The sequence below is a fragment of the Brachyspira aalborgi genome, from assembly GCF_008016455.1.
In the GTDB taxonomy this organism is placed as follows: Bacteria; Spirochaetota; Brachyspiria; order Brachyspirales; family Brachyspiraceae; genus Brachyspira; species Brachyspira aalborgi.
The window spans coordinates 1,153,433-1,211,103 of the sequence record NZ_SAXU01000001.1 but is presented as its reverse complement, the minus strand read 5'-3'; the positions used below and the strand labels follow the sequence as shown (position 1 = coordinate 1,211,103).

The window sequence follows — 57,671 nt, the reverse complement described above, 5'->3', positions numbered from 1 at the left end:
TAAGAGAACTCGATACGCTTTCGGAAAGTAGCGAAGATAAAGATATATTTACAAACGGAGTGATTCTTCCAAATAAAAGCAAAATATTTATAGATGTAAATAACGAAGAGAGAGAGGATTTCAAAAAAATATTTTCTGGAAATATTCCCGACCATAAAATTCTTTCTTCAGCTTATAATATTAAATGCGAAGATTTCAGAGTCGTTCTTATAACTAAAGATATTAATATGAGAATGAAGGCGAGAAGTTTAGGAATAAATACTCAAGATTATAATACGGACAAAATAGAAAAATTATCTTCATTGTTTACGGGAATTGAAAATATATCGGGCGATAACGCTAAAGTATATATAGAAGAACTTAAAAATAATAATGAAATAGGAATTAAAAGCGAACATTCTATTTATCCAAATACTTATTTATGTTATAGAGTAAACGAAGAAGACGAAGCGGTTATAGGCAAATATAAAGAAGACAGCAATACGATTATTTATGTAAATACCGATATAAGCGCTTATGGAATAAAGCCAAGAAACGAAGAGCAAGCTATGGCTTTAGATATTTTGCTTGACAATAGCGTTCCTTTGGTTACTGTTATGGGAAAAGCGGGAACGGGAAAAACGCTTTTGGCTTTGGCGGCGGCGCTTGAAAAAAGAAGAGAATACAGACAAATATTGCTTGCTCGTCCTATAGTCGCTTTGTCAAATAAAGATTTGGGATTTTTGCCTGGCGATGTTAATAGCAAATTAGAACCTTATATGCAGCCATTATTCGATAATTTATCGGTTATACAGCATATACATTCCGAAGATAGCGATGAGAGTAAAAATATTAGGAAAATGCTTGAAAATGAAAAAATAGTAATATCTCCTTTGGCTTATATAAGAGGAAGAAGTTTGAATAAAATATACTTTATAGTTGACGAAGCTCAAAATTTAACTCCGCATGAAATAAAAACTATTATAACGAGAGCTGGCGAAGGAACTAAAATAGTTTTCACGGGCGATATTCATCAAATTGACACGCCTTATTTGGACGAAAGAAATAACGGTTTAACTTATTTAATAGACAGAACTAAAGCGGAAGTTTTAAGCGGAACGGTTACTTTGGAAAAAGGCGAGCGTTCAAAACTTGCGGAACTTGCCGCGAATGTTTTATAAAAAATATGTTCAGTAGCGTAAAAAAATTTTTAACTAAAAACATAAAAGATATAAATAAAAAAACTTTTGCTGTAGCATATTCTGGCGGAATCGATTCGCAAACTGCTCTTCATATAATTTACAAATTAAAAAAAGAACTTGGCTTTAATCTTATAATTATTCATATAAATTATAATTTGAGAGGAGAAGAATCTAAAAAAGACGAATTATTTGCAAGAAATATTGCAAAAAAATATAATCTCAATATTTACATTAAAGAAATAAAAGAAGGAAGTTATAATAAAAAAAATATTCAAAATGAAGCGAGAAAAGATAGATATAATTTTTTTGAAGAGCTTTACAATAAAAATATTTTCGATTATTTGATTATCGCTCATAATAAAGACGATTTTGTCGAAACGATAATTTATAGAATGATTAAAGGAGCTGGAGCGGATATTTATAATTGCCTTAAAAAAAAGAATAATTATATTTTACGCCCGATTCTTAATTTTTATAGAGAAGAGATTGAAAATTACGCGAAAGAAAATAATTTGGAATATAGAGAGGACGCTTCAAATAAAAAAAATAAATATGCGAGAAATAAAATAAGAAATTTAATTATTCCAATGCTTGAAACTATTAATAAAAAATCAAAAGATAATATAATAAAATTTTCAAAAAAAGCTTATTTGGAGAATAAATTTTTAAGAAAGAAAATTAATAATATTTACAAAAAAAATTTGATAAATAAAAATTCTATAAATATAGAAAATATTAAAAATTTAAATAGAATTTTTCTTAATAGAATAATAATGAAATTTATTGCCGAAAGCGAAAAAAATAATATAGAGATAACCGAAAAAAGAATTTCTGAAATAGTTAAAATAATAAAATCGAAAAAAAGCAATGTTATTTTAAGATTAGATAATTTTAATTTGATTAAAGAATATAATTTATTGATTATAGAAGAAATTGAAAAAAAAGAAAATATAAACAATTATTTAAAAATTAAAAAAGATGGAATTTATAATTTTTTAAATAAAAATATTAGTTTTAAAACGATTGAAAATAAAAATATAAATTATAAAGAAAAATTATATATAAAATGCGATTATCCAATAATTGTTAGGCAAAGAAAAAATGCGGACTTTTTAATTTCGTATCCTAACGGAGAGAAAAAGTATTTAAGAAAAATATTTATAGATTCAAAAATTCCTTTAAGAGTTAGAGATAATATTCCAATAATAGAAAATTCAAATAATGAAATAAGCGCGATTTATCTTAAACCTTATGCGATTAATAGAATTTCAAAAAAAAGTGAAATTGCTGAAAAAGATAAATATATAATAGAGATTGATTTTGTTTAAATGAGAATAAGAGATTTTGATTTAATAAGGATATTGTCATTACGAGAGGCACACAGCGTGAAGCGAAACAATCGATTAATAAGCTTCTGCTTTTCTCAAAAAAAATAAAATTAATACATAAAAAACGGTTTATACAATTAAGTATAAACCGCAAATCAAGTGTTTTAGAATTTATATGAAAAATTTTGAAAAAGATTTTTAAGCTTTCGGTCCAAATCTAAATCCTAATTGCAAACCTACATTAAAGTCATGAACATTTACTCTCTCAAATAAAGCGGTAAAATATGACGCATCTCTTGCCGTTGCAGTAAGAGGAGTATCATATCCTAAATACAAACCGAAATTCATGGCTAAATTATCAGTGAAGAAAAGAGAATAATCAAAAGTTAATTTTATATAACCTTGAACGGCATCGGCAGGTTTAAATTTACTCTTTTCGTCTATTCCCAAACTGTCTATTTTTACTCTTTCTTTAGCGCTTATCGGAATTTTTACTCCTCCGCCAATTCCTATTGAAAATGCTCCAATATTAAATTTAGGCAATAATCCAATTTGAAACTGTTCTAAAGTATAAATTGCTTTTATTCCGCTCCAATTAATACTATTACCGTCTCCTCCTTCGATTTTGCTATAAGTTCCAGATATTGTGTCATGGCTATAGCCCAATTCTCCCAAAACGCTTATTCCAAAACCGTCTTTAACTTGGAACATATAACCCAACTGCGCCGCAACTCCAATATCGAAACCTACGCCAGGACTTGCGTCTTCGATTTTTCGTTGCGTAATTCCGTCAGCGCCTGGTAGCATACCCAAATCTACCGATTCAAAACCAACGCTTAAACCGAAAGGCACATTTAATATAAACTCGAACCCACTTGCCGCAAATGCCGATACGCTAAAAATCATCGTCATTGCAATTGTTAGAAGAAATTTTTTAATTTTTTTCATTTTGTTATCTCCTTTTATGAAAAATTTTTTATTTATAACAAAATCGGGTTTCTTCTCTCCCGATAAGTTATCACGGCTAATGTATCCGAAAGAAACGGACAAAATTTTAATAATTTTTTTGATTGATTTATTTTTGAAAAGTTTAAACTTATGGCACTGTACTGTACTGTACTGTACTGTTCAACATACTTACAATGTTTTTAAATCTCATATAAATTTTCCATCACTTTTTTTATTTAATTTATTTTCAAATTATACAATATCTAAAAAATTTTGTCAATAATAATTTAAATATTTTTTAACTAACTTTTAATTTATACAATAAGTTTAAAAATTAGTCAATAGTTTATTTAAATTTTTTTCAATATTGATTAATTTAACAATATTATAAAATATTTAAAAAATTGTCAACTATTTATTTTAATTAATTTAATAATATTTTACAACATTTAAAATTTTTTGTCAACAAAATAATTTAAATTATTTATTAATTATTATACAATCTTTTTAAAAATATTTAAAGCGTTTATTTTAAAAAATTATAAAAAATAATATTTATAATCTTACTTAATAGTTTAATTAAAATTATCTTATATTATTTTTCTTAACTCTTGCTTTTTCAATATTTTTATTTTGCCATTCATTTTCTATATAAGAACTCAATTCCATTTTTATAGCCGACTTTATGCTATCGTCAGAAGTCGCAAGTTTATTCATATCTGGTTTTTCTTCGGATAAAACTTTTATTATCGCTACTCCGTTTTCAAGTTTTACGACATCGCTAACAGAACCTACTTCTAAAGAAAATACTCTTCTATAAAAATTTTCTTCGGAAGATTCGGGAATCATATTTCCGTTAATCGAACTTAAATTTGCTTGATTATAATAAAAAGGCTTTGAAGTTTTATAATATTCTATATTTCCTTTATTATTAAGCGAAGCAAGATTATTATTATTTTCAAATGCCGATTTTAATATTTCCGATTGTTTTGTTTTTTCAACTTCAAGTAAAGCTTTCATATTTGATTTTAAATATTCGTTTTTTAATATATCGATTTTTACATCGGAATATTTTTCGGGAAGTCTTATATCGTTTAATAAAACAATATAATATTTTCCGTTTACATAAATAGGTTGCAATAAAGTATTTGTTTTTGTATTTGTAAATATACTGTTTGCAAAATTTTCGGATGGCATTTCCATTTTAGTCACATAACCTAATTTATAATTATTAGTTTCTATACTTTTTTCAATGGCGTTTTTGTCAAATAAAGTTATATCGTCTTTTAAGCTTTTATATAAATTATCCGCTACTCCTCCGCTTTCTAAAGCTATATAGGAAATATCGGCTTGAGCGAAATTTGTTTTATTATCGTTAAAATATTTTTCCAAATCGGATATTGGAATTTCGGAATTTTCAACTATTGAAGCGGCGTCTATATAAACCATTTCAATATCTCTTTTAGTTTCTTCTTTTATATAATTTCTTTCAACTTCTAAAGAATTAATTTTTATATCTTTAAAAAGTTCCATAGATATAGTTTGATATAAAATACTTTCTTTTAATTCTTTTTCTATTCTTTTTTGTTCCGATTTAGAAGTATTTTTTATAAAAGATTGAAAAGCTACATCGTTATATAATCCGTTGGTGTCTACAAATTCGCTTTTCATAGCGTCTACTATAAGATTATCCGATATCTTTATATTTTCAGAAGCTATTTTATCTAAAAGAATGATTGTAACCGCTCTCTTAAAAGCCATATCTTCTATAAAAGAATACATTTCGTTATTTATCGGTATTCCAATTTGCTGATAATATCTTTCTATATCTCTAAAAGCTCTTCCATAAGGACTAGTGCTTGTATAATAAATCGGAGTTCCATTAACCGAGCCTATAGTCGGAGTAGTTTGGCTTCCTCCCGTGCTTACCAAAAAATATAAAATAAGCAAAATAGAAATAACCGATATTCCTATCCACTGAAGAGTTTTTACAACGCTATTTTTCTTTTTTACCGTAATTTTTTTAGACGACATTAAATTATCCTCATAAATTTTTATTCTTTATTATTATAATTATAATATTTTGATTATATAAAAATTATTAAAAAAATCAAGCCGTTTTATTATATTGAATTTTATTTTATACCATATATAATAGTTTATTAATGAAGGTTTTAAGCTATAATTTATTTGCCCCATTATTGGGAAACATTAAAAATTGGTATTCGCATATAGACAGAATAAAAAAAATCGGATTTGAATGGGTTTATATTAATCCGATAACTTACCCAGGATTTAGCGGAAGTTTATACGCGACTAAAGATTATTATAAATATAATCCTGCATTTTTTACAAGTTCTGAAAAAGACATTGCCGAAAAAGAAATAAAAGATTTCGTTTTATATTGCAAAAATAATAATATAAAAATAATGATAGATTTAGTTATTAATCATTCTTCAAAAGATTGCAATTTAGTTGAAGAACATTTTGAATGGTATAAATTAAAAGACGGAAAATTAGAATCGCCAGGCGCTTGGGATAATGGAAAATGGATAGAATGGGGAGATTTGGCTTCTTTCAATAATCAAAAAATTATTTTAAATAAAGATAACGAAGAGATTGAAAATCCTATTTGGAATTATTGGAATGAGCTTATTAAACATAATTTGGAATTGGGATTTTCGGGTTTCAGATGCGACGCGGCTTATAAAGTCCCTAAAGAATTGTGGCAATATTTAATAAGCGAAGCAAAAAAAGAAAATAAAGAAATTATATTTTTTGCGGAAAGTTTGGGTTGCTCTTTGGACGACACAAAAGATTTGATAGAATCTGGATTCGATTATGTGGCGAGCAGCGCGAAATGGTGGGATTACGAAAGCGAATGGTTTATAGAACAATACGACGCGGCAAGAGAAAATTGCAAACAAATAGCCTTTCCAAGCAATCATGATACAAAAAGACTCATAACGGAATATAAAGGCAATATTTGGAAATTGAAACAAACTTTTTTATTTACGGCAATCGTCTGCGATATGTGGATGATAACTACGGGAGATGAGTTTGGATTTTATAAAAGATGCAATGTAGTTAATGGAAATGAAAATGACTTTGAAAAAATAAGTTTTGATTTAAGCGAATATATAAAAGATATGGCGATTTATATTAAACAAAATCCTATATTAACAAATTGCGGAAAAATAGTTTCTTTGGATGTTTTGGAAAATATTGAAAAAAAGAAAAAATTAGAAGAATTAAAAAAACTTAATGAAAACGAAAATAACGAAGATAAAAAAATCGATATTGAAGAAAAAGAAGAGATAAAAAATCCTTTCAGAAAATTTTATAAATATAGTTTGGATGAAAAAGAAAGAGTTTTTATAGTGATTAATATTACGGACAAAAAAGAAGAATTTGACGCTAAAAATTTTGACATAAAAGAAGATATTTCATTCGATAATATTGTCGATATAAAAGAAACTATAGAAATATTGCCTTACCAATTAAAAGTTTTTAAAGTTTAAAAAATATATTATAATGAGGAATTTTATGGAAGATAAAAAGCCTATTGAAAGTTTTTTTACGGATTTATCAAACGGACTTTTGTTTGCAGAAAATACAAATGAAATAGATAGAGTTGTAGATTTATTTTTAGAGAAAATATGTCAATATTATAATTTTGATTGCGGAGAAGTTTATTTTCCTAAAGGAGAATATTTAATTTTAAGAGGAGTTTACGGAATAGACAGATATTATGTTTGTAAAGTAGATTTTCCAATAACTAACGATAATATTAAAGAAATTTTATATGACGGAAAAAAATATATCGGTAAAAATATAAGCAATTCTAACGCCGAAGTTTTTTTAAATTATAACGCTTTATTAGCTTTGCCAATATCTATAAGTCAAAAAAATATCGGAATTATAGTATTTAGAAATAGGGAAGATAAAATAGATTTTTACAATAGCATATTAGACGAGATTCAAAATTTTATCGGACATTTCGCGGTTTATGCAAATAATGTATTGCAGCATGTTACTTATAAAGAAAAAGATAAACAATTAAAATTATTAAGAGAATTATATTTTAAGTTAAGCGATATCGACAAATTTGAAATTAACTTAAAAGAATTGGCTTCAGACATAGCAAATATATTCAGCGCAAGCAAATCGTTTATAAGAATTAGATATAAAAAAGATAATTTTGAAACTATATCGAGCTATGGTTTTGAAGATAATTTTGATTATTCAGTTTTTGAAAAAAAAGAATATGAAATAAAATATATCGAGCATGAAATTAATTATATAAACAATATAGAAAAAAACGAAGATAGTAATGATTTTAGAAATATTATAAATCGTTCTGTGTTATTTAATAGAATTCCTATGGGAGGCGGATGTATGGGATATGCTGTCGTTATCGATAAAATAAAAGACGCCGTTAATCCTTTGGGCGATTTTGATAAAGACGATTGCAATTTATTTAATCCTCTTCTTGCAAATATCTCAAGCAGAATATCGGAATATTATAGCATAAAGGAATTAGATAAAGCTAACGAAAAAAATAAAAAAAATATGTCTCGTTTAAGCACTTTATACGATATAAGCAATATTTTACTTGAACGCTCAAAACCTGAAGATATATTATTTATGCTTCTTACTATAGCGACTATAGGAGATGTGTTCGCTTTCAATAGAGCTTTTGCATTTTTATACGATAAAGAATTTAATGTTTTTAGAGGAAGAATGTGCGTAGCGCCAAAAGACGGAGAGAATGCGGGCGATATTTGGAATCATATGAATAGCGTTGATAAATCTATTAGAGAAACATTGCTTCATAAACAATATTATGGCAAAGATATTTTAAGCAATATGAAGAATATTGATAAATACGCTCTTAGAGAAAAATTAATGTTATCTTTAGACAGAAATAATTTGGAAGCGTCTTGGGATTTAAATCAGAAATTTTTAAATACGGTAATTCCAAATAGCGAGCAATGTCAATTATTTTTTGATTTGTTTAATAATAAAGAAAGCATAAATATAAAATCCGTAAACGATAATAATCAAGTTGAACAATTAAAAAACTATACCGATATATTCGGCTATAATCCTTTCGCTATAGTTCCAATAATGGATGCTAATAATTGCGTTGGCGTTATTTTAGTCGACAATATTTATAATAATATTCCGATACCAGACGATGATTTGGATTATTTAAAAATGTTTGGAAGGCAAGCGGCTATAGCTTTAGAATATTCTTCGCTTTATAATGAAATTGAAAAAAGCAGAAACGATTTGAAAGTCGCAGAAAAAAGTTTATTAGATATTAAAAGTTTGGCTATTATAGGAGAGATGAGTTCTTCAATGGCGCATAATTTAAGAAATTTTATAGTTCCAATTTCGGGATTTGCAAATAGACTCGTAAAAATAAGTTCCGATGAAAGAGTAAGCGAATATGCAAAAATTATAGCGGATGAAGTCGATAAATTAGAAAGCTATATAAGAAGAAATTTAACATTTGCAAAAAGTATTAATTTAGTTCCCGAAAGTATTAAAGTTGACGATATAGTAAAATATATTACCGTTCTTGCTAAAGAATATATAAAGAAAAGCGAAAAGAAAATTAAATTTTATGCCGTTAAAACTACAAAAGAAGAATTTGTTCGTTGGGATTATAGCAGAATGAACGATGTTATAATTAATTTAATAATAAACGCTATAGACGCTATAGAAAATGAAAATGACGCTATAATAAGCGTTACATTTGCCGACAACTCGTATAAAGAATCTATGATTGATATAATAGTTGAAAATACAAACTCTTATATAGAACCTGAAACGATTAATAAATTATTCACTCCGTTTTTTACTACAAAAAGTCATGGAGTAGGAATCGGTTTGGCTGTGTCAAAAAGAATTGTTGAAGCGCATGGCGGAAGCATGATAGCTAAAAGCGTAAAAAATAATTTTGAAGCTACGGCGTTTTTTATTACTATGCCCGTTGAATTAAGCAATTAAATAATTAAAACTTATTTTCAAATTTTCCGATAAATTAATAATAGAGGTTAATAAATGGCAAAGATAAGCGAGGCAGCTAAAGCGGAATGCAATAGAATGCAAAACAAATATAAAGAATTGCTTCAAGCCGTAGAAGTTAATATTGATAAAATGGAAAAAGAATTAAATTCTATTGAAGACGAATTTGAAATTGCTAAAAATAAAATAGATTTGGCGGTTTTGCATATAAAAGCTTCGTCTTTCATTGCCACGATATGCAATATTTCTATAGAATATTTGGATATTAGAATAGAAAATCAATTAAACGATGGAAGAAGATATATTAATAAAGCTATAGTTTTACTTGAAGAAGCTTTAGGCAATTATTCTGACGATTCTTTATCTTTAAATGAAGAAGTTCATGAATTCTTAAAAGATAAATTTTCAGACGAATGGAGATATAAATTTATTTGTTCTTTCGGTTATATTATAGATTATTTCAAATTCTGCTACGGCGAAAATTCAAAATGGCTACAAAACTTCGTTGAGATTGAAGGAAGATTTGCTTTAATAACAAAAAATATAATAGATTTCAAAAATTATATTAGAGAATTAAGTCCCGAAATAGACGGATATATGTATAGAGTAAAATTAATGAATTTAGCAAAATCTTTAATTTGGATTTCGGCTGAACAATACAGAGCAAAATACGAATTGCAAGACAGACTTCCCGATGACATGAAAATGGCTTTGAATATGTCGGGAGCTTTAAGAAGAATATATATATATTTAAATGAAACTGAAGAAGCGGAAGAACAGAAAAAGATTTACGACCTTTGGAAAAAGAAATTAGACGCCGATTTGAAAGATATGAAAAAATAAATTCTAATAAATTCTCTTTGACAAATATTTTTTCATTAAGTATAATACTATAATGAAAAATAAATTAATATTTCTTTTATGCATATCCGTAATTGCAATTCTTTTGAAATTATTGAGCCTTTCAAAATTTTTAGTAGAAAATTTTTATTCAAAATTTATATACAAAAAATTGGCGGGAGGCTTAAATAAATTATCAGGTAAATTAAGTTTTTCTTTGGGCGAGATTTTAATTATCATATTTGCAATAATTATAATTTTATTTATTATTTTTACTATAAAAAATTTAATAACCGAAAAAGAAAGATTAAAAATATTATTTAATTTTTTATATGCTATAATATGCGCCGCTATAATCGTTTATATAATATTTATGTCGATTTGGGGATTAAATTATTATAGAATGCCTATTATAGATAATTATTCTAAATATATGGAAAAGCAAATTGATAATGAAGATATTTATTCTCTTGCCGAGTATTTGATAAAAGATATTAATAATTTAAAAAGTCAAATAAAATATTCTGAAATAAATACGAATTATCAGGCTTTAAATAGAATAGTTGAAGTCGATTATAAAAATATTTTTGAAGAGTTTAATTTTTTGAATATGAATTATAGCAGAACAAAACCTATAAAGTCTTCAAAACTTTTTTTATATTTGCAAATCTCGGGAATTTATAATCCTTTCACTTTTGAATCGAATGTTAATATTTTAATTCCTTATGTTTCTTTTCCTTTTACCATAGCTCATGAAATTTCGCATCAAATAGGAATATCTTACGAAGACGAAGCGAATTTTTTAGCTTATTTAGTTTGTTCAAAAAGCGAAGATTTATTTATAAGATACTCGGGCGATTTTGAAATTTTATTATATATATTGGGCGAATTAAATAGAGATGAAGATTACGGTTATTTAATTTCTAATTTAAACGAAGAAACTAAAAAAGAAATTAAAGAATATAATGAATTTTGGAAGCAATATTCGGGCGATTTGTCTAAAATAAGCGAAAAAGTAAACGATACTTACTTAAAAGCGAACAGTCAAAAAGAAGGCGTTAAAAGTTATTCGAGAGTCGTTAGGCTTTTGGTTTATTATTATAGAAGCAAGAATATAATTTAAATTTCTATCGTAAGTCCGTCATAAGCGGGAAACATATTTTTAGGAAGCTCTCTTTCTAAATTCTTATGAAGAACATCATGAGTCATATGCGTGAAGTAAGATTTTTTAGCTCCTATTCTGTCGGCTATATTTACCGATTCCTGCAATGATAAATGAGTATGATGCGCTCTATATCTCAAACCGTTTAAAACTAAAATCTCCGTTCCTTCAATTAATTTAATACTCTCTTCGCTTATAGAACTTGCATCGGTTATATAAGTGAAATTATTAAATCTATATCCTAATATATTTAAAACTCCATGTTTTATCGGAATTGGAATAATATTTAAATTATCAAATTGAATCGGTTTTTCTATATGATAAAATACAACTTGAGGAAGTCCGCCTCCAAGTTGAATAGGATTAAAAAAATAATCATATTTATCTCTTAAAATATCCATAGTCTCTTTATTTCCGTAGCAGTCTATAGATTTATTCATGGCAAAATTTAAAGAGCGTAAATCGACTATTCCCGAAGTATGGTCGGCATGTTGATGAGTAAAAAATACCGCTTCAAGTTTATTAACTTTTTCTTTGAGCATTTGCGCTCTAAAATCTAAAGAAGTATCTACTACATAATTTTTATTATTATTTTGTATAAGAATCGAAGCTCTTAATCTTTTATCTCTTTTATCTTTGCTTGAACATACTTGACATTTGCATCCAATCATTGGGACGCCGTCAGAAGTTCCCGTTCCTAAAAAAGTTATTTTCATTATTTTCCTTAACTTCTAAAATTTAAAAAATTATTTATTAAATTATACTAATTTTATTTTTAATAGCAATATAAAAATAAACTATAGATTATAAAGAAAGTTTTAAATAAAGTTTGCGATATAAATTATAATAATATTTATTAATTAAAATATTGACATTATAAAAAATTTAAAATAAATAATAAAAAGTTAATTATTAATACAAATTAATATCGTATAAGCCTATTATAAACAAAGAAAGATACAAAACCGTTAAATAGGTTCGTATCTTTCTTAGTTTTAGTCGGTATATTCGGATATAAGGTTAGAAAATATATATTTAATCCTCTTCTTCAGGATATAAAGTAAAACTTAAGCTAACAAAAACTTTACTGCGCGTGGCTTTATTGTCGATGCCTTCATTTTCATAAGGAACTTCCATTTCGCAACCAATGACATTTACGCCGCCGTTACTTGCTTCCACAGTAGCTATGCCGTTTTTATCAGTTTTTATAGCCTCTGTATGATGATTTATAACATCTGGTATAATGTTAACATTTGCCATTGGTTTACCGTTATGCAATAGTTGAACGGTAAATTTTTCTCCTACTTTAAGCTTTGTTGGGTCTACGGAAGGAACTAATTGATATAGCATATTATCGAGCGGTTTTACTTTATCTACATTTCCAAGATAATTGACGCTGTATTTAATAGCGTGAGTTCCCACTGTAGAACCTTTAACTTTATCCATTGGATAAGGGACCCACTCTCCTTCAGGAGTATTGCTCCAATATCCATAGTCAAGTTCTACATATACAACGGAAACATCGCTTTTAGGCTCAATATATATGTAATCTTTGCCTTTAAGCGATTTTATATACGTCTGCGTATAGCTTGAATTGTAAGCTATCATTTTAAGCAACCCTTTTGGATTATAGGAATTATCTTTCCAACCTTCCCCGACTACTAACTGGGTTCTATCCGACCTTTTAGCAAACCATGCCCCATGAGCAAATACAGTCATAGGCATAATAGCCATACAAGCAGCAACCGCTGCAGAAACGACAGAAATTTTGAATCTCTTCATAATTCTTACCTCTTTTATTTGATATTATTTTAAGTTAGTTATATCTAACTTTTAGTTAGTATTATATAATATTTTAATTATATGTCAAGATTAATTTTCAAATTTTTTACAGGTTTTATATATAAAATATTGACATTATAAAAAATTTAAAATAAAATTATTGCCTATAAAATTAAAATAATTTATTAAAAATTTAAAAATAGGATAGCAAAATGAAAAATTTAATTATTTTATTTACGACTTTATTTTTATTGGTTTTTGTTTCATGCGATAATCAAAAATCTAAAAATTCTTTTAAGGAAGGAGAGATATCGATTAATTTGGGAGGCGAGCCGAGAACATTAGACCCAACTTTAAACTCTTTAAGTTTCGGTTCTATTTATATGATTCATTTTTTTGAAGGTTTAACCAAAAGAGATATTAAAGATAATGTAGTTCCTGGTATGGCAGAAAGTTGGGATATATCTAAAGACGGATTAAAATATACTTTTCATTTAAGAACAAACGCTAAATGGAGCGATGGAAAATCCGTTATCGCTTCCGATTTTGAATACGCGTTAAAAAGAGCGGCTAATCCTAAAACGGCTGCAACTTATTCGCATATGCTTAATGTTATAAAAAATGCAAGATTAATAATAAGCGGAAAGGCTGAAGTTGATGATTTGCAAGTTAAGGCTTTGGACGATTATACTTTGGAAATAATTTTAGAAAATCCTACGCCTTATTTTTTGGAATATATATCGGTTAGCAGTCCTTATTTTCCCGTTAGAAAAGATATTATAGAAACTTACGGAGATAATTGGAGCAGAAATCCAGAAACATATATTGTAAACGGACCTTATATTATGACGGAAAGAAAGCAAGACGAAAAAATAGTTATGGAAGTTAATTCAAATTATTACGACAAAGATTATATTGTAGCTGAGAAAATAAATATTCTTATAATGGACGATTCAAATACCGCTTTAGCTGCTATGAAAAATGGCGATTTGCAATTTTCGGTTATAGAAGCGCCTATGGGCGAAATACCTTCTTTAATGAAAGAAAATTATATTTTGCAAGAGCCAGCTTACGGAATATATTTTTTAGAAATAAACTCTCAAAAAGGAGTTTTGACTAATAAAAATATAAGAAAAGCATTATCTTTAGCTTTCGACAGAAATTATATAATATCAAATGTAACTAAAATGAATCAAATTCCCGCGGGAGCCTTTGTCTCTCCAAATTTGAAAGATTATGACGGAAAAGATTTTAGAGCAAACGGCGGAAATTATATCGATATTGACAATTATCAAAACAATGTGGATAAAGCTAAAAAATTAATGGCAGACGCGGGCTATCCTAACGGAGAAAATTTTCCCGTTTTGGAGATTAGAACTACGCCTGGATATTTTACTCTTATATGCGAAGCTATTCAAGATATGTATAGAAGCAATTTGGGAATAGACATATTAATAAAGTCGGAAGAATATAACGCGACTTATCAGGCTATGATTCAAAAAGATTATGATTTGGCAAGAACGGGATGGACCGCGGATTTTAGCGAACCTATGGCTATGCTTAATTTCTTTTCAAAAACGAGTGCGGTAAATCATACGGGATTTGAAAGCGAAGAGTTTAATAATTTGCTTGAGTTTGCATCAAAAACTCAAAATCAAAAAGAAAGGATGGAAGCCTTGCATAAAGCGGAAAATATATTATTCGATTATATGCCTGTAATTCCAATAATTTACAGAATGGACCCTTTTATGATAAGTCCAAAATTGAAAGGAGCTATATTTAATCCTTTGGGAAGATATAAATTTAATTACGCTTATATTGAAAAATGATAAATTAAAGAGATAGGATAAATATTTTATTCTATCTCTTATTAAACTACTTTATAATAATTTTAAGTTTAGTAAATTACTTTCCTGATAAAACGGCAAAAAATATTAAAGGCGATTGACTGCTATTAGATAAAGCATGGCTATGTCCAGAACGGCATATAGTCATATCGCCAGCTTTAACCTCGTATTGACTTCCGTCTTCATCGGTATAAGTTCCAACTCCAGATACTATTAAATAGCTATCTTCGTTTCCTTCATGCTTATGAAGTCCAACAGAATCGCCAGGCATTAATGTCATATATCCCATTTCTTTTGTAGTAAAATCTTTTGGAGCGTTATCTCTAACGAAAGCGTATTTTACGACTAAATCGCCATTTCCGCCAGCGACTTGATTTCTGTTAGTGATTACCAAATCGTCTAAACTATAAACTGCAGGTATAAAAGACGGATGAATTTCACTTACTTCTTCGCTTGCATTATTAACGCATCCAATCAAAAATAACGATAAAAAAGAAATTAGAATAAATGATTTTAAAATTTTAGTAAACATTTTAATTCTCCTTAAAAATTAATATTATAAACATAATAACATTTTGAAAAAATATATCAACGGTTTATTTGTAAATTCTATAGCCAAATGGAAGCATAAGCTAAAGCCATATTGTTATTAGATTTTAGAATTTCAAAACTTTAGCCATTTTTATTTATACAAAAACCTTTTTATCTTTTTTGTAGGATTTTTTATAAACTCTTCCGACTGAATATTAAAACTCGAAATTCTTGCATATTCGGGCAATAATTTATTTATTTCAATTCTGTTATTTTCAAGTTTTGCTTTAATTTCTTCTTCATCTAAATTTTCTTCTTTAATTCTTTCTCCGTCCAAATATAATAAAGCATGGAGTTTATTTTCTCTGCTTAAAATTAAAGATTCCAATATATAAGGCATTGCGTTTAATTTGCTTTCAATTTCTTCGGGATAAATATTCTGTCCGCTTGAGCCTAATATCATATTTTTGCTTCTTCCTCTAATAAATATTCTGTTATTCTCTCCTAAAACTCCCAAATCTCCCGTTTTAAGCCATCCGTCTTTTGATAAAGCTTCCGCCGTAGCTTTAGGATTTTTATAATATCCAAGCATAACATTTTCGCCTTTAACCATTATCTCTCCAACTTCTCCTTCGTTTTCGGCGTCTATTTTTACTTTTAGAGTGTCTATTATGCAACCGCAACTTCGAGCGACATGTTTATTCCAAGGAGCGTAACTTATTAAAGGCGCGCATTCTGTCATTCCGTATCCAACCGTGAATTTAAATCCTATATCTATAAGAAATTTTTCAACCTCTTCGTTTAATGCGCTTCCGCCTATTATAAGTTCATGGAATTTTCCGCCGAAAGATTTTGTTAATTTTTCTCTTATGCTTTTTTTGAGTATTGAAGATATTAAAGGCAATTTCAATAAATTTTTTATTAAAGGTTTGCTTATAACGGGAAGCAATTTTTTTAAATAAATTTTTTCTATTATCAAAGGCACCATAAGTATTAAATCGGGTTTAATTTCGTCAAAAGCCTTTAATAAAATATTCGGACTTGGAATAGCGTTTAACATATATATGCAAGCGCCTTTTGAAAACGGAAATAAAAAATCAAATAAGCATCCGAAAACATGAGCTAAAGGCAAAAAAGAAAGTATATTGTCGTTAGGTTTTATCGGCATATTTGCTATTGCGAATTTTATATTTGCAGCCAAAGCGTTATGATTGAGCATAACTCCTTTGCTGAATCCCGTAGTTCCAGAAGTATAAATTATCGTAGCCAAAGTTTCGTTGTCGAATATATTTAAAGCGAAATTTTCTTTGCTAAAATTTTCAAGTTCTACTATATTAAATAAATTATCTCCGTAATTAATTTCTTTATAAATATTATTATTGACGCTTATTATAGTCCAATCTTCCAATGAAAAAACCATATCCAAAGAGTCGATTGTTTCGCTGTCGATTTTGTCGGCTATATTTTTATCAATAAATAAATATTTTGTTCCCGAATCTTTTATAATTGAAGCGATATCGTTCGGCGAAAAATCAACCAATATTGGAATTACAACGGCTCCATAGCTTATTATAGACAAATAAGTTAAAGCCCAATTAATAGAATTCCCGCCGCAAAGAGCGATTTTATCTCCTTTATAAATTGAACTTCTTTTAAATATATTATGCATAATTAAAATATTTTTTGCCACATCGGAATATTTTATTATTCTATCTTTTCCGTAATCGGCAAAAGCGTTAATATCCCAATTTTCTTTAATCGTATCTTCTATATATTGAGTCAATTTTTCTTTAATCATTTTATCTCCTAAAATTTAAATTTTTAAAAAATATTCGCGACATACTTAAACATAAAAATTGCATGACAAATATTTGAAATTATAAGCAAAGAATAAAACATAGGCAAAAATAAAGTATATCTTTTATTCGTTTCATACATAGCGAGTCTATAAAATACCATCGATATATTCAAAAGCAAAAATCCCGTCAAATAAAGTATCGCTCCGTAATCTCCGACAGCCGAAGAAATTTTTGATATTGCAATAAGCCAAACCCAATTAAGCAGAAAATAATAGATTGTTTCAGTCCAATCGCGCCATCTATAACCGAAAACGCTTCTTAAAGTTATTCCTAATATGCAAAGCCCTGTGATTATTCCAAAAAAACTCCATCCCCAACCAACTTCAAGCGAAATTAAACAAGGTGGAATATAAACTCCCCAAATCATCATTATAAAAAATGCATGCGACAAAATAAAAAAAACTTTTTTAGCTTTATAATGAAACGGAAAAAAATGATATATAGAATTAATTATATAAAAAATTATTAAGAAACTTGAATATAAAGAAAAAGAAGTTATCTCCCTTGCAGTTTTTGAATTTATCAAAAGCATAACCATAGCCGCTATTGCCGAACTTGCGCAAATTATACAAATAAAGGCGCATATTTTAGAAACTAAATTTTTATTATTAGTTAATTTATTATTTTTAATATTCATAAAATATATTATACTTTTATTTATTTTTAAGTAAATAGTAAACTTATTAGATAAATGTTATTAATAATATTTATAAATTAAAATCGTAATTTAAACTTGACTTTTTATCTAATAAAAAATAATTTGATTTTTCATTTTTTAATATAAACTAAATTAGAAGGTTTTGCAAAAAGCTATTAGATAATATAGTTAACTCCGATTATAATATTATTATAAGACCTCATCCTCAATCTTTAAGAAAGGGTTAAAGATATTATTGATAAATTTAAAAACAGATATTAAATATAAAAATAATGTAGAGTAGGATTTTAATAGAGTTGATATTTATTCTCTTTAATAAGCCGACACGCCTTATTTGGCTACAAAACATTTAGATAAAGCGAAAAATCCTTTCAGTAAAAAAATTATTACAAACGATTATAAAACAAACGGAGTCGATATTATAATTTCAAAACATAGCGACCTAAAAGGACATTTTAAAACAAGAATTGATTTTGATTATTATTATCATGTAAAAGACAATATTTTTGATATTGATAATTGGAAAAAATTTCAAATTAACTGGAAAACTAAAGAAACAAAGGAAATTGAATTAAAATGATTTTAATTATTTAAGTTGATTTACTTTATCAATTCCTTCTTTGAAAAGCGAAAATTTATTTTGCCAATTTGTAGTTATTGAAGGTGACATAATCATATTTTCAAAATTCTGTTCGTTCATATAATCAAAAAAATTAAATCTTATATTTGTTATAGGACTATTTGCAAAATTTTGAAATTCTCCGTCATCGTTGAATTTATATTTTACTTCTATATTATAATATTCTACGCTTCCCATTAAATAAGGACTATAAATAACTTTTTGTATATTGTATAATTGAGTTTCGCTTCCGTCTTCAAAATTAAATATTATAGGAGTTTGATTATTGACATAAATTTTATGCGGGCTTCTATATCTAAATTCTAAAGTCAGACTTCTCCCGAATTTTTTATAAAACCTAAATTTTCCGTTTCGCATATATTTATAAGTTTCTTTCCAAGAAGTGAAAATATTTATTTTTGAGGTTAATTTATCTCTTTCGGCATTATAATTTTTCCCGCTCATAATATCCGATAAAATAGAGTTTGTATTTTGAGAATATAAATTAAAAGATATAATAAAAAATATTATAAAAATGGCTTTTTGAATTTTTTTCATTTTTATCTCCATAAATAATAAAATACTATTTAAAATACGGCATATTAAGTCTTAAAATTTATACTAAAATATTATTTTTTAACTATTGATAAAAATTCGCGTTTTTTATTTCTACCGAGAAAAAGAGCAAGAAAAGTTGCTTCTTTTTGAGAAAAAATAAGGCTATGCTAAAAGCCCAACCATAGAGACGCCTATTGTAAAAGTAAAGCCCGCTTTCAGCAAAACATTAACAGTTTAAATTTAAAGTTTTATGGTTTATATGGAATATTTTTATTTTACAAAAAACCGACATTGCAAGACACTGAAAATGCAGCGATAAAGTTGGGCAAAAGTCAAGTAATTCATTTATTAATAAAACTAAATTTTTAAAGTTAACTTTTTTAATTCTGGATTGCCACGCCTCCACTTCGTTCGGCTCGCAATGATAGAGTTTATTTAATGTATCAACGAAATAATAAACCTAAAACTTTAATCGTCAAATATAAATATTTTTTAATTTATCTATTTCATTTTTTATTTATTATTATATTATTAATATAAGATTTATAAATTTAGCAAATATTACCGATATTATAATAGAGTTATATTTTTATATTTTAGGAGAGAATATGCCAATCGTAACAATAGAACATGAAGAATATCCTTCGGTTATAGTTATAGAATATAATAGTTTATATAAAAACGAACTTGTTAATTTTATTCATAATATTAAAATAAAAGACAATAAAGAAGAAGTTTATACCGAACCATATTTTTTCAAAATAATGCAAACTAATAATAAAAATATAGGTTTGCTTACTATAGACGGAAGAATTGAAGGATATTATTATATAAATAAAGAAAATATGCTTAAATATATTTATATAAGTTATCCTTATAGAAGAAGCGGTTTCGGAAAATTATTAATCGCTCATGCAATAAAAATAAATCCCGAAATTAGTTTTGAACAGGTTGCTACAAATCAAGGATATAATAGATTAATAAACTCTCCTATATTTGAGGACGCGCTTAAAGGAAATAATTCGGAAGATGTGAGTATAGAATTTGACGATTCAGGCGGAAGTAAAGAAGGCGAGTTAACTCTTTTTTAATTTATATTTTATTATAAAACATTTAAAATTAACTTTCCGAATAACAAGCGGTTTTAATCCTTTGTGCGTTTATCTATATCTTGCGCTTTTATTTTCAATAGCTCACAATGGACTTCCCAAATGGACACACACTCTGTGGGCTGTAAGTAAAGCTAAATCCCATTGTTATTATAATACATAACCTCAAATTTAATTCTTCGGTTATTACTCCATAACGGAAAACTTAACTTTTCCGTTAGAAATATTGTAATTGCAAGCATTTAATAAAATACGAAGCAATTGTTTTTCCCGTCATCGTAAGTGAGACTAAAGTCCGCCGTTGTCGAACGAAACAACCCACTTTTAATAAATATTTATCTAAATTAACTATTGCATTATTTTTATTTATATTATACTATATTCTATAAATAATCGGCGATAGCGGTAAATGGATATTCTTTGCAGGTGTATCTGTTGACTAAGAAAGGCAATCATTAAAAATAATATTGCTGGAACGAAAAAACCCTATGCGGGTAGCGACGAGTAAACTGTGTTTTATACATTAGTATATAAGTATTAAGCTATCCCAAAAAATAACGCATAGGGAGTTTTTAAATGAACGGCAATATAATAGTTTCCTTACAAAATATTAATGTTTCTTACGGCGAAAATTCTATTTTAGAAAATCTTAATTTGGAAATAAAAGACAAAGAATTTTTAACTTTGCTCGGACCTTCGGGCTGTGGCAAAACAACAATTTTAAGAACGATAGCGGGATTTATAAAACCAGATTCTGGAAAAGTTTTTTTTGACGGAAAAGTTATAAACGATATGCCCGCTTATAAAAGAGAAGTGAATACGGTTTTTCAAAGATACGCTTTATTTCCGCATTTAAATGTTTTTGAAAATATAGCTTTCGGACTCAATCTAAAAAAAGTAAATAAATCGGAAATTAAAGAAAGAGTTTATCAAATGCTTAAAATGGTTAATTTGGAAAATTACGGAGCAAGAAATATAAATAATCTTTCAGGCGGACAACAGCAGAGAGTCGCAATTGCAAGAGCTTTGATAAATAAGCCGAGAGTTCTTTTGCTTGACGAACCTTTGGGAGCTTTGGATTTAAAATTAAGAAAAGAAATGCAAATTGAACTTAAAAAAATTCAGCAGTCTTTGGAAATAACTTTTGTTTATGTAACGCATGACCAAGAAGAAGCGCTTACAATGAGCGATACTGTCGCGGTTATGAAAGACGGCGATATTCTTCAAATAGGAACTCCTCAAGATATTTACAACGAACCTAAAAACGCTTTTATAGCGGACTTTATCGGCGAGAGCAATATAATTGACGGAATAATGCATGCCGATTATTCTGTAGAATTTGCAGGCTATATTTTCGATTGCGTTGATAAAGGATTTGAAAGTTTAGAAAAAGTCGATGTCGTTATACGCCCAGAAGATATAATAGTGATTCCGCCAGAAGATGCTAATATATCGGGTTTGGTTGAATCGGCAATATTTAAAGGCGTGCATTATGAAATGATATTAGACGCGCATGGCTATAAATGGATAATTCATTCCACTGAAAAATGGGAAGAAGGAAGCGAAATTGGAATAGATATTGCAAAAGAAAATATACATATTATGAAAAGAGAAGCAGAGGAGGTTTTAATATAATGAAAGAAAAAATTCCCGCTATGCCTTATTTAATTTGGACTTTAATTTTTACTTTAATTCCTCTTATTTTGGTTATATATTTTGCGTTTACTAATCAAAGCGGAGAGTTTACCGTAAATAATTTTGCAAGCGTTTCGGCTTTCGCTCCCGTTATAATGCGTTCGATTATACTCGCTTTAATATCAACTTTAATATGTTTGATTTTAGCCTATCCTTTATCTTATTATATTTCAAGGCAAAGTAAAACTATTCAACATGCGCTTATAATGTTGATAATGCTTCCTATGTGGATGAATTTTCTTTTAAGAACTTACGCTTGGATGAGCATTTTAGAACAAAACGGACTTATAAATAAAGCGCTTATTTTCATGGGATTATCTCCCGTGAAACTTATAAACACTCAATGGGCTGTTTTAATAGGAATGATTTATAATTATCTTCCGTTTATGATTCTCCCTCTTTATTCTGTAATGACTAAAATACATAAAAGTTTAATAGAAGCATCGCAAGATTTGGGAGCTAATTCTTTTAATGTATTTTATAAAGTGGTTTTTCCTTTAAGTTTGCCTGGTATGGCGGCTGGAATTACAATGGTATTTGTGGCGGCGGTAAGCACTTTCGTAATTTCAAGAATGCTTGGAGGCGGTTCAAATATATTAATAGGCGATTTAATAGAGATGCAATTTTTAGGAATGTCTTATAATCCGAATTTGGGTTCGGCAATAAGTTTGGTGTTAATCGTTATATCTTTATGTGCGATTATGCTTATGCAACAGATAGACGATAACGATGAAGAAATTAAGGATATGCTATTATGATAAAAAAAGCCGTTTTCAAAAAAATTATTTTAAGATGCTATATAGCTTTTATATTTTTGTTTTTATATGTTCCTATTGCGGTTCTTATTTTCTTTTCTTTTAATAAAGCTAGAGGAAGAGGAATTTGGACGGGATTTACTTTAGAATGGTATAAAAGATTATTTTCAAACGAACTTATATTGCAGTCATTTGTTAATACTATAATAGTCGCTTTAATTTCTTCGATAATAGCCACGATACTTGGAACAATGGCGGCGATTGGAATTGGAAATTTCAATAAAAAAATGAAAAGCGCGATTATGGGAATAACTTATATATCGATAATAAATCCCGAAATTGTTACGGGAGTTTCTTTAATGCTTTTATTCGTTATAATGAAATTGAAATTCGGCTTTACTACTTTAATACTCGCTCATATAACTTTTAATACGCCTTATGTAATATTAAATGTTTTGCCTAAATTAAGACAACAAGATAACAGTTTATACGAAGCGGCTTTAGATTTAGGATGTCCTCCGTTTTTAGCTTTTTGGAAAGTCGTTATACCCGATATATTGCCTGGAATAATCGCTGGTTTTCTTATGGCTTTAACTTATTCTTTGGACGACTTTATTATAAGCTATTTTACTACGGGAATAACATCTCAAACTTTGCCGATTACAATTTTTTCTATGACAAGAAAGAGAATAAGTCCCGAAATTAACGCCATTTCTACAGTAATATTCGTTATAGTTCTTGTAAGTCTTGTTGTAATGAATTTAAAAGAGATTAAAAAAGAAAAATATTTAATTCAATTAAAAAGAAAATTAAATAAAAATTAAATAAAAATTAAATTATTAAAAAAAGGAGATTTCAAAATGAAACTACAAAAATTATTATTCTTATTTATTTCAATTCAAGCTATTTTAATTCCGCAAACTTTGGATATAAGCAAATTAGATTTTAAATATTATCAAAAGTTTAAAGGGCAGAATATGATTCTAAATGTTTATAATTGGGGAGAATATATTTCTGACGGTTCGGATGATTCTATAAATATTAATAAAGAATTTGAAGAGCTTACGGGAATAAAAGTTAATTATTCTACTTTTGCCTCAAATGAAGAGCTTTATGTAAAATTAAAATTGGGAGGAATAGCTTACGATATAATAATTCCATCCGATTATATGATAGCAAAACTTATTAAAGAAAATTTGATTCAAAAATTAAATTATAAAAATATTCCCGCTTATACGAATATTCAACCGAGATTTTATAAAGAGATTTATGACCCGAACGGCGAATATTCTGTAGCTTATACTTGGGGCGTGAATGGAATAATTTATAATAAAAAATTGGTTGATGAAGAAAAAATAGATTGGGATATTCTTTTTAATAAAAAATATGCGGGAAAAATTCTTATGTATTATAATCCGAGAGACGCTTTTGGAGTCGCTCAAGCTTATTTAAATTATTCTTTAAATACTACAAAAGAAAGCGAATTAAGAGAATGCGCAAGAATTTTAAAAGAGCAAAAACCTTTAGTGCAAGCTTATGTTATGGATGAGATTTACGATAAAATGGAATCGGAAGAAGCGGCTATTGGCGTTTATTATGCGGGAGATTCTTTGACTATGATTGATAATAACGATAATTTGAATTTCGTTATTCCTCCAAAAGGCGCTAATCTTTTTGTGGACGCTTTATGCATTCCCGAAAACGCTCAAAATATTGAAGCTGCCGAACTTTACATTAATTTTTTATGCGAAGGCGAGGTTGCATTGGCAAATATTGAATATATTAATTACGCTTCGCCGAATAACGCAGCTTTAAAGATAATGAGCGAAGAGACGAAAAATAATAAAATAATTTATACTCCAAATGAGATACTTGATAATTGCGAAGTTTATATAACTTTGCCCGAAGAGACTAATCTTTTAATGGAAGAACTTTGGAATGAAATTTTATCAAACGACATTGCATATAGAGGTTGGGTTGTTCCTTTATCTTTGGCAATCGTAGTGGCTTTATGTATCGTTATAATTGTGTTGAGAAAGAAGAAAAAGAGAGTAATTTAATAAAATAAAATTATATTTTTTATGATTATATAAATAATTTTTAAGCATTTTAGCTTTAATTAATATTTAAATTGTAATGATTTTATAGTTTATAATTAGTAAGTTTTTCAAATTAAGATGCATTATTAAATAAAATATTATCTAAAAAATCCGAATATAAAAATAATAATGAAAAATAGAAATCATTTTATAATTTTTTCAGTAGTTATTATTATCTTAATAATAGTAGGTTTTGTATCGGTAATAGTCACGGCAGATAATAATATAAAAAAAGAAAGCGAAGCTAAAAAAAACGATAATTCTATCAGAAAAAATATTAAGCCTAAAAATAATAAAATTAAAATATTGATAGACCCTGGACATAACGCAGCCACTAAAGGAAGCGTAGGTTGGCTTGGATACGAATATTATATGACTTTAAGATTGGCAAAACAATTAACGGGAATACTTGACGAAGATAATCGATTTGAATATTTTTTAAGCAGAGACGGAGATTATTATTCAAGTCAGATAAAAGAATATATGACTAATAATTATCAAAAACTTTTGGGAATATATGAAACAAAAATTAGAAGAGATATCAAATTAGAAAATTTAACGAGATATCAAACTATTGAATTATACGCTATTAGAAATTATGCTATTGATAATAATTACGATTTATTATTAAGTTTGCATTTTGATTATATGCCTTATACAAATAGAAGAGCAAAAACCGAAGGCTTTCATGTTATAGTAAGTCCTTATAACGGAGAGTTTAATGTTTCAATGCAAATAGCGAATAGGATATCTCAAAGAATGCAAGAAAATTATAAAATCTCTCCGACTATAGCTTTAGACAGATATATTCCACAATCCGTATGGAATTTTTATGACAGAGATAATTTATTAAAAGAAGGAATATCAATAAGAGGTTTAATAGTTTTGGGAGACGAGTTTGAATTTGAATATAATAAAAAAACTTTTAAAAAAGATGTTCCTTCCGTTATGGTTGAAGCGGGTTTTATTCATGATTGGAAACTTGGAGGAAATAAAGCCTTAAAAGAAATATCTCAAAAAATATACGAAGCTTTGAAAGACATATATATTAATTAATATTGATAAAATTTAATATTATAGTTAAAATCATATTATAAATTTTGAAATTAAAATTATTTATAAAAAATATGTATAAGAATAAAAAGAAAAAAAGAAATTATAAATATATAACAAAAGAAAAATCAGAGTCTTCTAAAAGATTTGATAGATTTGCAAAATTTCTTAAACATAGACTTTATTTTATGTTTATTCCGCATTCAAAAAAGAAAACGATTACTCTATCTCTGCCCGTTTACGCGATTATTATTCTTGTAATTATTATATCTGGAGCTTTGCTTGTAACTTTTTCTTTTTTAACTAAAAACACTATAATAGCGAATAAAATAGAAATATTATCGGGAAGCTATAACGATAAACTTGAAGAGATAGATTCTTTAGAAATTTTATTTAATTCTCTTGTTACGAACGATTATTATAGAGCGGATATGCTTAATTTAGTTAATAATTTGAAAGCTAACGATATTAAAAACCATAATGCCGATTTGACTAATTATGATTTTGAAGAAAAAACCGCTATTATAAACGCAAGAGCTGAAGAATTTGAAAAGTTAAAAAGTTATTTGGAAGAATTGAAAGTTAATGTAAATTCAAAAAATAGCGCTTTAGAATCCGTTCCGTCAATTTTGCCTATAGATTCTAGATATGCGGTAATATCGATACCTTATCAAAAAGATTCTTTAATATCTAAAGGCATAGGATTTGAAACTATAGCTGGAACTGTGATAAGAAGCACCGCCACTGGAACGGTTAATAACATATATTACGATAATAACAAAGGTTTTACGATTGTAATTTATCATAAATTTGGAATAATAACGACTTACAGAGGGCTTGCAACCTCTTTTGTGTCGGAAGATAAGGATTTAAAAAAAGGAGAGATTATAGGAAATGCAAAAACGGGAGTATTTGAATACGAATTAAAATTGGCTTCGGAAAATGTTAATCCTTTAATCTTTACATCTTTAAATTAAAAATTGATTGAATTTATTATGAAAAATAAAAACTTAAAAAACGGAATAAAATACGCTTCTCTTGGAATCGAATTTGCAAGTATGATATTAGGACTCGCATTTGTAGGACATTATATTGATAAAAAATTAAATAGCTCGCCTTTGTTTATTATAGTCGGAATATTTTTCGGTTTTATTTCGGGAATATACAGACTTTATAAAATTTCTAAAATTATTGGCAGAAACGATAAAAATTAAAGGACTTATTATGAAACCTATAATAATTAGTTTACTCGACACAGATTTATATAAATTCACTATGCAACAATGCGCTTTAAGACAATTTTCAAATGTTTGGGTTCGTTATGTTTTCAAAAGTAGAAATATTTTAAATTGGACTTATGAAATGCATGAAGAATTATTAAATCAAATAAAAAATTTCTGCTCGATACATTTTAATAAAGAAGAATTAGATTATTTATCTTCGTTAAGATTTATAAAAAGAGATTATATAGAATTTTTAAAATTATATAAACCTTTAGAAGAACATATAAAAGCTTTATTCAATAATAATAAACTCACAGTTGAAATTGAAGGACCTTGGTATCAAACTATATTATGGGAAATACCAATATTATCTATGATAAGCGAAATATATTATTATTATTCGGTTATAAAAAATAATAAAAAAGAAACGGTTTATAAACAGGGGGAGAAAAATTTAAAAGAAAAAATTGAAAACGAATTAATACCAATGCATGAAGAAAATAAAGGTTTTAAATTTTCGGAGTTTGGAACAAGAAGAAGATTTTCTTTTAATTGGCAAGATAAAGTTATTGACATTCTAAAAAAGAAAATTCCAAAATCATGTTTTGTCGGCACAAGCAATGTTTATTTTGCAAAAAAATACGATATACTCGCGGTTGGCACTAACGCTCATGAATATTATCAAGTCGGGCAGGCTTTGGATAAAGTGAGACTTGCAGAAAGTCAAAAATTTATGCTTCAATCTTGGGTTAATGAATACAGAGGAGATTTGGGAATAGCGTTATCCGACACTTTGGGAACGGATAAATTTTTAAGAGATTTCGATTTATATTTTGCAAAACTCTACGATGGAATAAGGCATGATTCAGGCGACCCTATAAAATGGGGTTATAAGGTTTTAAATCATTACGAAAAGTTAAGAATTAATCCTATGACAAAAACTTTATTATTCAGCGATAGTTTAGATTTTGAAAGAGCTTATAAAATATATAAAGAGTTTAAAGATAAAACAAATGTAACTTTTGGAATAGGAACTTTTATTATGAACGATTTTAAGCCGATTGCAAAACCGCTCAATATAGTAATGAAACTTCAAAGCGTTAACGGTAAGCCTGTTGCAAAATTATCGGACGACAATGGAAAAACTATTTGCGAAGATAAAGAATTTTTGCATTATTTAAAAATCGTTTCGCAGGAATAATAAAAATAAAATGACATTAAAAATAAATAAAATAATAATATGTTTTTTAATCGCGTTATTTTTATTCGAATGCAGTAAATCTAATAGGGATATAACGGAGAGAGATGAAATAGAACCAAACGATAGCCACGAATACGCTCAATTTATAGATTCAAATATTTTAATTAAAGCGAATTTAGATTTTGAAGATATTGATTATTATAAAATAAGTCCGACTAACGGATTTATAATGGATTTTTCTATAAAAGCGGAGAATTATTTTGATAATATAATTTTTGAAATATTAGACAATGAAGCTAAAAAAATTTTATTCAAAATAGAAACTAAAGATATTTTAAATTATCATGGAATTATTGAAATGAAAGATTTGATTTTAAATGAAAACGGATTTTTATTTAAATTGACTTCGGATAAATTAGAAGAAAATAAAAAAATAAAATATGATATAAGTTTTAATTTTAAAAACGAATATAATTTTAAAAATGAAATAGAAAATAACGATAATTTTAATAAAGCGAATATAATAGATTATCCTAATCAAATTATTTATGGTTATTTTATAAAAAATTATAACGGCGATATAAATAATAATATTGACGAAAATATTAAACCTTATTTAAAAAGCGAAAATATAATCGATATAGATTTTTATTTGATAGAAAACGAAACGGATATAAACTCTTCTATAAATATTATTTTAGAACACAAAAAAGATATCGATATGATTTTATTTGATAAAGATTATAATTATATTAAAGAATCTAAAAATAAATTATACACAGATTTTAAGAGCGGACAAAAATATTATATAGCTTTAATATTTTACGGCGATAAATATTTGATTGATAGATATAAATTATATTATGATTTTAATTAATTTTTTTATTAAAAGCGAATGTAAATTTTAAAATATAAAGGTTTAAGTATAAACGAAATTTAAAAACTCTAAAAAGTTATTTTTTAATGCTCCGTGTCACTTTGGGAAAAGTATACAAAATTACACTTACTTTTTTGATGTCAAAGATAGACTAGAGTCCACCTTCGGCTAAAACATTAACAGTTAAATTAAGCAATGGGAATTTTATTCTCTTTATACAGAATATAGAAATTTTACTTATATTTTTTGTTTCTATTTTTATTAATTAAGAAAAAGGAATGAGTTTTAAATTTGAGTATTTCTTATACAGAGGATTATTCTCAAATCCTCTGTATTTCCTATAATTTTGGTGTCTTTCGTTTGTTGCAGACGGAGGGCGCTTTATTTATATATTGACTTTATTATTTTATAATGTATTATAATCAATAACATAAAACAATGAGAGTGATAAAATGAATCGATATTTATTTAAGCTAATGTTATTTTATAATCAATACTCTTTTCCCGAGCATTCATAATCTATAGTATGCCGTGAGCATATTCAAACAAATTGAGAAATAGTAATTTTTATTATTATTTTCTTTATTCTTTTTATTATTAATAAAATATTTAATTTATTAATAATACAATTATTTAAATTAATTTTTAAGGATTTTATATGTCTAAAATGTTAGTTGAATTTATAAATACATGTTCGACTTGCGATGGTTATTCTTCATATTTAAATGAACTTTATAATCAATATAGGGATAAAATAGAATTAAAAATATATTATGCTGGTAAAGATTTTGATTATATACAAAAATATGGAATTATAGATAGAGGAACATTAATAATAAACGGAAAAAATAGATACGAGATTTTAAATAAAAAACTTATAGAAAAAGAAATAAAAGCGGCTATAGAAAATATAAATAATTAGGTAAAATATGGTTATGCATTTTTTATATGTATTTTGGGACTTTCTTGTTATAAGTTCAGAGTGGATAATAATCAGTTTAATTTTATCGGGAATAATACATGCCTTCATAAAGCCTCAAAAACTTCAAAAGCAAATAGGAAATAAAAAAATATCGTCTATTATAAAAACTACGATATCGGGCTGTTTATTGCCTATATGCAGTTGCGGAGTTCTTCCTCTTGCTTTAAGTATATATAGAACGGGAGCATATTTGGGACCTACTTTATCATTTCTTGTGGCGACTCCTATAATAAATCCAGCGGCTATAATAATGGCTTTCGCTATGCTTGGCAAGGAAATTGCAATTATATATGTTATATGCGGAGTATCGATTCCAATAATAATAGGAATACTAGGAAATTTATTTGGCGGAGAGGAGTTAATATCGAAAGAAGTTTTGAAATTGCAAAATATGAATATCGAAATACCAGAAAATAATTATATTGATAAAACCAAATGGTATAAAAAGTTATATTATGGCATTATTTGGGGATTTAATACGCTTGGTATAGAAATAAGCAGGTTTATATTGGTAGGAACTTTTTTAGGAACATTATTAATAATTGTAATACCTCAATCTTTTGTAATGCAATATTTAAGCAATCCAAAATTTGTGTCTATTGTAGGAATAACAGCCATAGGATGTATAATGTATGTATGCGCGTTAGGACATATTCCTTTTATAGCGGCTTTAATATCTGCTGGAGCTTCGCCTGGCATAGCAATAACATTTTTAATAACGGGAGTTGCAACGAATATATCGGAATTGATTAGCATATATAAACTTATAGGCAAGAGAAGTTTATTGATATATATTTTATCTATGCTTTTCTTTGGAATATCTATAGGATATATAACGAATATTTTATTATTTGACAATTTTACTCCAATATTTAATTTGTCAAACGCAAAAAGACAAATAGAGATAGCTAATAATATAAATATAATTTTTCCCGTATGGTTTAAAAATATATGCGCCTTTGCCGTTTTATTTATGGGTATTTATTCTTGGTTTATAGTTGTAAAGAATAAATTAAAAAGTATTAGAGGAAATATATAAATGAGAAATCTATTATTTATAATATTAGGCATATTTATTGTGTGTTGCAAATATAATAATAAAAACAATAAAGAGAATTTGGATGGCATAAAAAATATAGAATTATATAAAGAATATTTGAATAAGTATAACGATAAAGAAATATTAACTTTTTTAGAAGGAGATTTTAGCGGAGATAATATATCCGATTTAATTATTATATACAGAGAATCGAATAATTCAAATAAATTAATAGGAATATATACGGATGAAAAAGGAAAAATACTTATAACAAATCCTATACCTGCGCCTATAGAAAACTATATTATTAAATTCTACAATATAGACGAAATTGAACCTTGCGAGTTTTTGGTTTCAGGACAGAAAGGAGCTAATATAGGTTTTGCGGTATATAGACTTGAAAACGGAGAGTTTATTAGTTTATTTGAAAGCGGAATGGAAAGATGTTGCTAATAATTTGCATATTTATAAATAAGTATGTAATTATAATAAAAAATAATTTTTATAAAAAGGAGATTTAAAATGAGACTTTTAAAAAGAAAATTTTGGGAAGTCCAAAGAGTTTTCGCTGTTTTAACGATTGCATTATTTAGTATTTTTGCAATCGTATCATGCGCAAAAGAAGAAGGCGGTAGCGAAAATGCTATTCCGCAAGATGTTCAAAGTTTGGTTTCGGGATATAATCTTGAGCCTTTAAGTAAAGAAGATAGCGATTATGTTATCAATTTAGGTTATTATGACTGCGACCATATGACGGCGGCTTGCGTGGGAGAAGATACGGGTATATTTAAAGCTTTGGGCTTAAAAGTATCCGTTACGGGAAACGGTAATGTTCCCGAAGCTATGAGCGCGGGAAAAATGGATGTGGCTTACGCTTCTTTTAATACCACTTTAAATGCGGTAAAAAATAAAGTTCCGCTCTTTATAGCGGCTGAAAATCATACTGGAGGAGCGGAATATTTTGTAGTCGCTAAAAATATAAATAAGCCTGAAGATTTATTAAGTAAAAGAATTTCTATGGGAGCTAATGCCGAAACGGAAAATTTAAATTGGGCTGAATGGAGCGCAGATTTGAATATTCCGAGAGATACAAAATATTATGAAAATTTTTCAATGAGCGATTCCGATTCTTATTTTGCTTTTAAGTTGGGAAAGTTGGACGGTTATGGAGCTTGCGACCCTTGGGGTTCTATGGCAGAATATGAAGATACGGGAAAAATATTAGTAAGACAAAATACCGATAGAGAAATAGACGGACATGGCACTTGTTGTAAAATATGTATGAATTATAATTTTGCAAAAGCTCATCCTAAATTAGCCGAAAGAATATTACTCGCCCATGCTATATCTGTAGAATATATGTATTTGCATCCTTATAAAGCCGCTGAAATATTTGCAAAAAACTATAATGTTCCTTTAGAAGTAGGGCTTATGACTTTATGGAAAAAATTGAACGAAGAAGGCAGAACTATTACATGGAAATTAAATAGAGAATATGTTTATAATCAAATGAAAACAATGAGACGATTAGGAGTGAGAAACGATATTAATCAGTTAAATATAGACGATTACATTGATTTATCATATTTTAACAACTCTGGCGCTAAAGACTTCGATAAATTTATAGAAGAAGAAGTTAACCCAATATTTCCTTTAGGTATGAGTTATGAGGAATGGAGAGCTAAAGCCGTTGAGGTAGATAATATAATTGAAAAAACTGGAGTTTAAATAATTTATTAAACTTATAAAAAACGAAAAAATTAAATATTAAAAAAATTAGGAGATTAAATTAAATGAGATACTTAAAAAATATTATTATATTTACAATGTTTACCGTTATTTTAATAATTATCGGTTGCAATAAAAACGCTAATTCCGATAATTCGGCTTCTTATATTATGACTAATAAAATAATTATAGCTTGCGGAACGGACGCTTCGGGTATGCTGATGTCGTATATTTTGAAAAATAAAAATACAAATATAGAATTGTCTAATTTCGATTATACGGAGCTTATGGATTGTTGCGGCGCTCAAGCCGAATTTGCATTTATGTCTGGTAAAGTCGATATGGCGATTCTATGTCCAGATGCATCCGCAAAATTTTTGGGAGTGGACACTAATTATTTTATAGTAGATTCTATAGTTAGAGGCTCAAATATATTGGTTTATTTTGACGAAAGTTATGAAAATATAGAACCTGAAAATATAGGATATATGAATAAAAGGCTATTGCAAGAATCTATTTTAAAATCCGTATATCCTAATGCGTCTTACTATCCAATGCTTTCTACCGCTTTGCCTTATGCGTTGGAGAAAAAAGAAGTTGACGCCATATTTACCGATATAATTTTAGCTTTAAAAATTAAAAACGCTAAATTTAAAATGATAAATACGGATAAAGTAGATTATTATTTAGTAGCTTCAAAAAAATTAAAAGGCTCAGATACGCTTAATAATTTTATTAAAGCTTATAATAACGCCGTTGACGATATTCAAAACGATAATATTTTATCGGATATGATAGGCAGTTATTTAGGAATTTCTGATGCTAAAGGAGAAACTGATTTATGGAAGAAAATGAAAGTTCGATTCAACAAAATAAAAACAAAACTATAAATTTGGGAAATGCGGGAGGCAGCCCTTTAATGAAATTATACAGTTTTTCCGTATTGATTCTCATTATGATTGTATGGTTTTTTCTCGCTAAAAAAATAGATAATAATCTTTTGCTTCCAGATTTTATATTAATGTGCAAAGAATTTTTTCGCTCTTGGATTGACCCTGCGACAGTTAGTAATTTATTAATAACTTTGAATAGAGTTTTTAAAGGATTTATTATAAGTTGTATTATAGGGCTTCCTTTAGGGCTTATAATGGGATATTCAAAGCGAATGCTACTTGCAATATCGCCCGTTATAAATTCTATTAGGCAAATACCAATAATGGCTTGGGTGCCTTTGTCTATAGTATGGTTTGGATTAGGAGACGGTCCGACAATATTCTTAATAACAATGAGCGCTATATTTCCGCTTATAATAAATACTATAGACGGAGTTAGAGGCATAGATGTTAATTATATTAATTCGGCAAGAAGTATGGGAGCTAATAATATGAATATAATGATAGATATTATACTTCCTGGGGCATTGCCTTCTTTTTTGACGGGATGCAGACTCGCTTTAGGATTAGGTTGGATGAGCGTTATATGCGCCGAATTTATAGCTACAAGCAAAGGATTTGGATTTATATTAATCGAAGCTCAGCAGAGACTTGAAACGCCAAGATTATACGCTCTTATGATAATATCGGCTATTATAGGATTTGCTATGGATAGAATGCTTCTGTTTATAGAAAAAATACTTACTTCATGGAGATTTAAATAGGAAATTGATATATGGCTATTCTTAAAGTTGATAATGTAAGCAAATCTTTTAAATCTAAAAAATCTCAAAATGCGGAAGTATTAAAGAATATTAGTTTTGAAATAGAAAAAGGCGAATTCGTGACTTTGCTCGGTCCTTCGGGATGCGGTAAAACGACATTGCTTACTATGATAGGAGGTTTTCAGCAAGCCACTTCGGGTAATATTTATCTTGAAAATAAAATAATAAGAGAACCTTCTTCGGAAAGGGGCTATGTTTTTCAGAATTATGCTTTATTTCCTTGGATGACTGTGGCTAAAAATATACTCTATTCTTTAAAATTTAAAAAAATGACTAAAGAAGAAAAGAAAAATAGATTAAAAGAATTATTAAATATGTCTCACCTTAACGGGCATGAGGATAAATATCCAATATCTTTATCGGGAGGAATGCAACAAAGAGTCGCAGTAGTTAGGGCTTTAGCGTCTAATCCTAAAATATTATTACTTGACGAACCGCTTGGAGCTATAGATTTGCAATTAAGAGAGCATATGCAAAATGAATTATTATCTTTAGTAAAAAGCGGAGATAATACGGTTTTAATGGTGACGCATGATGTTTCAGAAGCCGTATATTTAAGCGATAGAGTTATAGTTATGAGTTCAAATAAAGGCTCTATAATAGAGGATATAAAGATAAATATGAATCATCCGAGAGATAGGGAAAGCAAAGAATATTTAGAATATATTATTGAACTTACAAATAATTTAAAAAAAGCTTTTTCAAAAAAAGTTATGGATTAAATATCGTTTGTTCTTTTAATATAGATAATTTAATTTTAAACAAAGGAGAATAAAAAATGAAAGTAGCTTATGTATTTACGAGCAAGAATTCGCATTTAATTTTGGATAAGATGATTATTCCTCAATTATTAAGCGATAAGCATGGAGCGGATGTGGTTGTGGAATGATGTTTTTTGCCGATAACACATTCTTACTTACAAAGGGAAGTAATGTAGGCGATAGATTGCAAGAAGTATTAAAAAAGAAAAAAATACTTCTGATGGCATGCAATATATGCGCTATAGAAAGAGGAATTCATGAGAAGCTTATAGACGGAGCTTGTATAGGATGTTTTCCCGATTTATACAAGGCTTTAGAGGGAAGCGGAGTAGAACAAGTTATAACTTTATAAGGAGTATATTATGTCTGATTTTGGAATATCCGATAAATATCAAAATATATCTAAAGAAATGCAAGAAGCGAGATTAAGGCTTATTGATTTTGTAATTGAGGCGGGGCTTCCCATTAATAAAAATGAAGCCATAAAAATTTGCGGAAATGAATCTCTATATAAAGAGTTATTAGAAAAAGAGATTATAACTGCTAACGGAGACGATATTGCATTCTTGTATCCCGTATCCGCTTTGAAAACTAATCATATATTAAAATTAAGCGATGGAAGAAAATTTTATTCTATGTGCGCTATAGACGCTTTAGGAGCTTATAGTTTGTTTCATAAGGATGTCGAAATTAATTCTATATGTAGTAATACAGGAAATAAGATATATATTAAAATCAAAGATAGAAAAATATTTGAGCATTACCCAAACGATATTCATGTTATTCATGTAGATTTAAATAAGAATAAGAATTGGGCAAGCACTTGTTGAAATATTATGAATTTCTTTGGTTCAAAGAATGATATGGAAGAATGGATTAAAAATCAAAATATTAATAACGATACGATTTTTCTTTTAGATTTGAATACGGCTTTTGAAGTTGCAACCGCTATATTTAAATTGTGAAACTTATAAAATAATAAAATAAAAGGAGCTTTATTATAATATAAAGCTCTTTTCAAAAATATTATTTTTTATTTCAAAAAATTTTATTTCCAAGTAGGCAAATAAGAACCTTTGAAATTATTGGCGTAAACTTCTTCGACAATATCCGATTGATAAGCCTCGATTACTTTTTTATATAGCTCGTTGTCTTTGTCTTTAGTTCTTGCCGCTATCAAATTAACGAAAGAATTTCCGCTATAAATTGCATGGTCGTATTTAAATATATAATCGGAATTTGGATTTAATCCGAAGTCTAAAGAAACATGAGCGTTTATAACTATATAGTCTTAATATGAATTAAAAAACATATAAATATATAAAATTTAATATATTGTAAAATTTTTAATTTATGATATTTTAAATAAAAAAGTTTTTAATTTTTTAATTTTGGAGTTTAGAAAATGGAAATATCCGTTAAAGAAATTGAAAATAATACGGTTATAATTAAACTTTTCGGAGATATAGATATTTATACTTCTTCCGACTTAAAAGACGCTATGATTTCTCAAGTAGATTTTGGAGCAAAAAGAATAATAATGGATATGGAAGATGTTCATTATATAGACAGCAGCGGAATTGGAGTTTTTATAGCGGTATTGGGAACTTTTAAGAAAGTTAATGGAAAAATAGGAATGATAAAAATAACCGAACCCGTTAAAAAAGTTTTGGAGCTTACAAGATTGACAAGTTTTTTGCCCGTTTATAATACCGAAGCCGAAGCGATTGAAAAATTATAATAATCGCTTTTATAACGGTTGATTTTTTATTTAATCATTGTAAAATTAAAAAATTAATTATTATTATAAATTGAATTATGAATAAATTGACTTTAAATAAATTAGTTTTAAAAAGAGTTCTTATAATCTTTATAATTATTTTTGCAATATTTGATTGCAATATAGTTTTTGCTTCCGAAAATATTAACGATTACATTATGGAAGAAATTGCCGACAATACGGAACATCCTTATGGCACAATTCCAATAAAATTAGGAAATTATTTAAATTTTAATTTTCATATAACGAAACATATTATACTTATGACTTTAGCCGCAATATTATGCATAGTAAGTATGAAATATTTAGCTTATAAATTGAAAAGACCTTTTAATAGACCTTCTTTTCTACAAAATATATTTGAAATTATAATAGATTATATGAATAGAGATGTAATATCGCCGACTTTGGGAGAAGACGGAAAGAGATATACGCCTTTCTGTTTAACGGTATTTTTATTCGTTTTATTTGCAAATTTGCTTGGGATAATTCCGCCATTATTAAAATTCAAAACCGAAGACGGACATTACGCTTATTTGGCGGGAGCTGTCGGAGCAAATATAAGTTTTACGGGCGCTATAGCTATTTTAGTTTTTATATGTTATATATTCGCGGGCATAAGAAAAAAAGGAATAATAAAATATTGGGCGAGTTTAGTGCCTGAAGGTTTGCCTTTTATTTTAGTTCCTATGATATGGTTTTTAGAGTTTATAACTTTATTTAACAGAGCTTTTGCATTGGCAATTCGTTTGCTTGCAAATATGATGGGCGGACATATAATGCTTATAGTGATACCGTATTTGATTATAATGTCGGGAACTATATTGGTTTCGCCATTTGCCATATTATTTTTGGCTTTTATATATGTTCTTGAAATGTTTGTATCGGTTTTACAGGCTTATATATTCTCTTTATTATCGGCGATTTATATTGGAATTGCCATTAATGATGAGCATTAATATAAATATTAAAAATTAAATTAAGGAGTAAAAAATGGATTTAGCAATATTGGGAGCTACGATAGGCGCTGGACTTGCCGCAATAGGAGCGGGAATAGGAATAGGCATTATAGGTTCTGGAGCGGTTGATGGAGTCGCTAGACAGCCTGAAATGTCTGGTAAAATTCAATCGACTATGCTTATAGCGGCTGCGCTTGTGGAAGGAGTATGTCTTTTCGCTTTGGTTGTTTGCATTCTTGCCCTAATGAGACAATAATTAAAAAAAATTAAATAATCGGGAGAATGCAATATGGCGCTTTTTAAAATAGACCCAGGCGTTATTATATGGACTTGGATTACATTTATTTTAGTCCTTATAATACTAGGAAAATCTACTTGGAAAACAATTATAAGAGGTTTAAACTCTCGCGCCGATAAAATTCAAGATGATTTGAAAGAAGCGGAAAGAACTAAAGAAAAAGCTAAAAAATCTTTGGCGACTTATAGAGAGCAAATAGACAACGCTAAAGTCGAGGCAAGTTCTATTATAGAAAATGCAAGAATCGAAGCGAATAGAGTTAGAGAAAAAATTATTAGCAATGCAAGAGAAGAGGCGGAAGCTAATAAAAATAAAATTATGCTTGAAGTTGAAAGAGCTAAAGAAGAAATAGCAAATAGCGTAAAAAAACAATCGGTTGATATTGCGGTAGTTATGGCGGAGACTATACTTAAAAGAAATGTAACAAAAGAAGATAATCAAGCTTTGATTGACGAATTTATTAATACGATTAAAAATGAAGAAAAAGAAAATAAAGCTAAATAATTATAAAAAATTTTATTTAGGTTGGGTAAAATGAAAGATATTGATAAAATAAAGCTATTAAAACCAACGGCTAAATCTATATTTGAGATAGCCAAACAATTAAATATGGTTGATAAAATATATAATGAACTTTATAAATGTTCTGAATTATTTAAAGACGAAGATATAAAAAAATATTTTATCGATAAAAGCATTCCAAAAAAATGTAAAATTGAAATAATCGAAAATAAACTTAAGCCGATTTTTTCAAGAGAAGCTTATGTTTTTATATCTATATTGATGGAACATGAAGTTATCGACATTTTACCCGACATATTAGTTTTTTATAAAGAAATACGCGATAACGAATATAATAATATTATAAGAGTAAGAATAATCGCTGCTGATAATATAGACAATGAAACTATAGAAGATATAATTAAAACCGTAAAATGCTTTTCAAATAAAGAAATTGTTTATAGCACAGAAGTGGATAAAGATATTTTAGGCGGAATAATAATTTATATCGATTCTAAAGTTTACGATTATAGCGTAAAAAATCAAGTGTATATGATGCGAGATAAAATTATTAATTTTGGCGGAAATAAAATATTTAAAATATTTTAAAGGGTTTTGTATGGATTCTATTGCAGGTAGTATTTTAGGCGTTCTTAAAAAAGAGATACTCAAAGAAATCACTGAAGAAAAAGCCCGTAAATTTACGCTTATAATAAAAAGAGAAGCGAGCGGAAGAAGTTATGCAAAAGCTATGTTTAACGCCGCTAAAGAATTAGGAAAGATAGAAATTATAAAAAACGATTTTAATACCGTTTATTCTTCTTTGCTTGCCGATAAGGATGTTCTTTCGTTTTTTACATCGACTTTTATAGACGGAAATGTAAAGATTGATATATTAAAAAAAGTTTATCATAATAATATAGCCGAAGAAACTTTTAATTTATTATCGATACTTATAGAGAGAGATTCGCTTAATATATTATTTGCCATAATAGTAGAATACGAAAATTTATGCAATATACATTATAATATATTGTCGGCTAAAATTATATCTTCTTCGGAAATAGAAAATATTGAAGATTTAAAATCGTTTATAAGAAGTATGTTTGATAAAGAAGTTCATTTTACGATAGAAATAGACGAATCCATATTGGGCGGAATTATAGTTCAAATAGAGGATACGATATACGATTATAGCATGAAGCGATTATTATACGATGTTAAAAATTCGCTTTTTGCTGAAAATAATTAAATTATTTTGAGGTGTATTTTATGGATATAAACGCTAATGAAATTGCTACTGTCTTAAAAGAAAAGATTAAAAATTATAAAGCGGATTTTTCTCCAAACGAGGTTGGAGTCGTAGTCGAGGTTGGAGACGGAATAGCGAGAGTTATGGGGCTTCCTCATATAATGGCTAATGAAATGATAACATTCGAGTGCGGTTCTACAGGAATCGCTTTTAACTTGGAAGAGGAAACTATAGGCGCTATAGTTCTTGGAGATTATACGGAAATAAAAGAAGGAAGTAAAGTAAGTCGTCTTAAAAGAATTTTGGAAGTTCCCGTTGGCGAAGAGCTTTTAGGAAGAGTCGTTAATCCTTTGGGAATTCCTATAGATGGACGAGGCGAGATTAAAACCGATAAAAGAAGAATAATAGAATTTCCAGCTCCTGGAATAGCCGATAGACAAGCGGTAAAAGAGCCTCTTCAAACGGGAATTAAAGCGGTAGATTCTATGACGCCTATTGGCAGAGGACAGAGACAGCTTATAATTGGAGATAGAAGCACGGGAAAAACTTCTATAGCTTTGGATACGATAATAAATCAAAAAGGAAAAAATGTTATATGCGTATATGTCGCTATAGGACAAAAGGCTTCCACAGTCGCTGGAGTCGTTAATACTTTAAGACAATATGGCGCTTTAGAATATACTATAATAGTGACGGCAACGGCTTCGGACTCTGCGCCTTTGCAATATATAGCTCCTTATTCGGGATGCGCGATGGCTGAATATTTTATGTATGAAGAAAAAAAAGACACTTTGGTAGTTTATGATGATTTATCAAAACAGGCAAACGCTTATAGACAAATTTCTCTTTTATTAAGGCGTCCTCCTGGAAGAGAAGCTTTTCCTGGCGATGTATTTTATTTGCATTCAAGATTGCTTGAAAGGGCGGCTAAATTAAGCGATGATTTGGGCGGAGGTTCTTTGACGGCGCTTCCTATAATTGAAACGCAAGATAATGAAGTTTCCGCATATATTCCTACAAATGTTATATCTATTACGGATGGGCAGATATATTTGCTTCCAAGTTTATTTATGAGCGGAGTTCGTCCCGCAATCGATGTTGGAATTTCGGTTTCAAGAGTGGGAGGAAACGCTCAAACTAAAGCTATGAAAAAAGTTTCGGGAACTTTAAGGCTTGATTTGGCTTCTTATAGGTCTTTGGAAGCTTTCTCTCAATTAGGAATAGGATTAGACAAAGCCACTTTATCGCAACTTGATAGAGGCGCTAAAATGGTTGAATTATTAAAACAAAAACAATATAGCCCAATGCCCGTAGAAGAGCAGATAGTAATATTATTTGCAGCCACGAAAGGCTTTTTAGATAATGTTGAAATTGAAAGAGTTCATGAATTTGAATGGCGATTACTTCAATATATGAGAGCGGATAAACAATATATATTAGACGATATAAGAGAGAAAAAAGATATAGAAAATATTGAGGAGCTTAATAAGGCTTTGGAAGAGTTTAAATCCAAATTCTAAATATTAATTTAATTTTAAAATGAGTAAGATTTGTTTTTTGATTGCGGCGCATAAAAATTATAATCAAACTATGAGATTAATAAATTATTTGAAAAAAGATTTTGATTTATTCGTTCATATAGATAAAAAAAGCGCATTGAAAATTGACAGTTTTGAAAATGTCAAAGTTTATAAAAAATTTAAAGTTTATCATGGCGGATTTAGTCAAATCGTTACGACTTTATTTTTAATGGAAGAAGCTATAAAAAATAATTATGATAGATATATTTTTATAAGCGCTCAAGATATTCCTCTAAAAAATAATTTTGAGATAAAAGATTTTTTTGAAAATAACGATAGAGAATATTTAAGTTACGAAAATATTAGAAATAACGAAGGGCTTTATAAAGAAATGTCTTTTCGACTCAACGCTTATAATTTTGGATTTTGGTATAGAAAATTATTAAGCAGAAAAATTAGAGAGATTGTTTCTAAAATTCCTTTTATAAAGAGACAAACTCCAGAAAATATTTATTACGGTTCGAGTTGGTGGAATTTGACGAAAAATGCCATTTCTTATATTTTAAAATTTGTCGGTGAAAATCAAAATTATTTAGAAAGATTTAAATATACTTGGGGAAGCGATGAATTCTTTTTTCAATCGATTCTTCTACAAAGCTACTTAAAAGATAAATGCGAAAATAATTGTTTAAGATATCTTATTTGGCAAGGCGGCGCTCCTATAGTTTTTAAATTGAACGACTATGATAATTTCATACGGGGAGGGTAAATCTATTTGCTCGAAAGTTTGACGAAAAGATTGACAACGATATAATAGATAAATTATATAAAAAGATAGAAAATTAATTATAGGAAAATTTATGGCTGAAAAATTAAATGTATTAAAGGCAAGAATAAAAGCTATAACGGGAACGCATAAAATAACTAAAACTATGGATATGATTTCCCGCTCAAGAACGGCAAAAATTCTCTCTATCGAACAGGGAATGCGTCCTTATACTCAAAAATTAAACAGAATAATAGAAGAGCTTTCGCATACCGATTTAGATAATTTACATCCTTTGCTTAAAAAGAAAAAAAATATAAAAAATATAACATTGTTTGTAATAACCTCAACGAGAGGTTTATGCGGTTCTTATAATACAAAAATTTTAGACGAAGCTATGGAGAGAATAAGACATCATCATAGACATGGCAGAGAAGTTGAATTGCATGTTTTGGGTAAAAAAGGCGAGGCTTATTTTGAAAAACAAAAAATTCCAATCGCTAGAAAATATCCGCGTATAGATGAAGAATCCACTTTTGACGATTGCGCCGCAGTAGTTCAAAGATTTATGCATGATTACGCTACGGATAAATCTTCAAGAGTCGAAGTTATATATATGCGTTATTATACGAGAGTCGTTCATATGCCTAAAATAAAGAGTTTGATTCCAATGATTCCAGATGAAGAGGATATAGAAGGACATAAAAGTAAAAAGAATCTTGAATATTTAATAGAACCAGATAGAGATTCCGTCTTAAAAGAAATTGTGCCTTTGGCTATAAAGACTTATTTTTATTTTATGATAATAACTTCTTTTTTATCCGAAAATGCCGAGCGTTCGATTGCTATGAGAAACGCCACAGATAACGCCGAAAGACTTTTAAGCGAACTTAAAAATAAAGCTAATAGAGCGAGACAGGAAAATATTACAAACGAGCTTTTGGATATTATAGGCGGTTCTGAAGCTATTGATTAAATAAACGATTGAAAAAAAATTAATTCTATTATAAATTTATAATATATAGAAAATAAATAAAAAATAATTAATCGGAGATAAAAATGATAGTAGAACCTAAAATTTTAAATAATATATGCATTAGCGCTCATCCTTTGGGTTGTAAAAAAGAAGTTGAAAATCAAATTAATTATGTGAAATCTCAAGCAAAAATAAAATCTAATGTAAAAAACGCTTTGATACTTGGAGCATCGGGCGGATATGGACTTGCAAGCAGAATAGCGATAGCTTATGGACTTGGCGCAAAAACTATTGGAGTTTCTTTTGAAAAACCAGCGACAGAGAGAAGAACGGCTACGCCAGGTTGGTATAATAACGAGGCTTTTAGCGAGTTTGCAAAAAAAGACGGAATTGAAGAGAAAACTTTAATATTGGACGCTTTTTTAAACGCTTCAAAAGAAGAAGTTATAAAAGAAGCGAAATCTTTTTTTGACGGAAAAATAGATTTGTTTATTTATAGTTTAGCCGCTCCCGTGAGAATGGACGAAAAAACGGGAATACTTTATCGTTCTACTCTTAAACCAATCGGAAAAACTTATAACGGAATGGGAATAGATTTTATGACTGAAGAATTATTAAATGTTTCGATTGAGCCAGCAAACGAAGAAGATATAAAAAATACTATAAAAGTTATGGGAGGAGAAGATTGGCAATTATGGACTGATGCTTTGATTGACGCCGATATGCTTTCAAAAAACGCTATAAATATTGCATATTCTTATATAGGTCCAGAAATGACTAAAGCGGTTTATAGAGACGGAACAATCGGAAAGGCGAAAGACGATTTGGAAAAAACGGCTCATGATTTGGATAAAAAAATGCAAGAGAAAATAAAAGGGAATGCTTATGTTTCGGTTAATAAAGCCGTTGTGACGAGAGCCTCCGCCGTAATTCCGACAGTTCCTTTATATATTGGAATATTATTTAGAATAATGAAAAAAAGAGGACTTCATGAAGGATGCATAGAGCAAATGTATAGATTATTAAGCGAAAAATTATTTTCAGGTAAAAATGTTCCGCTTGACAATGAAAATAGAATAAGACTTGACGATTGGGAATTGAGAGACGATGTTCAAAAAGAAGTTTTAGAAGATTGGAATAAATTAAATAAAGATAATGTTAAAGAATTGGCGGATATGTCTTTATTTAGATGCGATTATATGAATATGCATGGTTTTGAAATAGATGGAATAGATTATAGCGAGGATGTTCAAATATAATTTTAAATTATTTGTTTTAATTTTTCATATGTTATAAATTTCGGGTAAGAAGTTAGTTTTATATAATTGGCTTCTGTCCGATTTTATAATATATAGTAGCTTTTAATTTACTTTTGTATAACTATTATAAAACCGTCTTTACGGCAATCGTCTATATCATGATATTCTATTACATTCATATTTAAATATTTACAAAGTTCTAAAATATCTTCGGTTATTAATTTTGTTATATGCAATATTATAATAAATTTTTAATTATTTTTGATAATTTTAAAATAAAAAACCGTCCGTAAATTTTTACGAACGGTTAAAATTTATTTAAGAAGTTTATTATTATGCTAGAGATTTTTTAGCCGCTTCAACCACAGCTTCAAAAGCTTTATAATCGTCTATCGCCAAATTGGATAAAGCTTTTCTGTCTATTATAATATTAGCCTTTTTTAAGCCGTTTATAAATTTACTGTAAGATATTCCCAAAGGTCTGCAAGCCGCATTAATACGCAATGTCCATAATCTTCGCATCATTCTTTTTTTCTGTCTTCTATCTCTATAAGCGTATTTTAATCCTCTTATTACGGCTTCTTTAGCTTGTTTCATTTGCTTACTGTGAGAACCGTAATAGCCTTTAGCCATTTTTAATATTTTTTTAACTTTATGTTTTCTTACCGTTCCGCTGACTGCTCTCATTTTTATCTCCTTTATTATCCGCCATAAGGCATTAATCTTGGCATTTCAGCCATATTTGTATCGTCCGCTATTTTAGCTTTGCGATATTTTCTCTTCGTATCGGGTCTTTTATGTAAAAATTTATGACTTCCGAATGCATGAGCAAATTTCACTTTTCCGCTTTTAGAAAATCTAAAACGCTTTTTTGCTCCGCTTTTAGTTTTCAACTTATTTCTCATAGTTTTTCCTCTTTAATTCATTTTTTAATTTTAATTTATGCTCGTCTATACATATGATAAGTATGCATAGTTAGTGGGCTTAATTATTCTATATTTTCCTTATTTTCTTTTTTATCCGATTTACCAATATCCGAAGAAGTTTTTTTAACTTTAACGGGATTTAAAACCGTAGATAAATTTTTTCCTTCCAATTTTGGAGGCTTTTCAGTAGTGGCTTCGTTTTCCAAATCTTTCATAATTTTAGCGATAAGGTCATGCCCAAATTCCGTATGAGCCATTTCTCTGCCTCTAAACATTATCGTAATTTTAACTTTATTTCCTTCGCTTAAGAATTCATGAATATGTCTCATTTTAAAGTTATAATCATGAACGCTTATTTGCGGACGCATCTTAATCTCTTTAAGTTGCGCAAGTTTCTGTTTCTTTTTAGCTTCTTTATTTTTCTTTTGAAGCTCAAATTTATACTTACCGTAATTTATTATCTTACAAACGGGAGGCTCGGCATTAGGCACTATTTCCACTAAATCCGAATTCTCTTCTCTAGCGATAGCAAGAGCCTCTTTAGTATTCATAATACCTAAACTTCCTCTTTTATCATGCACTACCCTGACTTCTTTAGCCGTAATAAATTGATTAATTCTCTCTCCTTCTTTTCTTACGGTTGCCATTATTTCTCTACCTCATGTAGAAAATATAGAATCATTCATTCTCTCCTTAGATTCCTTTTTAAGTTTTTCTATAAACTCAATTAAATCTATATCCTTTAATTCTTTGGAAGAACGGGTTCTAACGGATAACTTTCCGCTTGATAATTCTTCCGCTCCTATTATAACCGTATATGGAGTTCTTTGCAAGCGGTATTTTTTAATTTTAGTTCCCAAATTATCGTTTCCATCGTCAATTTCAACTCTAAAATTTTCGTTTTTAAAAGCGTTTGCTATTTCCTTAACTCTCTCTATTTGATTTTTATCATTCAAAACATTTACTATAGCGACTTGTAAAGGCGACAACCATAAAGGAAATTTTCCATTATAGTGTTCGGTTAATATTCCAATAAATCTTTCCATAGAACCCAATATCGCTCTATGCAACATAACGGGAGTATGTTTTCTTCCGTCTTTTCCTTCATAGCTTATTTCAAAACGTATTGGAAGAGAAAAATCAACCTGCAAAGTTCCGCATTGCCAATTTCTATCTAAAACATCTTTAATATTAAAATCAATTTTCGGTCCGTAAAAAGCTCCGTCTCCTTCATTGATTTTATAAGTGATATTTAATTTATCCAAAGCGTTAATAAGAGAATTTGTGGCAAGTTCCCAAGCTTCTTCAGTGCCTATAGATTTTGCAGGACGCGTAGAAACAAATATTTCAAAATTCTTAAATCCAAAATCTTTATAAACCGACAAATAATAATCTATCGTATTTATAATTTCATCCGCAAGTTGTTCTTCGGTGCAGAATATATGAGCGTCATCTTGAGTGAAAGCTCTAACTCTAAAAAGTCCATGCAAAGCTCCCGAAAGTTCATGCCTGTGAACAAAACCCAATTCTGCGACTCTTAAAGGCAAATCTCTATAACTGTGAATATTAGAATTATAAACTATTAAACCGCCAGGACAATTCATAGGCTTAATTGCAAATTTGGTTTCGTCTATTTCGGTAAAATACATATTTTCTTTATAATTATCCCAATGTCCGCTTCTATGCCATAATTCTTCGTTTAGAATCGCGGGAGTTTTTATTTCGACATATCCTCGCTTTTCATTTTCTTTTCTTATATAAGATTCAACTTCTTTATAAATAATCATTCCTCTTGGATGCCAAAAAGGAAAACCAGGTCCTTCATCATGAAAACTAAATAAATTTAATTCTTTTCCTAATTTTCTATGGTCTCTCTCTTTTGCTTCTTTAAGTTTTTTCAAATAATTATCCAAAGATTCTTTACTTTCAAAAGCCGTGCCGTATATTCTAGAAAGCATTTTATTATTTGAATCGCCTCGCCAATAACTTCCCGCAACAGACATGAGTTTATAAGATTTTAAATAACCCGTAGATGGAACATGCGGACCTCTGCATAAATCGATAAAATCTCCCTGTTCATAAAAAGAAACCGTATCGGCGTCAATATCTTCTATTATTTCGACTTTATAAGGTTCGTTATTTTTCTTAAAATATTCTATAGCGTCTTTTTTAGTCATTATCTTTCTAACTACGGGAATATTTTCTTTTATTATTTTTTTCATTTCCGCTTCAATTTTAGGCAAATCTTCGTCAGTAAAAGGTTTGTCGGTATCGAAATCGTAATAAAAACCGTCTTTAATTGCAGGACCTATTGTAACTTGAACATTTGGATAAAGTCTTTTAACCGCTTGAGCCATCAAATGACTCGTAGAATGTCTTAATATTTCAAGTCCTTCATTCGTTGTCGTAAATATCAATTCTAAATCTCCGTCAGTTTCTGGTATATATGTTAAATCTACTTCTTGCCCATTAAATTTAGCGGCGATTGTATCTTTTGATTCTTTTTTAGCGTTTTGCTTAATAAAGTCTAATAAAGACATTTCTTTAGGCATATCGTAGGATTGCCCTGAAAAATTAATTTTTGACATAAATACCACCTTCAAATTGGCGCTTTAATTTATATTATAAAATTTAAGCGAATAATTTTAAGTATTTTAACATATATAAATTTAATAGTCAACTTTTAAATGTTATTTTTTGTTAAAAAAATTATTAAATCTAACAGAAGTAAAATAAAACCCCCGACAAATATAAAATTTATCGGAGGATTTAACATGAATAATAATATTTTACTTATCTTGCAGTATAAGCAACCATTGTCATCCAAGACAAAGGTTTATTATAGTGAGGCAAGAAGAAGAAATCTGATAATGCAAACTGGTCTACAGTCATACCGTTTTGTATTGCAAGCGAGAATGCATGAATCGCTTCGGCATGATTATGTTTTGAAGCTATTTGCGCTCCTATCATTCTTCTGCTTCCTTCTTCGTATATTATTTTTACTAATACATCTTCGTAAGTAGGCATAAACTCAGGTCTTTCGGCGTCTTTAAAGAAATTGCTTTTTACATTTAAGCCTTTTTTCTTTGCCGTTTCTTCAGACCAGCCCGTTGAAGCCATATTATAACCGAATACGCAAATCGCATTAGAGCCTTGAGTTCCGCAATATTCCACATGTCTTCCCAAAGCGTTATTGGCGGCTACTATTCCCATTCTAACGGCGTTTGTAGCCAAAGCGATATAATCTTGTTTTTCAGAAGCTCTTGAATATACGGTAGAACAGTCTCCTATTGCAAATACATTAGGGTCTTTTGTCGTCTTCATTGTAGTGTCTACTACTATAGCACCGTTAGGAAGAGTTTCAAGATAATCTTTATACAATTCGCTATTTGGTCTAAATCCTACCGACATAACTACCATATCTACATCGTAAGAGCCTTTATCGGTTACAACTTTTTGAACTCTAACAGAACCTTCAAATTTTTTAACCGTTTCGCCTAAATGTAATTCTATGCCAGCCTCTTTAATTCTTTTTTCCGCTTCGTCTGTAATTTCTTTGTCGAAATAGTTTGCCATAACTCTTGGCATAGCTTCCATTAATATAACTTCTTTGCCATGATTTTTGAAAGCTTCTACCAACTCAACGCCTATATAACCAGCGCCTACAACCATAACTCTTTTAACTTCGGGTCTTTTAATCTCGTCAATTATTTCTTGTCCTTGTTGGAAAAGTTTAGAGAAGAAAATTCCCTCTTTCAAACCGTATTTTGTTCCAGGTTGCATCAAACCTTCTATAGGAGGAGTTACTGGCCAAGAACCTGTGGCAAGTATAAGTTTATCGTAATTATCTTCAAACTCCTTACCCGTTATCAATTCTCTAACCGTTAATTTTCTGTTAGCCCAATCGATTTTAACTACCTCATGTCCCATATGAACATCTATGCCTTCTGATTTTAAGCCTTCAGGATTTGCATAGAATAATCCTTTCGGGTCTTTTACTACGCCGCCTACCCAAAGAGCGATACCGCATGCCAAAAACGATATATTATCATTTCTGTCGTAAGTTACTACGGTAGTGCTTGAGTCAACCGCCTTCAATGTTTTTGCCGCCCATGTTCCAGCATGGTTGCAGCCTATTACTATAACTTTCATGAACTTAACCCCTTTAATTTTTTTTGAAATATAAGTTTACATTTAATTAATATTATAGTGCAAAATAGATACTTAGTCAAGCTATATTATTGTTTATTAATAATAATTTTATTTATATTATTAATTTTAGATATAATAATTTCACTAATTAATTATTATTATTTATTTATGTACTTTCTAATTTTTGACTTGAAAACTGTAAATTCTCTATATATATTTATAAAATAAGGATTAAAATCTAAATCTTTGCAATTCGATAATTTTTTAATAAATAATTTTGTCCAAGTTAAAAGATGCAAAGAATGAAATTTAATTTTTTTATTTTCTCCGTTTAATCTATAATTACAAAAATGAATTTTATTTTCAAAAAATATTTTCTTCAATTTGTATTTTCCTTTTTTCAGCATTTCAAATTCAGGCTCTCCATAAACTATTGCAGAATCAAAAATAGAATCGTTTACAATTTCGCTTAAATCTCCAATCGGATCTTTTATGCTCGAAAAAAATTCTCTCGATATATCCATATCCGAAATACTTCCCACAACTCCATTATTTATTCTGTCGGCTTTATAATACATATCTTTTAATTTATTAAGTTCGTTTTCGTTAGTATATTTGAATAATAAATATTTTGAAAATTCGTCTAAAATTTCAATATCTTTAATATGCATAGTTAAAGCCAAATTATGAGCGAGAGATATTTTATAATTTGAAAATGGATTTAAAGCTTTATTCAAATCGGAAAATATTAAAATGTCGCTATCGATATGCAAACATTCTTTTATATTATATTCTCTCATAAAATCTCTCAATATAATCCATCTTAACATACAAAACATTTCGTAATTAGGAGCGCTTTTTCCAAGATGAATATAATTTTCTTTAAAACTTTTAGATTCTAAACTTTGTATTTTAGATATATCAACAAAAGTGGAATATTTAGAATATTTTTTATTTTCTTTATCGGATATTAAAAATATTTCGGAGTTTGGATTTGTTATTTTTATTTGTCTTAAAACATATAGCAAATATTTAGCAAATCCCATATGTATTATTACTATATTCATAATACATACCTTGAATATATTTTTAACAATGCGTTAAATAATTTTATGCAATAGAAAAAATTAAATAAACATAATTTTAGCGTTGACGGTTGACGGTTGACGGTTGACGGTTGACGGTCACACAGTTATAAGATAAACGATTATATAACATAATAAATAAATTATATAATAAAATATTATTTTGTCAAGTTGTTTTTATAAAAATAAATAAAAGAGGCTTTTAAATAATATAAATATTCAAAACCTCTTTAATAATTAAAATCAATATAAAAATAATTTATATGCTTTGTCGTATCGATTGAGTAGCTTCTACTATATTTTTTAGACTCGGTTTAATTTCTTCCCATTTGCGAGTTTTTAATCCGCAGTCTGGATTTATCCATAGTTGTTCTTTCGGCAAAACTTCTAACAAAGCTTTAATTTGATTTTTGATTTCTTCAACGCTTGGTATTCTTGGGCTATGAATATCATATACGCCAGGTCCGATTTCATGAGTATAGCCGATTTTTTTGAATACTTTAAGCAATTCGTTTCCGCTTCTTGTCGTCTCTATACTTATTACATCGGCGTCAAGTTTTTCAATCGTTTTAATAATATCGTTAAACTCGCTATAACACATATGAGTATGAATTTGAGTCTCTGGTTTTGCTATAGCTGTGGCAATTTTAAAACATTCTAACGCCCATTTTTCGTATTCTTTAATATTTTCGGTTCGTAGAGGATAGCCTTCTTTAAAAGCGGCTTCATCGACTTGAATAATCTTAATTCCCGCTTTTTGTAAATCGTCAATCTCGTCCATAATGCCAAGAGCTATTTGTTTACATACAGATTCCCTGCTAATATCGTCTCTAACAAAACTCCAATTTAATATTGTAACCGGTCCCGTAAGCATACCTTTCATAATCTTTTTTGTAAGACTTTGAGCGTAAGTTATCCATTCTACCGTCATTGCTTTTGGACGAGATATATCTCCGTAAATAATAGGTGGTTTTACGCAGCGACTGCCATAACTTTGCACCCATGCATTCTTACTAAATACAAAACCTTCCATTTGTTCGCCAAAATATTCTACCATATCGTTTCGCTCTGGTTCGCCATGCACCAATATATCTAATCCAATATCCTCTTGAAAAGTAACGCAGTCTTTAATATAATTTTTTATACCGTCTTTATATTCTTTTTCGGCTATATCGCCTTTTTTATATCCTAATCGTAAAGCTCTAATTTCTGGAGTTTGAGGAAATGAACCAATCGTAGTGGTTGATAAATTTGAATATCCTAACTCTTTATGTTGTATTTTTATACGCTCTCTATATGGAAGCGAACGCTCTTTTTGATTTATTTTATTTATTCGCTCTCTAATAAATTTATTATTGGTTTTATCGGAACTAGAACGAGATAAATTAATTTGTTTATTTTTTTCTAAAAAGTCTTTTACTTTAGAGTTTATTCCGTTTTTAAAAACTTCTTCTAAAATTATAATCTCCTCAATTTTTTCTTTGGCAAAACTAAACCAAGATAATATTTCTTCGTCTATTTTATCTTCGTTATCTTTACTAAAAGGCGTATGCAAAAGCGAACAAGACGAACTTACTACAATATTGTCTTTCGTAATAATACTGCCGATTTTTTCAAGCAATTCAAGTTTATATTCTATATTTGCTATCCAGATATTTCTACCGTCTATAATGCCAGCGTAAAGGATTTTATCGCTTTTAGAAAATTTTTGAAGAATATCAAAATTTTTATTTCCAGCTACAAAATCTAAACCTAAAGCATAAATATCGCTTTTGAGTAAAATCTCGCTTGATTCGTTACTATGTTCAAAAAATGTGCTGACAATAGCCTTAATGCCTTTTGCGCTAATTTGATTATATACTTCTTTAATTTTACCAAAAAATCTTTTATCTTCTCCTTTCACGAATATCGGTTCGCTAAATTCAACTATTATATTTGAATCTAATTTAACTATTTCGTCAAGTAATAAAAAATATGCGTTTTTTACTTTCTCAAAAATTGTATCAAAATCATTAGAGTCAAATTTACTGAGCGCTATAAAAGTAAAAAGTCCTATGAGACATATTTTTGGTTTATATCCTAATTCTTTAGCTTCTTTATATTGCTCAATTATTGGATTTGGATTTATTTTATAATTATCATTAACGCTTAATTCAGGAACGACATAATGATAATTTGTATTAAACCATTTTGTCATCTCGCAAGCCGCTCCATTCTTATGTCCTCTTGCCATTGCAAAATACAATTCTAAACCCTCTAAATCTTTAAACCTTGAAGGTTTAGCACCAAGATAATACGCTATATCAAGCATATTATCGTATAAACTAAAATCATTGACGCATACGAAATCTAAATTTTTCTGTAAACTCCAATGTTTTGCTCTCAAGTCTTTAGAAACTTTTTCTAATTCGTTTTCATTGACTTTATTGCTCCAAAAAGCTTCTAATGTCTTTTTTAATTCTCTGTTTTGTCCGATTCTTGGAAATCCGATTATATTGCTCATAGGCAACTCCTTAAATAAAAAATTTAATATAAAACTCTAGAATTCTTTAATATTTAAAAAATTCTATAAATTATATCCTTAATTAAAACAAAGGAGTGAGCTAATCCAGTGCGCTCGACTCGATTATTTGTATAGGTATTCCGACTTCGCCAATTATTTTTGGACTTTACGGTTGCGTGCCAGCAAGGGATTTTCACCCTTATTTCCCCTAAATATATACTTTAAACCTTAAGTTTAAGTAGCTTTTAATTATAAAAAAAATTATTATAAAAGTCAAGTTATTTTTTATAATATCTATTCATAATATCGTCAAAAATTTTGCAGGCTTCAAAAAGAATATAATCGCATCCATTTATTGGGCTTCTATATTTTTCAACTAAAGGAATGCAATTAGTCTCTCCCGTTTTTTCCTGAAATCTCGTTATAAATTCTAATTCTATTTCTTTTAAAAATGAACTTTCATGTCCTTTGTCTATTATAAAAGCTTTTGAAAACGCCATTATGCATCCCGTTATTATTCCGCAGGTAATTCCTACTCCCATTCCGCCTCCGAAACCCGCAGCCATTTTCAAATCGTTTTTGTCTATTCCCAAATCGTATATTTCATTAGCTCCATATAATATTTTTTCGGCACAATTTAAATCTTCCGCTTTGCCAAAACCTGAAGATAAATATTCGTATAATCCCATAATTACTCCAATTATATAATTTAAATAAAAATCGTTTGAACTAAAATCATATAAATTACAGTTCCAACTCCAATGCTTATTAAAACATTTCTTTTAATAATATGCAAGATAATTATAATCGCTATAGAAATTAATTCGGGAATTCCATAAGGATATTTTATTAAATTAACTTCTTTCAAACAATAAATTACAAGCAAGGCAATCATTGAATAAGGCATCATATCGCCTAAAAATTTTATATATTTTCTTTCGGCTATCGATTTTCTTATTATTACAAAAGGTAAAAATCTTATTATTACTGTAGCAAAAACTATTATAAGAGCCGTTATTAATAATTCTTTATTATTCATTTTTCTCTCGTAATTTATTATATTTTTCTATATTATAAATTATTGTTATAATCGCAAATATTAAAATCATAGCAAGAATTATAAAAGTATTCGTTTTAAATATTAATATCGGCGTTGAACATATTAAACCTATTATTGAAGCTTTTCTCCCTTTATTTTCAAGCCATTGTTCCGTGAATATAACTATAAATAATGCCGTTAAAACAAAATCCAAACCTTTAGTATTAAATTTTACAAACTCTCCGAGCAAACAACCGATTAAAGTTCCGATAACCCAATAAGAATAATCCAAAAAAGAAACTAAAAATAAAAAATATTTTCTATTTATATTTTCTGGAATTTTTGCGCTATATAAAATTGAAAAAGTTTCATCCGTCATAAAAAATATTAAAAAAGGTTTCAATATTCCCGTATTTTTATATTTGCTAACCATAGATATTCCCTCAAAACTCATTCTCGAATTTACGGTTAAAGTTAATATAAAAGCGTAAATTGGATTAAACGATGCTAAAAATAAATAATTTGCAGCGATATATTGCATACTTCCGCAATATGCAAATAAACTCATAAAAAGCGCAAGCCAAGTCTCGAATCCTTTCGCTTTCATTAATATTCCATAAGCGATAGACAAAAATAAATAACCTATTAAAACGGGAACGGTTATAGGAAAAGAATATTTTAAAGCTTTAATTAAATCTTCTTTATTCATAAATATTAAATCATATTTTATATTTTTAGAATTTTAATAAAATAAAGTTAAAGTTAATTTATAGAAAAAACTATTTTTTTAATAATTTTTCTATAGTTTCGTCAAGCTCTTCAGGTTTTACTCTCGAATCAAATCTTCCTGCAATTTTTCCTTTTCTGTCTATTAAAAATTTTGTGAAATTCCATCTTATTTTTTCTACGCCTTCTTCAGTCGGTTTTTCGCTTTTTAAATATTGATATAAAGGTTCGGCTTCTTTTCCGTTGACTTTTATTTTATCGAATAATTTAAATTTAACTCCGTAATTTTCTTCTCTGATTTTTAATATTTCCTCTATAGGTTCTTTAGCCTGTCCTCCAAATTGATTACAAGGAAAATCTAAAATCTCAAAACCTTCTTTTTTGTATTTTTTGTATAATTCTTGCAATGCAGGATATTGTTTTGTAAATCCGCATTTTGTCGCTGTGTTTACTATTAATAAAACTTTTCCCTCGTATTTGCTTAATTTAACATCTTTTCCGCTATAATCTTTTACGATATAATCATATACGCTCATTTTTTTATCCTCATTTTCAAAATTTATTTTTTATTTATTATATTTTTAATTTAAAAATTTATCAATAAAGAATTTATAATAAAATTATTATAGCGATTAATATATCTTTATAAATTAAAACGACTTATTTTAAAAGTGAAAATTTTTACTAATCTTTAAAATAAAAAAATTAAAGAATTATAAAAAGTTATTGACTATTTAAAAATAATTCTTATCTTAAGTATAGAAATAAATTAAAAAGTTGAGATGTAAATCCAACGAGGAGCATATTATGAAAAAACAAACAAAACGCTTATTCTATGTAATAGCCATAGCTATAATGGTAGCCGTAATTTCCGTAGCTTGTAAGAAAAAACCAACCGCAGTTACTGAATTCCAAATTGCAGACACTGAAAATTTTGATACGAACAAAGCGCCAGACCCTATTAATCCAGACCCAGTTGACCCTACGCTAGATACGGAAAAAATACCAGCCCCAATTTACCCTACGCTAGACACGGAAAAAATACCAGCCCCCGTTAAACCAGAACAAACTATAACTGAAGATACCGCATTACTTAAAGGCAAAGACGGAGTTTATACTGATAAAGCAAATCATAGATATAATACTAATATGCCAATTACATTCCCTAATGGAGCTAAAGGATATAAAGAATATAATAATTATTTAGTAACAATTACGGTAGCAAACGGAGCAGTTTCATTGAGCGGCGGACCTTTCAATGACTACGATTACAAAAACCTTAAACCTTATACTAAAACTTGGGGAGATGGTTTTAAAGCGTTGTATAAAGACGGTAAAGAAGTTGCTCATGTAAAAATTGATGGTAATACTATACAAGTGCATGTGTCAGCTTTAGGAAATTTAATATTTAAGGCGACTAGATAAAAAATATAGAAAAAATAAAATATAGAATAAGGCAATTAAAGACGATGCGTGAAAATGTGTCGTCTTTCTTTATTGTAGATTATAAATAAATATTTTCTTAAATAAAATTTATTTTGACAAACTTTCAATATTTTAGTATAATAAAAAAATGATAACAGTTATTATACCAATTTACAATGTATCAAAATATTTAAAAAATTGTTTGGAAAGCGTAATTAATCAAACTTATAAAAATTTAGAAATAATTTGTATAAATGACGGCTCAACTGACAATTCGTTGCAAATATTAAAAGAATATAAAGAAATAGACGAAAGAATAATTATAATCGATAAAAAAAATGCGGGCGTGTCTGAGGCAAGGAACGATGGAATTGAAAAAGCGAGCGGAGAATATTTATTTTGCGTAGACGGAGACGATTATATAGACGAAGATTTTTTTGAAAAATTTTATAATAACGCTAAAAAAAACGACAGCGATTTGGTAGTATTAAGCAGTTTTTGGAGTTTAGATAAAAGAATAAATAAAAATCATGGTTTTCATTCGGCGCTTCCTACTTGTTCAATGTTTATAAAAAGAAAAATTTTACAAGAAAATAAAACTTTAAGATATCCTTTAAATGTGCAACCAGGCGAGGATGGAATTTTTTCGCATAAACTTTTAATGTTCGTTAAAACCGTTAGTTTTGAGTATAAAGCAAATTATCATTATGTTAAAAGAGCGGGACAGGATTCTCAAAGAGCGATTAAAGAGCCTAAAATATTGTCGGTAGCGATAAAAAAATGGTTTGAGATTTTGGAAGAATTTTATAGCGAATATAATTTTTGGAAAAATAAATCTCTATCTTTTGCAAAATATATCGAACAGGAAGTTTTTCTTGCATTTAGAACGAAAAATTTTAATAAAGAAGACGAAAGA

Annotated in this window: 58 protein-coding genes and 2 pseudogenes (2 of these 60 running past the window's edge); 39 read left to right on the top strand and 21 right to left on the bottom strand. The window is 28.3% G+C overall.

Going from position 1 to position 57,671, the window contains the following annotated elements; all coding sequences use genetic code 11:
- Together EPJ79_RS05455 and tilS are read left to right on the top strand one after the other, a co-directional pair.
- Positions 1-1,160, top strand: partial view of a PhoH family protein gene (locus EPJ79_RS05455; RefSeq protein ID WP_147738728.1) — the 3' portion only. It extends 184 nt beyond the left edge of the window; the window shows 1,160 of its 1,344 coding nt (coding positions 185-1,344); its start codon lies off the left edge, out of view; its stop codon occupies positions 1,158-1,160.
- Between the two features lie 5 nt (positions 1,161-1,165).
- Entirely contained in the window at positions 1,166-2,509 is a 1,344-nt protein-coding gene (tilS, locus tag EPJ79_RS05450) for a tRNA lysidine(34) synthetase TilS (RefSeq protein WP_147738727.1), read from the top strand.
- Between the two features lie 198 nt (positions 2,510-2,707).
- On the opposite strand, the gene EPJ79_RS05445 is transcribed toward tilS, so the two are convergent.
- The gene (locus EPJ79_RS05445; protein WP_147738726.1) at positions 2,708-3,457 is read right to left on the bottom strand and encodes an outer membrane beta-barrel protein; all 750 of its coding nucleotides are present in this window, start codon (positions 3,455-3,457) and stop codon (positions 2,708-2,710) included.
- 585 nt (positions 3,458-4,042) lie between these two features.
- A complete protein-coding gene (locus EPJ79_RS05440; RefSeq protein ID WP_147738725.1) occupies positions 4,043-5,491 on the bottom strand; it encodes a peptidylprolyl isomerase in 1,449 nt (482 codons plus the stop codon).
- Between the two features lie 131 nt (positions 5,492-5,622).
- Here EPJ79_RS05440 and EPJ79_RS05435 point away from each other — a divergent pair, with 131 nt between their 5' ends.
- Genes EPJ79_RS05435 through EPJ79_RS05420 form a run of 4 tightly spaced genes read left to right on the top strand, consistent with a single transcriptional unit; the run spans position 5,623 to position 11,456 of the window.
- Positions 5,623-6,978 carry an alpha-amylase family glycosyl hydrolase gene (locus EPJ79_RS05435; RefSeq protein ID WP_147738724.1) on the top strand — a complete coding sequence of 452 codons (1,356 nt, stop codon included), beginning with the start codon at positions 5,623-5,625 and terminating at the stop codon, positions 6,976-6,978.
- A gap of 25 nt (positions 6,979-7,003) precedes the next feature.
- Positions 7,004-9,475 (top strand): GAF domain-containing sensor histidine kinase, encoded by a 2,472-nt coding sequence (locus EPJ79_RS05430; RefSeq protein WP_147738723.1) that lies wholly within the window; start codon positions 7,004-7,006, stop codon positions 9,473-9,475.
- Positions 9,476-9,529: 54 nt separating this feature from the next.
- On the top strand, positions 9,530-10,336 hold the full coding sequence (locus EPJ79_RS05425; protein ID WP_147530745.1) for a hypothetical protein: 807 nt from the start codon (positions 9,530-9,532) through the stop codon (positions 10,334-10,336).
- Between the two features lie 52 nt (positions 10,337-10,388).
- A complete protein-coding gene (locus EPJ79_RS05420; protein ID WP_147738722.1) occupies positions 10,389-11,456 on the top strand; it encodes a DUF3810 domain-containing protein in 1,068 nt (355 codons plus the stop codon).
- On the opposite strand, the gene EPJ79_RS05415 is transcribed toward EPJ79_RS05420, so the two are convergent.
- Positions 11,453-12,211: an MBL fold metallo-hydrolase gene (locus EPJ79_RS05415; protein ID WP_147527384.1), complete on the bottom strand. Its 759-nt coding sequence runs from the start codon at positions 12,209-12,211 to the stop codon at positions 11,453-11,455. The genes EPJ79_RS05420 and EPJ79_RS05415 overlap by 4 nt on opposite strands.
- A gap of 319 nt (positions 12,212-12,530) precedes the next feature.
- On the bottom strand, positions 12,531-13,277 hold the full coding sequence (locus EPJ79_RS05410; protein ID WP_147738721.1) for a DUF4198 domain-containing protein: 747 nt from the start codon (positions 13,275-13,277) through the stop codon (positions 12,531-12,533).
- 212 nt (positions 13,278-13,489) lie between these two features.
- Between EPJ79_RS05410 and EPJ79_RS05405 the strand changes: the two genes are divergently transcribed.
- A complete protein-coding gene (locus EPJ79_RS05405) occupies positions 13,490-15,106 on the top strand; it encodes a peptide ABC transporter substrate-binding protein (RefSeq protein WP_147738720.1) in 1,617 nt (538 codons plus the stop codon).
- 76 nt (positions 15,107-15,182) lie between these two features.
- Here the strand turns inward: EPJ79_RS05405 and EPJ79_RS05400 are convergent, their stop codons facing one another.
- The 3 genes from EPJ79_RS05400 to EPJ79_RS05390 form a co-directional block, all read right to left on the bottom strand.
- Entirely contained in the window at positions 15,183-15,656 is a 474-nt protein-coding gene (locus EPJ79_RS05400) for a cupin domain-containing protein (RefSeq protein WP_147738719.1), read from the bottom strand.
- A gap of 150 nt (positions 15,657-15,806) precedes the next feature.
- Positions 15,807-17,453, bottom strand: coding sequence for an AMP-binding protein (locus tag EPJ79_RS05395; RefSeq protein ID WP_147738718.1), 1,647 nt, complete (start codon positions 17,451-17,453; stop codon positions 15,807-15,809).
- 23 nt (positions 17,454-17,476) lie between these two features.
- Positions 17,477-18,151 (bottom strand): hemolysin III family protein, encoded by a 675-nt coding sequence (locus EPJ79_RS05390; protein WP_147738717.1) that lies wholly within the window; start codon positions 18,149-18,151, stop codon positions 17,477-17,479.
- 355 nt (positions 18,152-18,506) lie between these two features.
- Between EPJ79_RS05390 and EPJ79_RS05385 the strand changes: the two genes are divergently transcribed.
- A complete protein-coding gene (locus EPJ79_RS05385; RefSeq protein WP_147738716.1) occupies positions 18,507-18,752 on the top strand; it encodes a hypothetical protein in 246 nt (81 codons plus the stop codon).
- A gap of 6 nt (positions 18,753-18,758) precedes the next feature.
- On the opposite strand, the gene EPJ79_RS05380 is transcribed toward EPJ79_RS05385, so the two are convergent.
- Positions 18,759-19,349, bottom strand: a complete 591-nt coding sequence (locus tag EPJ79_RS05380; protein WP_147738715.1) for a hypothetical protein — start codon at positions 19,347-19,349, stop codon at positions 18,759-18,761.
- A gap of 608 nt (positions 19,350-19,957) precedes the next feature.
- Between EPJ79_RS05380 and EPJ79_RS05375 the strand changes: the two genes are divergently transcribed.
- The 19 genes from EPJ79_RS05375 to saoL all read left to right on the top strand — a co-directional run bounded on the left by EPJ79_RS05375 (position 19,958) and on the right by saoL (position 36,553).
- Positions 19,958-20,440 (top strand): GNAT family N-acetyltransferase, encoded by a 483-nt coding sequence (locus tag EPJ79_RS05375; RefSeq protein WP_021959794.1) that lies wholly within the window; start codon positions 19,958-19,960, stop codon positions 20,438-20,440.
- A gap of 594 nt (positions 20,441-21,034) precedes the next feature.
- Positions 21,035-22,093 (top strand): ABC transporter ATP-binding protein, encoded by a 1,059-nt coding sequence (locus tag EPJ79_RS05370; RefSeq protein ID WP_021958412.1) that lies wholly within the window; start codon positions 21,035-21,037, stop codon positions 22,091-22,093.
- Positions 22,093-22,911 (top strand): ABC transporter permease, encoded by an 819-nt coding sequence (locus EPJ79_RS05365; protein ID WP_147738714.1) that lies wholly within the window; start codon positions 22,093-22,095, stop codon positions 22,909-22,911. The genes EPJ79_RS05370 and EPJ79_RS05365 overlap by 1 nt, the downstream gene beginning before the upstream one ends.
- Positions 22,908-23,732, top strand: a complete 825-nt coding sequence (locus EPJ79_RS05360; protein WP_147738713.1) for an ABC transporter permease — start codon at positions 22,908-22,910, stop codon at positions 23,730-23,732. The genes EPJ79_RS05365 and EPJ79_RS05360 overlap by 4 nt, the downstream gene beginning before the upstream one ends.
- A 36-nt stretch (positions 23,733-23,768) precedes the next feature.
- Positions 23,769-24,968: an ABC transporter substrate-binding protein gene (locus EPJ79_RS05355; protein ID WP_147738712.1), complete on the top strand. Its 1,200-nt coding sequence runs from the start codon at positions 23,769-23,771 to the stop codon at positions 24,966-24,968.
- Between the two features lie 168 nt (positions 24,969-25,136).
- Positions 25,137-26,063: an N-acetylmuramoyl-L-alanine amidase family protein gene (locus EPJ79_RS05350; protein WP_147738711.1), complete on the top strand. Its 927-nt coding sequence runs from the start codon at positions 25,137-25,139 to the stop codon at positions 26,061-26,063.
- A gap of 71 nt (positions 26,064-26,134) precedes the next feature.
- Positions 26,135-27,037, top strand: a complete 903-nt coding sequence (locus EPJ79_RS05345; protein WP_147738710.1) for a M23 family metallopeptidase — start codon at positions 26,135-26,137, stop codon at positions 27,035-27,037.
- Positions 27,038-27,055: 18 nt separating this feature from the next.
- A complete protein-coding gene (locus EPJ79_RS05340; protein WP_147738709.1) occupies positions 27,056-27,274 on the top strand; it encodes an AtpZ/AtpI family protein in 219 nt (72 codons plus the stop codon).
- A gap of 10 nt (positions 27,275-27,284) precedes the next feature.
- On the top strand, positions 27,285-28,484 hold the full coding sequence (gene pncB / locus EPJ79_RS05335) for a nicotinate phosphoribosyltransferase (protein WP_021959544.1): 1,200 nt from the start codon (positions 27,285-27,287) through the stop codon (positions 28,482-28,484).
- 10 nt (positions 28,485-28,494) lie between these two features.
- Complete coding sequence (locus tag EPJ79_RS05330; protein WP_147738708.1) at positions 28,495-29,361, top strand: hypothetical protein; 867 nt, start codon at positions 28,495-28,497, stop codon at positions 29,359-29,361.
- A 658-nt stretch (positions 29,362-30,019) separates the two neighbouring features.
- The gene (gene saoT / locus EPJ79_RS05325; protein ID WP_147738707.1) at positions 30,020-30,283 is read left to right on the top strand and encodes a thioredoxin-like (seleno)protein SaoT; all 264 of its coding nucleotides are present in this window, start codon (positions 30,020-30,022) and stop codon (positions 30,281-30,283) included.
- A 7-nt stretch (positions 30,284-30,290) separates the two neighbouring features.
- Positions 30,291-31,382, top strand: a complete 1,092-nt coding sequence (saoE, locus tag EPJ79_RS05320) for an efflux transporter SaoE (protein ID WP_147738706.1) — start codon at positions 30,291-30,293, stop codon at positions 31,380-31,382.
- The gene (gene saoC, locus EPJ79_RS05315) at positions 31,383-31,835 is read left to right on the top strand and encodes a Cys-Cys-COOH (seleno)protein SaoC (protein WP_147738705.1); all 453 of its coding nucleotides are present in this window, start codon (positions 31,383-31,385) and stop codon (positions 31,833-31,835) included.
- 69 nt (positions 31,836-31,904) lie between these two features.
- A complete protein-coding gene (gene saoX / locus EPJ79_RS05310; RefSeq protein WP_147738704.1) occupies positions 31,905-33,110 on the top strand; it encodes an ABC transporter substrate-binding subunit SaoX in 1,206 nt (401 codons plus the stop codon).
- 65 nt (positions 33,111-33,175) lie between these two features.
- Complete coding sequence (gene saoB, locus EPJ79_RS05305; protein ID WP_147738703.1) at positions 33,176-34,000, top strand: ABC transporter substrate-binding (seleno)protein SaoB; 825 nt, start codon at positions 33,176-33,178, stop codon at positions 33,998-34,000.
- Positions 33,952-34,767 carry an ABC transporter permease subunit SaoP gene (gene saoP, locus EPJ79_RS05300; protein ID WP_147738702.1) on the top strand — a complete coding sequence of 272 codons (816 nt, stop codon included), beginning with the start codon at positions 33,952-33,954 and terminating at the stop codon, positions 34,765-34,767. The genes saoB and saoP overlap by 49 nt, the downstream gene beginning before the upstream one ends.
- An 11-nt stretch (positions 34,768-34,778) precedes the next feature.
- On the top strand, positions 34,779-35,549 hold the full coding sequence (gene saoA, locus EPJ79_RS05295) for an ABC transporter ATP-binding protein SaoA (protein WP_147738701.1): 771 nt from the start codon (positions 34,779-34,781) through the stop codon (positions 35,547-35,549).
- A 163-nt stretch (positions 35,550-35,712) separates the two neighbouring features.
- Positions 35,713-35,940, top strand: coding sequence for a DsrE-related protein (locus EPJ79_RS05290; RefSeq protein ID WP_244289073.1), 228 nt, complete (start codon positions 35,713-35,715; stop codon positions 35,938-35,940).
- A 10-nt stretch (positions 35,941-35,950) separates the two neighbouring features.
- Complete coding sequence (gene saoL, locus EPJ79_RS05285; protein ID WP_244289072.1) at positions 35,951-36,553, top strand: MerB-like organometallic lyase SaoL; 603 nt, start codon at positions 35,951-35,953, stop codon at positions 36,551-36,553.
- Positions 36,554-36,636: 83 nt separating this feature from the next.
- On the opposite strand, the pseudogene EPJ79_RS05275 reads toward saoL, so the two are convergent.
- A pseudogene (locus EPJ79_RS05275) lies at positions 36,637-36,870 on the bottom strand (MetQ/NlpA family ABC transporter substrate-binding protein); the annotation flags it as partial.
- 123 nt (positions 36,871-36,993) lie between these two features.
- On the opposite strand from EPJ79_RS05275, the gene EPJ79_RS05270 reads away from it, so the two are divergent.
- From EPJ79_RS05270 to fabV, 10 genes and pseudogenes are all read left to right on the top strand, one after another.
- Positions 36,994-37,329, top strand: coding sequence for an STAS domain-containing protein (locus EPJ79_RS05270; RefSeq protein WP_021958381.1), 336 nt, complete (start codon positions 36,994-36,996; stop codon positions 37,327-37,329).
- A gap of 77 nt (positions 37,330-37,406) precedes the next feature.
- Positions 37,407-38,327 carry a F0F1 ATP synthase subunit A gene (gene atpB / locus EPJ79_RS05265; RefSeq protein ID WP_147738697.1) on the top strand — a complete coding sequence of 307 codons (921 nt, stop codon included), beginning with the start codon at positions 37,407-37,409 and terminating at the stop codon, positions 38,325-38,327.
- A 34-nt stretch (positions 38,328-38,361) separates the two neighbouring features.
- Entirely contained in the window at positions 38,362-38,583 is a 222-nt protein-coding gene (atpE, locus tag EPJ79_RS05260) for an ATP synthase F0 subunit C (protein ID WP_021958383.1), read from the top strand.
- Positions 38,584-38,616: 33 nt separating this feature from the next.
- Positions 38,617-39,129, top strand: coding sequence for a F0F1 ATP synthase subunit B (atpF, locus tag EPJ79_RS05255; RefSeq protein ID WP_147525875.1), 513 nt, complete (start codon positions 38,617-38,619; stop codon positions 39,127-39,129).
- A gap of 30 nt (positions 39,130-39,159) precedes the next feature.
- Entirely contained in the window at positions 39,160-39,735 is a 576-nt protein-coding gene (atpH, locus tag EPJ79_RS05250; protein ID WP_147738696.1) for an ATP synthase F1 subunit delta, read from the top strand.
- A 10-nt stretch (positions 39,736-39,745) separates the two neighbouring features.
- Entirely contained in the window at positions 39,746-40,378 is a 633-nt protein-coding gene (gene atpH, locus EPJ79_RS05245) for an ATP synthase F1 subunit delta (protein WP_021958386.1), read from the top strand.
- A 20-nt stretch (positions 40,379-40,398) separates the two neighbouring features.
- The gene (atpA, locus tag EPJ79_RS05240) at positions 40,399-41,898 is read left to right on the top strand and encodes a F0F1 ATP synthase subunit alpha (RefSeq protein ID WP_147529360.1); all 1,500 of its coding nucleotides are present in this window, start codon (positions 40,399-40,401) and stop codon (positions 41,896-41,898) included.
- A gap of 19 nt (positions 41,899-41,917) precedes the next feature.
- Positions 41,918-42,744: pseudogene (locus tag EPJ79_RS05235) on the top strand (beta-1,6-N-acetylglucosaminyltransferase).
- Positions 42,745-42,758: 14 nt separating this feature from the next.
- Positions 42,759-43,640, top strand: a complete 882-nt coding sequence (gene atpG / locus EPJ79_RS05230; protein ID WP_147738695.1) for an ATP synthase F1 subunit gamma — start codon at positions 42,759-42,761, stop codon at positions 43,638-43,640.
- 83 nt (positions 43,641-43,723) lie between these two features.
- On the top strand, positions 43,724-44,899 hold the full coding sequence (gene fabV, locus EPJ79_RS05225; protein WP_147738694.1) for an enoyl-ACP reductase FabV: 1,176 nt from the start codon (positions 43,724-43,726) through the stop codon (positions 44,897-44,899).
- Positions 44,900-45,006: 107 nt separating this feature from the next.
- Here the strand turns inward: fabV and EPJ79_RS11890 are convergent, their stop codons facing one another.
- The 12 genes from EPJ79_RS11890 to EPJ79_RS05170 form a co-directional block, all read right to left on the bottom strand.
- Positions 45,007-45,135 carry a hypothetical protein gene (locus EPJ79_RS11890; RefSeq protein ID WP_274595994.1) on the bottom strand — a complete coding sequence of 43 codons (129 nt, stop codon included), beginning with the start codon at positions 45,133-45,135 and terminating at the stop codon, positions 45,007-45,009.
- Positions 45,136-45,232: 97 nt separating this feature from the next.
- Positions 45,233-45,586, bottom strand: a complete 354-nt coding sequence (gene rplT, locus EPJ79_RS05220) for a 50S ribosomal protein L20 (protein WP_147527881.1) — start codon at positions 45,584-45,586, stop codon at positions 45,233-45,235.
- Positions 45,587-45,600: 14 nt separating this feature from the next.
- The gene (gene rpmI, locus EPJ79_RS05215; protein ID WP_021957961.1) at positions 45,601-45,804 is read right to left on the bottom strand and encodes a 50S ribosomal protein L35; all 204 of its coding nucleotides are present in this window, start codon (positions 45,802-45,804) and stop codon (positions 45,601-45,603) included.
- A gap of 83 nt (positions 45,805-45,887) precedes the next feature.
- Complete coding sequence (gene infC / locus EPJ79_RS05210) at positions 45,888-46,472, bottom strand: translation initiation factor IF-3 (protein WP_147738693.1); 585 nt, start codon at positions 46,470-46,472, stop codon at positions 45,888-45,890.
- Between the two features lie 12 nt (positions 46,473-46,484).
- On the bottom strand, positions 46,485-48,413 hold the full coding sequence (gene thrS, locus EPJ79_RS05205; protein WP_147738692.1) for a threonine--tRNA ligase: 1,929 nt from the start codon (positions 48,411-48,413) through the stop codon (positions 46,485-46,487).
- Between the two features lie 205 nt (positions 48,414-48,618).
- Complete coding sequence (locus EPJ79_RS05200; RefSeq protein ID WP_147738691.1) at positions 48,619-49,977, bottom strand: FAD-dependent oxidoreductase; 1,359 nt, start codon at positions 49,975-49,977, stop codon at positions 48,619-48,621.
- 158 nt (positions 49,978-50,135) lie between these two features.
- Positions 50,136-51,044 (bottom strand): hypothetical protein, encoded by a 909-nt coding sequence (locus EPJ79_RS05195; protein WP_147738690.1) that lies wholly within the window; start codon positions 51,042-51,044, stop codon positions 50,136-50,138.
- 277 nt (positions 51,045-51,321) lie between these two features.
- Positions 51,322-53,565 (bottom strand): 5-methyltetrahydropteroyltriglutamate--homocysteine S-methyltransferase, encoded by a 2,244-nt coding sequence (gene metE, locus EPJ79_RS05190; RefSeq protein WP_147738689.1) that lies wholly within the window; start codon positions 53,563-53,565, stop codon positions 51,322-51,324.
- Positions 53,566-53,843: 278 nt separating this feature from the next.
- On the bottom strand, positions 53,844-54,254 hold the full coding sequence (locus EPJ79_RS05185) for a C-GCAxxG-C-C family (seleno)protein (protein ID WP_147547557.1): 411 nt from the start codon (positions 54,252-54,254) through the stop codon (positions 53,844-53,846).
- A gap of 20 nt (positions 54,255-54,274) precedes the next feature.
- Complete coding sequence (locus tag EPJ79_RS05180) at positions 54,275-54,604, bottom strand: branched-chain amino acid transporter permease (protein ID WP_147527952.1); 330 nt, start codon at positions 54,602-54,604, stop codon at positions 54,275-54,277.
- Positions 54,597-55,313 (bottom strand): AzlC family ABC transporter permease, encoded by a 717-nt coding sequence (locus EPJ79_RS05175; RefSeq protein ID WP_147738688.1) that lies wholly within the window; start codon positions 55,311-55,313, stop codon positions 54,597-54,599. Before EPJ79_RS05175 ends, EPJ79_RS05180 begins: the two co-directional genes overlap by 8 nt.
- Before the next feature lie 70 nt (positions 55,314-55,383).
- Complete coding sequence (locus EPJ79_RS05170; protein ID WP_147738687.1) at positions 55,384-55,866, bottom strand: glutathione peroxidase; 483 nt, start codon at positions 55,864-55,866, stop codon at positions 55,384-55,386.
- A gap of 271 nt (positions 55,867-56,137) precedes the next feature.
- Here EPJ79_RS05170 and EPJ79_RS05165 point away from each other — a divergent pair, with 271 nt between their 5' ends.
- Together EPJ79_RS05165 and EPJ79_RS05160 are read left to right on the top strand one after the other, a co-directional pair.
- Complete coding sequence (locus EPJ79_RS05165; protein ID WP_147737489.1) at positions 56,138-56,755, top strand: hypothetical protein; 618 nt, start codon at positions 56,138-56,140, stop codon at positions 56,753-56,755.
- Positions 56,756-56,903: 148 nt separating this feature from the next.
- Positions 56,904-57,671, top strand: the 5' portion of a protein-coding gene (locus EPJ79_RS05160) for a glycosyltransferase family 2 protein (RefSeq protein WP_147738686.1). Its footprint extends 237 nt past the window's final position; the window shows 768 of its 1,005 coding nt (coding positions 1-768); the start codon lies at positions 56,904-56,906; its stop codon lies beyond the right edge, outside the window.

What these genes read in the sequence shown, in the direction of transcription:
- tilS (WP_147738727.1), top strand. Translation starts at nt 1,166, where the DNA reads ATGTTCAGTAGCGTAAAAAAATTTTTAACTAAAAACATAAAAGATATA.
- EPJ79_RS05445 (WP_147738726.1), bottom strand. Translation starts at nt 3,457, where the DNA reads ATGAAAAAAATTAAAAAATTTCTTCTAACAATTGCAATGACGATGATT.
- EPJ79_RS05440 (WP_147738725.1), bottom strand. Translation starts at nt 5,491, where the DNA reads ATGTCGTCTAAAAAAATTACGGTAAAAAAGAAAAATAGCGTTGTAAAA.
- EPJ79_RS05435 (WP_147738724.1), top strand. Translation starts at nt 5,623, where the DNA reads ATGAAGGTTTTAAGCTATAATTTATTTGCCCCATTATTGGGAAACATT.
- EPJ79_RS05430 (WP_147738723.1), top strand. Translation starts at nt 7,004, where the DNA reads ATGGAAGATAAAAAGCCTATTGAAAGTTTTTTTACGGATTTATCAAAC.
- EPJ79_RS05425 (WP_147530745.1), top strand. Translation starts at nt 9,530, where the DNA reads ATGGCAAAGATAAGCGAGGCAGCTAAAGCGGAATGCAATAGAATGCAA.
- EPJ79_RS05420 (WP_147738722.1), top strand. Translation starts at nt 10,389, where the DNA reads ATGAAAAATAAATTAATATTTCTTTTATGCATATCCGTAATTGCAATT.
- EPJ79_RS05415 (WP_147527384.1), bottom strand. Translation starts at nt 12,211, where the DNA reads ATGAAAATAACTTTTTTAGGAACGGGAACTTCTGACGGCGTCCCAATG.
- EPJ79_RS05410 (WP_147738721.1), bottom strand. Translation starts at nt 13,277, where the DNA reads ATGAAGAGATTCAAAATTTCTGTCGTTTCTGCAGCGGTTGCTGCTTGT.
- EPJ79_RS05405 (WP_147738720.1), top strand. Translation starts at nt 13,490, where the DNA reads ATGAAAAATTTAATTATTTTATTTACGACTTTATTTTTATTGGTTTTT.
- EPJ79_RS05400 (WP_147738719.1), bottom strand. Translation starts at nt 15,656, where the DNA reads ATGTTTACTAAAATTTTAAAATCATTTATTCTAATTTCTTTTTTATCG.
- EPJ79_RS05395 (WP_147738718.1), bottom strand. Translation starts at nt 17,453, where the DNA reads ATGATTAAAGAAAAATTGACTCAATATATAGAAGATACGATTAAAGAA.
- EPJ79_RS05390 (WP_147738717.1), bottom strand. Translation starts at nt 18,151, where the DNA reads ATGAATATTAAAAATAATAAATTAACTAATAATAAAAATTTAGTTTCT.
- EPJ79_RS05380 (WP_147738715.1), bottom strand. Translation starts at nt 19,349, where the DNA reads ATGAAAAAAATTCAAAAAGCCATTTTTATAATATTTTTTATTATATCT.
- EPJ79_RS05375 (WP_021959794.1), top strand. Translation starts at nt 19,958, where the DNA reads ATGCCAATCGTAACAATAGAACATGAAGAATATCCTTCGGTTATAGTT.
- EPJ79_RS05370 (WP_021958412.1), top strand. Translation starts at nt 21,035, where the DNA reads ATGAACGGCAATATAATAGTTTCCTTACAAAATATTAATGTTTCTTAC.
- EPJ79_RS05365 (WP_147738714.1), top strand. Translation starts at nt 22,093, where the DNA reads ATGAAAGAAAAAATTCCCGCTATGCCTTATTTAATTTGGACTTTAATT.
- EPJ79_RS05360 (WP_147738713.1), top strand. Translation starts at nt 22,908, where the DNA reads ATGATAAAAAAAGCCGTTTTCAAAAAAATTATTTTAAGATGCTATATA.
- EPJ79_RS05355 (WP_147738712.1), top strand. Translation starts at nt 23,769, where the DNA reads ATGAAACTACAAAAATTATTATTCTTATTTATTTCAATTCAAGCTATT.
- EPJ79_RS05350 (WP_147738711.1), top strand. Translation starts at nt 25,137, where the DNA reads ATGAAAAATAGAAATCATTTTATAATTTTTTCAGTAGTTATTATTATC.
- EPJ79_RS05345 (WP_147738710.1), top strand. Translation starts at nt 26,135, where the DNA reads ATGTATAAGAATAAAAAGAAAAAAAGAAATTATAAATATATAACAAAA.
- EPJ79_RS05340 (WP_147738709.1), top strand. Translation starts at nt 27,056, where the DNA reads ATGAAAAATAAAAACTTAAAAAACGGAATAAAATACGCTTCTCTTGGA.
- pncB (WP_021959544.1), top strand. Translation starts at nt 27,285, where the DNA reads ATGAAACCTATAATAATTAGTTTACTCGACACAGATTTATATAAATTC.
- EPJ79_RS05330 (WP_147738708.1), top strand. Translation starts at nt 28,495, where the DNA reads ATGACATTAAAAATAAATAAAATAATAATATGTTTTTTAATCGCGTTA.
- saoT (WP_147738707.1), top strand. Translation starts at nt 30,020, where the DNA reads ATGTCTAAAATGTTAGTTGAATTTATAAATACATGTTCGACTTGCGAT.
- saoE (WP_147738706.1), top strand. Translation starts at nt 30,291, where the DNA reads ATGGTTATGCATTTTTTATATGTATTTTGGGACTTTCTTGTTATAAGT.
- saoC (WP_147738705.1), top strand. Translation starts at nt 31,383, where the DNA reads ATGAGAAATCTATTATTTATAATATTAGGCATATTTATTGTGTGTTGC.
- saoX (WP_147738704.1), top strand. Translation starts at nt 31,905, where the DNA reads ATGAGACTTTTAAAAAGAAAATTTTGGGAAGTCCAAAGAGTTTTCGCT.
- saoB (WP_147738703.1), top strand. Translation starts at nt 33,176, where the DNA reads ATGAGATACTTAAAAAATATTATTATATTTACAATGTTTACCGTTATT.
- saoP (WP_147738702.1), top strand. Translation starts at nt 33,952, where the DNA reads ATGGAAGAAAATGAAAGTTCGATTCAACAAAATAAAAACAAAACTATA.
- saoA (WP_147738701.1), top strand. Translation starts at nt 34,779, where the DNA reads ATGGCTATTCTTAAAGTTGATAATGTAAGCAAATCTTTTAAATCTAAA.
- EPJ79_RS05290 (WP_244289073.1), top strand. Translation starts at nt 35,713, where the DNA reads ATGATGTTTTTTGCCGATAACACATTCTTACTTACAAAGGGAAGTAAT.
- EPJ79_RS05270 (WP_021958381.1), top strand. Translation starts at nt 36,994, where the DNA reads ATGGAAATATCCGTTAAAGAAATTGAAAATAATACGGTTATAATTAAA.
- atpB (WP_147738697.1), top strand. Translation starts at nt 37,407, where the DNA reads ATGAATAAATTGACTTTAAATAAATTAGTTTTAAAAAGAGTTCTTATA.
- atpE (WP_021958383.1), top strand. Translation starts at nt 38,362, where the DNA reads ATGGATTTAGCAATATTGGGAGCTACGATAGGCGCTGGACTTGCCGCA.
- atpF (WP_147525875.1), top strand. Translation starts at nt 38,617, where the DNA reads ATGGCGCTTTTTAAAATAGACCCAGGCGTTATTATATGGACTTGGATT.
- atpH (WP_147738696.1), top strand. Translation starts at nt 39,160, where the DNA reads ATGAAAGATATTGATAAAATAAAGCTATTAAAACCAACGGCTAAATCT.
- atpH (WP_021958386.1), top strand. Translation starts at nt 39,746, where the DNA reads ATGGATTCTATTGCAGGTAGTATTTTAGGCGTTCTTAAAAAAGAGATA.
- atpA (WP_147529360.1), top strand. Translation starts at nt 40,399, where the DNA reads ATGGATATAAACGCTAATGAAATTGCTACTGTCTTAAAAGAAAAGATT.
- atpG (WP_147738695.1), top strand. Translation starts at nt 42,759, where the DNA reads ATGGCTGAAAAATTAAATGTATTAAAGGCAAGAATAAAAGCTATAACG.
- fabV (WP_147738694.1), top strand. Translation starts at nt 43,724, where the DNA reads ATGATAGTAGAACCTAAAATTTTAAATAATATATGCATTAGCGCTCAT.
- rplT (WP_147527881.1), bottom strand. Translation starts at nt 45,586, where the DNA reads ATGAGAGCAGTCAGCGGAACGGTAAGAAAACATAAAGTTAAAAAAATA.
- rpmI (WP_021957961.1), bottom strand. Translation starts at nt 45,804, where the DNA reads ATGAGAAATAAGTTGAAAACTAAAAGCGGAGCAAAAAAGCGTTTTAGA.
- infC (WP_147738693.1), bottom strand. Translation starts at nt 46,472, where the DNA reads ATGGCAACCGTAAGAAAAGAAGGAGAGAGAATTAATCAATTTATTACG.
- thrS (WP_147738692.1), bottom strand. Translation starts at nt 48,413, where the DNA reads ATGTCAAAAATTAATTTTTCAGGGCAATCCTACGATATGCCTAAAGAA.
- EPJ79_RS05200 (WP_147738691.1), bottom strand. Translation starts at nt 49,977, where the DNA reads ATGAAAGTTATAGTAATAGGCTGCAACCATGCTGGAACATGGGCGGCA.
- EPJ79_RS05195 (WP_147738690.1), bottom strand. Translation starts at nt 51,044, where the DNA reads ATGAATATAGTAATAATACATATGGGATTTGCTAAATATTTGCTATAT.
- metE (WP_147738689.1), bottom strand. Translation starts at nt 53,565, where the DNA reads ATGAGCAATATAATCGGATTTCCAAGAATCGGACAAAACAGAGAATTA.
- EPJ79_RS05185 (WP_147547557.1), bottom strand. Translation starts at nt 54,254, where the DNA reads ATGGGATTATACGAATATTTATCTTCAGGTTTTGGCAAAGCGGAAGAT.
- EPJ79_RS05180 (WP_147527952.1), bottom strand. Translation starts at nt 54,604, where the DNA reads ATGAATAATAAAGAATTATTAATAACGGCTCTTATAATAGTTTTTGCT.
- EPJ79_RS05175 (WP_147738688.1), bottom strand. Translation starts at nt 55,313, where the DNA reads ATGAATAAAGAAGATTTAATTAAAGCTTTAAAATATTCTTTTCCTATA.
- EPJ79_RS05170 (WP_147738687.1), bottom strand. Translation starts at nt 55,866, where the DNA reads ATGAGCGTATATGATTATATCGTAAAAGATTATAGCGGAAAAGATGTT.
- EPJ79_RS05165 (WP_147737489.1), top strand. Translation starts at nt 56,138, where the DNA reads ATGAAAAAACAAACAAAACGCTTATTCTATGTAATAGCCATAGCTATA.